This window comes from Aestuariimicrobium soli (assembly GCF_051192575.1).
Taxonomy (GTDB): domain Bacteria; phylum Actinomycetota; class Actinomycetes; order Propionibacteriales; family Propionibacteriaceae; genus Aestuariimicrobium; species Aestuariimicrobium soli.
Genome location: NZ_JBPJSQ010000013.1, coordinates 1 through 57552, shown reverse-complemented (window position 1 = coordinate 57552; position 57552 = coordinate 1). Strand labels below are relative to the sequence as shown.

50 protein-coding genes and 2 pseudogenes (1 of these 52 only partly in view) are annotated in these 57552 nt (G+C 69.4%); 27 read left to right on the top strand and 25 right to left on the bottom strand.

Features of this window, described 5'->3' with window-relative positions:
• Both ACSDQ9_RS14050 and ACSDQ9_RS14045 read left to right on the top strand, forming a co-directional pair.
• Positions 1-677 carry the 3' portion of a mechanosensitive ion channel family protein gene (locus ACSDQ9_RS14050; protein WP_435148007.1) on the top strand. The gene continues 208 nt to the left of window position 1, outside the view, so the window shows 677 of its 885 coding nt (coding positions 209-885); its start codon lies beyond the left edge, outside the window; the stop codon is at positions 675-677.
• Positions 678-745: 68 nt separating this feature from the next.
• Complete coding sequence (locus tag ACSDQ9_RS14045) at positions 746-1366, top strand: nucleotidyltransferase domain-containing protein (RefSeq protein ID WP_435148006.1); 621 nt, start codon at positions 746-748, stop codon at positions 1364-1366.
• Positions 1367-1484: 118 nt separating this feature from the next.
• On the opposite strand, the gene ACSDQ9_RS14040 is transcribed toward ACSDQ9_RS14045, so the two are convergent.
• Positions 1485-2699 carry a glycerate kinase gene (locus ACSDQ9_RS14040; protein ID WP_435148005.1) on the bottom strand — a complete coding sequence of 405 codons (1215 nt, stop codon included), beginning with the start codon at positions 2697-2699 and terminating at the stop codon, positions 1485-1487.
• Here ACSDQ9_RS14040 and ACSDQ9_RS14035 point away from each other — a divergent pair.
• The 6 genes from ACSDQ9_RS14035 to ACSDQ9_RS14010 all read left to right on the top strand — a co-directional run bounded on the left by ACSDQ9_RS14035 (position 2698) and on the right by ACSDQ9_RS14010 (position 9969).
• The gene (locus tag ACSDQ9_RS14035; protein WP_435148004.1) at positions 2698-4245 is read left to right on the top strand and encodes a CCA tRNA nucleotidyltransferase; all 1548 of its coding nucleotides are present in this window, start codon (positions 2698-2700) and stop codon (positions 4243-4245) included. The genes ACSDQ9_RS14040 and ACSDQ9_RS14035 overlap by 2 nt on opposite strands.
• Positions 4246-4249: 4 nt before the next feature.
• Positions 4250-6319, top strand: coding sequence for a DUF6049 family protein (locus ACSDQ9_RS14030; protein WP_435148003.1), 2070 nt, complete (start codon positions 4250-4252; stop codon positions 6317-6319).
• 38 nt (positions 6320-6357) lie between these two features.
• Positions 6358-8439, top strand: a complete 2082-nt coding sequence (locus ACSDQ9_RS14025) for a protein kinase family protein (RefSeq protein WP_435148002.1) — start codon at positions 6358-6360, stop codon at positions 8437-8439.
• Entirely contained in the window at positions 8436-9023 is a 588-nt protein-coding gene (sigM, locus tag ACSDQ9_RS14020) for an RNA polymerase sigma factor SigM (RefSeq protein ID WP_435148001.1), read from the top strand. Before ACSDQ9_RS14025 ends, sigM begins: the two co-directional genes overlap by 4 nt.
• Complete coding sequence (locus tag ACSDQ9_RS14015) at positions 9013-9558, top strand: hypothetical protein (protein WP_435148000.1); 546 nt, start codon at positions 9013-9015, stop codon at positions 9556-9558. Before sigM ends, ACSDQ9_RS14015 begins: the two co-directional genes overlap by 11 nt.
• Positions 9559-9711: 153 nt before the next feature.
• Positions 9712-9969: a hypothetical protein gene (locus ACSDQ9_RS14010; RefSeq protein WP_435147999.1), complete on the top strand. Its 258-nt coding sequence runs from the start codon at positions 9712-9714 to the stop codon at positions 9967-9969.
• 152 nt (positions 9970-10121) lie between these two features.
• Here ACSDQ9_RS14010 and glpK read toward each other — a convergent pair whose 3' ends face one another.
• Positions 10122-11639: a glycerol kinase GlpK gene (gene glpK / locus ACSDQ9_RS14005; RefSeq protein ID WP_435147998.1), complete on the bottom strand. Its 1518-nt coding sequence runs from the start codon at positions 11637-11639 to the stop codon at positions 10122-10124.
• Between the two features lie 50 nt (positions 11640-11689).
• Entirely contained in the window at positions 11690-12424 is a 735-nt protein-coding gene (locus tag ACSDQ9_RS14000) for an MIP/aquaporin family protein (RefSeq protein ID WP_435147997.1), read from the bottom strand.
• Positions 12425-12654: 230 nt separating this feature from the next.
• Here ACSDQ9_RS14000 and ACSDQ9_RS13995 point away from each other — a divergent pair, with 230 nt between their 5' ends.
• Complete coding sequence (locus ACSDQ9_RS13995; RefSeq protein WP_435147996.1) at positions 12655-13596, top strand: sugar-binding transcriptional regulator; 942 nt, start codon at positions 12655-12657, stop codon at positions 13594-13596.
• 39 nt (positions 13597-13635) lie between these two features.
• Positions 13636-15531 (top strand): glycogen debranching N-terminal domain-containing protein, encoded by a 1896-nt coding sequence (locus ACSDQ9_RS13990; RefSeq protein ID WP_435147995.1) that lies wholly within the window; start codon positions 13636-13638, stop codon positions 15529-15531.
• A gap of 120 nt (positions 15532-15651) precedes the next feature.
• Here ACSDQ9_RS13990 and ACSDQ9_RS13985 read toward each other — a convergent pair whose 3' ends face one another.
• Positions 15652-15852, bottom strand: coding sequence for a hypothetical protein (locus tag ACSDQ9_RS13985; protein WP_435147994.1), 201 nt, complete (start codon positions 15850-15852; stop codon positions 15652-15654).
• Between the two features lie 19 nt (positions 15853-15871).
• Positions 15872-16039: a hypothetical protein gene (locus tag ACSDQ9_RS13980; RefSeq protein ID WP_435147993.1), complete on the bottom strand. Its 168-nt coding sequence runs from the start codon at positions 16037-16039 to the stop codon at positions 15872-15874.
• On the opposite strand from ACSDQ9_RS13980, the gene ACSDQ9_RS13975 reads away from it, so the two are divergent.
• Positions 16026-16409 (top strand): PrsW family glutamic-type intramembrane protease, encoded by a 384-nt coding sequence (locus ACSDQ9_RS13975; RefSeq protein ID WP_435147992.1) that lies wholly within the window; start codon positions 16026-16028, stop codon positions 16407-16409. The two genes, ACSDQ9_RS13980 and ACSDQ9_RS13975, sit on opposite strands and share 14 nt — an antisense overlap.
• Here the strand turns inward: ACSDQ9_RS13975 and ACSDQ9_RS13970 are convergent.
• From ACSDQ9_RS13970 to ACSDQ9_RS13960, 3 genes are all read right to left on the bottom strand, one after another.
• Positions 16393-17646, bottom strand: coding sequence for an Nramp family divalent metal transporter (locus ACSDQ9_RS13970; protein WP_435148025.1), 1254 nt, complete (start codon positions 17644-17646; stop codon positions 16393-16395). The genes ACSDQ9_RS13975 and ACSDQ9_RS13970 overlap by 17 nt on opposite strands.
• Before the next feature lie 105 nt (positions 17647-17751).
• Positions 17752-20163, bottom strand: coding sequence for a beta-galactosidase (locus ACSDQ9_RS13965; protein WP_435147991.1), 2412 nt, complete (start codon positions 20161-20163; stop codon positions 17752-17754).
• Entirely contained in the window at positions 20160-23657 is a 3498-nt protein-coding gene (locus ACSDQ9_RS13960; RefSeq protein ID WP_435147990.1) for a hypothetical protein, read from the bottom strand. The genes ACSDQ9_RS13965 and ACSDQ9_RS13960 overlap by 4 nt, the downstream gene beginning before the upstream one ends.
• A 245-nt stretch (positions 23658-23902) precedes the next feature.
• Here ACSDQ9_RS13960 and ACSDQ9_RS13955 point away from each other — a divergent pair, with 245 nt between their 5' ends.
• The 5 genes from ACSDQ9_RS13955 to ACSDQ9_RS13935 all read left to right on the top strand — a co-directional run bounded on the left by ACSDQ9_RS13955 (position 23903) and on the right by ACSDQ9_RS13935 (position 30529).
• Entirely contained in the window at positions 23903-25567 is a 1665-nt protein-coding gene (locus tag ACSDQ9_RS13955) for an ABC transporter substrate-binding protein (protein ID WP_435147989.1), read from the top strand.
• 105 nt (positions 25568-25672) lie between these two features.
• Positions 25673-26662, top strand: a complete 990-nt coding sequence (locus ACSDQ9_RS13950) for an ABC transporter permease (protein WP_435147988.1) — start codon at positions 25673-25675, stop codon at positions 26660-26662.
• Positions 26659-27603 (top strand): ABC transporter permease, encoded by a 945-nt coding sequence (locus tag ACSDQ9_RS13945; RefSeq protein WP_435147987.1) that lies wholly within the window; start codon positions 26659-26661, stop codon positions 27601-27603. Before ACSDQ9_RS13950 ends, ACSDQ9_RS13945 begins: the two co-directional genes overlap by 4 nt.
• A gap of 1 nt (position 27604) precedes the next feature.
• On the top strand, positions 27605-29482 hold the full coding sequence (locus ACSDQ9_RS13940; RefSeq protein WP_435147986.1) for an ABC transporter ATP-binding protein: 1878 nt from the start codon (positions 27605-27607) through the stop codon (positions 29480-29482).
• A gap of 42 nt (positions 29483-29524) precedes the next feature.
• Positions 29525-30529: a LacI family DNA-binding transcriptional regulator gene (locus tag ACSDQ9_RS13935; protein ID WP_435147985.1), complete on the top strand. Its 1005-nt coding sequence runs from the start codon at positions 29525-29527 to the stop codon at positions 30527-30529.
• Positions 30530-30703: 174 nt separating this feature from the next.
• Here the strand turns inward: ACSDQ9_RS13935 and mraY are convergent, their stop codons facing one another.
• From mraY to ACSDQ9_RS13920, 3 genes are read right to left on the bottom strand one after another with little or no spacing between them, the layout of a single operon-like run.
• A complete protein-coding gene (gene mraY / locus ACSDQ9_RS13930) occupies positions 30704-31789 on the bottom strand; it encodes a phospho-N-acetylmuramoyl-pentapeptide-transferase (RefSeq protein WP_435147984.1) in 1086 nt (361 codons plus the stop codon).
• Between the two features lie 5 nt (positions 31790-31794).
• Positions 31795-32733 carry an LppM family (lipo)protein gene (locus ACSDQ9_RS13925; protein ID WP_435147983.1) on the bottom strand — a complete coding sequence of 313 codons (939 nt, stop codon included), beginning with the start codon at positions 32731-32733 and terminating at the stop codon, positions 31795-31797.
• A 27-nt stretch (positions 32734-32760) separates the two neighbouring features.
• A complete protein-coding gene (locus ACSDQ9_RS13920) occupies positions 32761-33660 on the bottom strand; it encodes an alpha-amylase family protein (RefSeq protein ID WP_435147982.1) in 900 nt (299 codons plus the stop codon).
• 199 nt (positions 33661-33859) lie between these two features.
• Here ACSDQ9_RS13920 and ACSDQ9_RS13915 point away from each other — a divergent pair, with 199 nt between their 5' ends.
• Positions 33860-35326, top strand: a complete 1467-nt coding sequence (locus tag ACSDQ9_RS13915; protein WP_435147981.1) for an MFS transporter — start codon at positions 33860-33862, stop codon at positions 35324-35326.
• A gap of 92 nt (positions 35327-35418) precedes the next feature.
• Here ACSDQ9_RS13915 and ACSDQ9_RS13910 read toward each other — a convergent pair whose 3' ends face one another.
• From ACSDQ9_RS13910 to ACSDQ9_RS13895, 4 genes are all read right to left on the bottom strand, one after another.
• Positions 35419-36240, bottom strand: a complete 822-nt coding sequence (locus ACSDQ9_RS13910; RefSeq protein ID WP_435148024.1) for a sugar phosphate isomerase/epimerase family protein — start codon at positions 36238-36240, stop codon at positions 35419-35421.
• A gap of 5 nt (positions 36241-36245) precedes the next feature.
• On the bottom strand, positions 36246-37460 hold the full coding sequence (locus ACSDQ9_RS13905; protein ID WP_435147980.1) for a DUF993 family protein: 1215 nt from the start codon (positions 37458-37460) through the stop codon (positions 36246-36248).
• Positions 37457-38650 carry a Gfo/Idh/MocA family protein gene (locus tag ACSDQ9_RS13900; RefSeq protein WP_435147979.1) on the bottom strand — a complete coding sequence of 398 codons (1194 nt, stop codon included), beginning with the start codon at positions 38648-38650 and terminating at the stop codon, positions 37457-37459. The genes ACSDQ9_RS13905 and ACSDQ9_RS13900 overlap by 4 nt, the downstream gene beginning before the upstream one ends.
• A 257-nt stretch (positions 38651-38907) precedes the next feature.
• Entirely contained in the window at positions 38908-39933 is a 1026-nt protein-coding gene (locus ACSDQ9_RS13895; RefSeq protein WP_435147978.1) for a LacI family DNA-binding transcriptional regulator, read from the bottom strand.
• Positions 39934-40077: 144 nt separating this feature from the next.
• On the opposite strand from ACSDQ9_RS13895, the gene trxB reads away from it, so the two are divergent.
• The 4 genes from trxB (at position 40078) to ACSDQ9_RS13875 (ending at position 42496) form a co-directional block, all read left to right on the top strand.
• The gene (gene trxB / locus ACSDQ9_RS13890) at positions 40078-41028 is read left to right on the top strand and encodes a thioredoxin-disulfide reductase (protein ID WP_435147977.1); all 951 of its coding nucleotides are present in this window, start codon (positions 40078-40080) and stop codon (positions 41026-41028) included.
• A gap of 62 nt (positions 41029-41090) precedes the next feature.
• Positions 41091-41417, top strand: coding sequence for a thioredoxin (gene trxA / locus ACSDQ9_RS13885; protein ID WP_435147976.1), 327 nt, complete (start codon positions 41091-41093; stop codon positions 41415-41417).
• 30 nt (positions 41418-41447) lie between these two features.
• A complete protein-coding gene (locus ACSDQ9_RS13880; RefSeq protein WP_435147975.1) occupies positions 41448-42062 on the top strand; it encodes a hypothetical protein in 615 nt (204 codons plus the stop codon).
• Positions 42059-42496: an OsmC family protein gene (locus tag ACSDQ9_RS13875; RefSeq protein WP_435147974.1), complete on the top strand. Its 438-nt coding sequence runs from the start codon at positions 42059-42061 to the stop codon at positions 42494-42496. Before ACSDQ9_RS13880 ends, ACSDQ9_RS13875 begins: the two co-directional genes overlap by 4 nt.
• Here ACSDQ9_RS13875 and ACSDQ9_RS13870 read toward each other — a convergent pair.
• A complete protein-coding gene (locus ACSDQ9_RS13870) occupies positions 42474-43136 on the bottom strand; it encodes a GNAT family N-acetyltransferase (protein ID WP_435147973.1) in 663 nt (220 codons plus the stop codon). The two genes, ACSDQ9_RS13875 and ACSDQ9_RS13870, sit on opposite strands and share 23 nt — an antisense overlap.
• A 115-nt stretch (positions 43137-43251) precedes the next feature.
• Here ACSDQ9_RS13870 and ACSDQ9_RS13865 point away from each other — a divergent pair, with 115 nt between their 5' ends.
• Genes ACSDQ9_RS13865 through ACSDQ9_RS13850 form a run of 4 tightly spaced genes read left to right on the top strand, consistent with a single transcriptional unit; the run spans position 43252 to position 46716 of the window.
• Positions 43252-44616, top strand: a complete 1365-nt coding sequence (locus ACSDQ9_RS13865) for an aminotransferase-like domain-containing protein (RefSeq protein ID WP_435147972.1) — start codon at positions 43252-43254, stop codon at positions 44614-44616.
• A 23-nt stretch (positions 44617-44639) separates the two neighbouring features.
• Positions 44640-45587 carry a D-alanine--D-alanine ligase family protein gene (locus ACSDQ9_RS13860; RefSeq protein ID WP_435147971.1) on the top strand — a complete coding sequence of 316 codons (948 nt, stop codon included), beginning with the start codon at positions 44640-44642 and terminating at the stop codon, positions 45585-45587.
• Entirely contained in the window at positions 45584-46288 is a 705-nt protein-coding gene (locus tag ACSDQ9_RS13855; protein ID WP_435147970.1) for an SURF1 family protein, read from the top strand. Before ACSDQ9_RS13860 ends, ACSDQ9_RS13855 begins: the two co-directional genes overlap by 4 nt.
• Positions 46285-46716 (top strand): DUF3817 domain-containing protein, encoded by a 432-nt coding sequence (locus ACSDQ9_RS13850; protein WP_435147969.1) that lies wholly within the window; start codon positions 46285-46287, stop codon positions 46714-46716. The genes ACSDQ9_RS13855 and ACSDQ9_RS13850 overlap by 4 nt, the downstream gene beginning before the upstream one ends.
• A gap of 118 nt (positions 46717-46834) precedes the next feature.
• Here the strand turns inward: ACSDQ9_RS13850 and ACSDQ9_RS13845 are convergent, their stop codons facing one another.
• From ACSDQ9_RS13845 to rpmH, 8 genes and pseudogenes are all read right to left on the bottom strand, one after another.
• On the bottom strand, positions 46835-47785 hold the full coding sequence (locus ACSDQ9_RS13845; protein ID WP_435147968.1) for a ParB/RepB/Spo0J family partition protein: 951 nt from the start codon (positions 47783-47785) through the stop codon (positions 46835-46837).
• A 75-nt stretch (positions 47786-47860) separates the two neighbouring features.
• Positions 47861-48748, bottom strand: coding sequence for a ParA family protein (locus tag ACSDQ9_RS13840; RefSeq protein WP_435147967.1), 888 nt, complete (start codon positions 48746-48748; stop codon positions 47861-47863).
• Positions 48749-48804: 56 nt separating this feature from the next.
• Positions 48805-49425, bottom strand: coding sequence for a 16S rRNA (guanine(527)-N(7))-methyltransferase RsmG (gene rsmG / locus ACSDQ9_RS13835; protein ID WP_435148023.1), 621 nt, complete (start codon positions 49423-49425; stop codon positions 48805-48807).
• Between the two features lie 83 nt (positions 49426-49508).
• Positions 49509-50144, bottom strand: a complete 636-nt coding sequence (locus tag ACSDQ9_RS13830; RefSeq protein WP_435147966.1) for a Jag family protein — start codon at positions 50142-50144, stop codon at positions 49509-49511.
• 72 nt (positions 50145-50216) lie between these two features.
• A complete protein-coding gene (yidC, locus tag ACSDQ9_RS13825; RefSeq protein ID WP_435148022.1) occupies positions 50217-51296 on the bottom strand; it encodes a membrane protein insertase YidC in 1080 nt (359 codons plus the stop codon).
• Between the two features lie 110 nt (positions 51297-51406).
• Positions 51407-51661, bottom strand: a pseudogene (gene yidD / locus ACSDQ9_RS13820) (membrane protein insertion efficiency factor YidD); the annotation flags it as partial.
• Positions 51658-52056: a ribonuclease P protein component gene (gene rnpA, locus ACSDQ9_RS13815; protein WP_435147965.1), complete on the bottom strand. Its 399-nt coding sequence runs from the start codon at positions 52054-52056 to the stop codon at positions 51658-51660. The pseudogene yidD and the gene rnpA, both read right to left, overlap by 4 nt.
• A gap of 8 nt (positions 52057-52064) precedes the next feature.
• Entirely contained in the window at positions 52065-52202 is a 138-nt protein-coding gene (gene rpmH / locus ACSDQ9_RS13810; RefSeq protein WP_435147963.1) for a 50S ribosomal protein L34, read from the bottom strand.
• A gap of 494 nt (positions 52203-52696) precedes the next feature.
• Between rpmH and dnaA the strand changes: the two genes are divergently transcribed.
• Positions 52697-54157 (top strand): chromosomal replication initiator protein DnaA, encoded by a 1461-nt coding sequence (gene dnaA, locus ACSDQ9_RS13805; protein ID WP_435148021.1) that lies wholly within the window; start codon positions 52697-52699, stop codon positions 54155-54157.
• Positions 54158-54576: 419 nt separating this feature from the next.
• On the opposite strand, the gene ACSDQ9_RS13800 is transcribed toward dnaA, so the two are convergent.
• The gene (locus ACSDQ9_RS13800) at positions 54577-56796 is read right to left on the bottom strand and encodes a RecQ family ATP-dependent DNA helicase (RefSeq protein WP_435148020.1); all 2220 of its coding nucleotides are present in this window, start codon (positions 56794-56796) and stop codon (positions 54577-54579) included.
• 278 nt (positions 56797-57074) lie between these two features.
• Here ACSDQ9_RS13800 and ACSDQ9_RS13795 point away from each other — a divergent pair.
• Positions 57075-57552: pseudogene (locus tag ACSDQ9_RS13795) on the top strand (DNA polymerase III subunit beta); the annotation flags it as partial.

Below are 57552 nucleotides of genomic sequence, written 5' to 3'. Positions count from 1 at the left end.
ACGCCCGCCAGCTGGCCCGCACCAAGACCCTCGGATCCCTGCTCAGCTCGACCATCACCGTGGTGGTGGTGACGGTGGCGGCCCTGACGCTGCTCAACGTCTTCGGGGTGCCGATGGGTCCGCTGTTGACCTCGGCCGGTGTCGGTGGCGTGGCCCTCGCGTTCGGCGCGCAGTCGCTGGTGAAGGACTACATCACGGGCATCTTCCTGATGGCCGAGGACCAGTTCGGCGTCGGCGACGTCGTCAACCTCGGTGCGGTCACCGGCACCGTCGAGGAGGTCACCCTGAGGGTCACCCGGGTGCGCGACGGCAACGGGCAGGTCTGGTACCTGCGCAACGGCGAGATCACCACCGTCGGCAACGTCTCCCAGGGGCATTCCAATGCGCTGGTCGACGTCGCGGTGCACTACACGGCCAGCGCCGAGCAGGTGATCGCCATCGTCCAAGGGGTGGTGGATGCCTTCAACGACGACGAGACCTGGTCGAAGCACCTGCTCGAGAAGCCCACCGTGCTCGGGGTCGAATCGATCCAGGGCGAGACCATGACGATCCGCGTCAGCGCGAAGTGCCTGCCCAACGAGCAGTGGGGCGTGCAGCGCGAGCTGCGGGAGCGGGCGAAGCGAGCATTGGACGAGGCCGGCATCCGCGGCCCCGGGCTGAGCTGGCCCCGCCACTGAGCCCGAACCGTGCTGGGCCTACAGGCGCGGGGCGGACAGGCACCAGTTGGGCTGGCACCATGGAGTGCGTGAACGACACTCCCGACGCGGCCTCCACCGACGACCTGGCCCCCGACGAACACACACCGGACGCATTCACACCGGACGACCCCACCCTGCGCTCCCTCGGCACGAGCGCGGACGAGGTGGTCGCCCTGGTCGACCGACTCGAGAGCGAGGGCATCACTTACCAGGTGAACGGCGGCTGGGGGGTCGACGCCCTCGTCGGCGAACAGACCCGCGAGCACTCCGACGTGGACGTCTTCGTCGACGGTGAGGCCTTCGAGTCGGTGTCCGACTGGCTGCTGGCCCGCGGATACACCGAGGAACAGGACTTCCTGCCCGTGGCCGTCTGGTACGTGCAGGCCACCGACGAGCGCATCAACCGCGTCGACCTGCACCCGATGGTGCTCGACGACGACGGCAACGGCTATCAGTCCGGCGAGAAGGAGCAGTACTTCCATCATCCGGCCGACGCCCGCACCACGGGCACCATCGCCGGACGCAGCGTCGTCGTCGGCAACCGTGACCACCTGATCAGCCTGCACCAGGGCTACCTGCCCCAGGCCAGTGACCTGCACAACCTGATGCAGCTCGAGAAGCTGCGCGGTCACGACGTCGGACGAGTGGAGTTGCCCCCCTCCGAGTGAGTCGCCCCCGCCATCGCTGGTCGAGTAGGAGCGAGGAACGAGCGACGTGTCGAGACCACCTCACACACCCGCCCATGGCCTCGACACGGTCGCAGGGCGACCTACTCGACCTACGCAACTAGCCCAGCCGTCGCTGATCCAGGAGGGTCTGCACCGCCTGGGCCGTTGCCTGCTCCAGCAGTGGACCGGCCTCGGCGATGCACCGCTCCACCGAGGGCTCAAGGTCGGTCAACGCCACCGCCTGGGCGAGCCCCGCCGACCTCACCTGCTCGTCGGTCAGCAGCCGTCGTCCGCTGACCGCGACCACCGGCACCCCGTGACGCCCCGCCAGCTCAGCGACCCCGATCGGCGCCTTCCCGGCCAGTGACTGCTCGTCGAGCGACCCCTCGCCGGTGATCACCACCTGGGCGCCGGCCACCCATTCATCGGACGACGACCAGTCCAGCACCACGTCGATACCCCGGCGCACCTCGCCCCCGAGCGTCACCAGCGCCCATCCGACGCCACCGGCGGCCCCGGCTCCCGGAACCGCCCGCGACCCGGGAGCGCCGAGGGCGGGTTCCACCAGATCGGCGAGGCCGGCCAACACCCGGTCGGCCACCTCCACCTCGGACGGGGCCAGGCCCTTCTGCGGGCCGAACACCGCCGCGGCGCCGTTCGCCCCGAGCAGCGGATGCTGCACGTCCGAGGCGATCACCAACCGCACTGCCCCGTTGAGCAGCCGGGGGTGCAGACCGGTGACGTCGACCCCGGCCACGGCCGCCACCCCCACCACCCCGGGCGCCACCTCGGCTCCGGATTCGTCCGTGAGACGCACCCCCAGAGCCTGCAGCAGTCCGGCGCCGCCGTCGGTCGAGGCCGAACCCCCCAGACCCACCACCAGCTCGGTGCAGCCGGCATCGAGTGCCGCCGCCATCACCTCACCCAGCCCGCGGCTCGACGCGGTCATGCCCGGCAGGCCCGCCCCGTCAGCGTCCCCTGCGTCCCCACCACCACGGGCGGCCGGCAGCCGTAGCAGCCCACACGCGTCGGCCAGTTCCACCACCGCCACCGCACCGCCCTGCCCCGCGGCACCCCCCTGGCCCAAAGCGACATCACGCCGGCAGAACCCCGATTCGACCGGTTCCCCCGTCGGCCCCGTGCAGGTCACCGGGTTCCACGTGAAACCGGCCGCCCGGGCCGCGTCGAGGGTGCCGTCGCCGCCGTCGGCCACCGGCAGCTGCACCACCTCGGCGTCCGGGAGCACCCCGAGAACCCCGCGAGCCACCGCCTCATTGGCCTCGACCCCGGTCAGGGATCCCTTGAACTTGTCGACCGCCACCACCACGCGCATGCGCCCATTCTCGTGCCACGGGCCCCCCGGACTAGAATCGTCCCCCGTGTCCCACACCTCGCTCGCACCCGACCAGCAGGGCGCCATCGACGACCTGATCGCCCGCACCGGGGTGATCGGGCGGCTCGGTGCGCTGTTCGCCGCCGCCGGCCACGAGCTCTACCTGGTCGGTGGGTCCGTGCGCGACGTGCTGCTCGGCCACCTGGTCAACGACCTCGACTTCACCACCTCGGCTCGTCCGGCGGCGACCGAGAAGCTGTTGAAGAAGGTCGCCGACCACGTCTGGGACGTGGGGCGCGAGTTCGGCACCATCACCGCTCGAATCGCCGACGAGACGGCACCTGGGGGCCACTGGCTGATCGAGGTGACCACCTTCCGCGCCGACGCCTACCGGTCGGACTCACGCAAGCCCGAGGTGCAGTTCGGTGACTCCATCGCCGACGACCTGGTGCGCCGCGACTTCACCGTCAACGCGATGGCGCTCGACGTCTCCCGCTCACCCATCCGCGCCGCGGAGGCGTTCGTCGACCCGCACGACGGGCTCTCCGACCTCGCGGCCCGCCGCCTGATGACGCCGTTCCCCCCCGAACGTTCCTTCTCGGACGACCCCCTGCGCATGATGCGCGCGGCCCGATTCGCCAGCCAGCTGGGATTCACCCCGGCCGACGAGGTCACCGCCGCCATGACGGCGATGGCCGACCGCATCGAGATCATCTCGGCCGAGCGGGTGCGAGACGAGCTCTCGCGGCTGCTGCTCACCGACCATCCGGCCCTCGGGCTCGACCTGCTGTGCACCACCGGCATCGCCGACCACGTGCTGCCCGAGCTGCCCGCCCTGCGCCTCGAGGTCGACGAACACCACCGCCACAAGGACGTCTACCAGCACTCGCTGATCGTGCTGCAGCAGGCCATCGACCTCGAGCAGCAGCGCGGCCACCAGCCCGACCTGATCAACCGGCTCGCCGCACTGCTGCACGACATCGGCAAGCCCGCCACCCGCCGGTTCGAGAACGATGGCCGCGTCTCGTTCCACCACCACGACGTGGTCGGCGCCAAGCTCGTCCGCAAACGACTCAAGGCGCTGCGATTCTCCGCCGACCAGGTGAAGGCCGTGTCGACCCTGGTCGAACTGCACCTGCGCTTCCACGGCTACTCCGACGGGCTGTCGGCCGAGCAGGGCGGGTGGACCGACTCGGCCGTACGCCGCTACGTGCGCGATGCCGGCGACCAGCTCGAACGCCTGCACATGCTCACCCGGTCGGACTGCACCACCCGCAACCAGCGCAAGGCCCAGCGCCTGCGTCGAGCCTACGACGACCTGGAGGCACGCATCGCCGACCTGGCCTCGAAGGAGGAGCTCGACGCGATGCGGCCCGACCTCGACGGCACCCAGATCATGGAGCTGCTCGACCTCGAGCCTGGCCCGCTCGTCGGGCAGGCCTACCGCCACCTGCTCGAGCTGCGGGTCGAGCACGGCCCCTTGGGGGTTGAGCGCGCCACCGCGGAACTGCGAGCCTGGTGGCGGTCGCAGCAGCAACTAGGCTGAACGGGTGAGGAGCCACAACAGCGCCGTCGGCCGTCTGGTGACGCTGCTGGCTGCCTGCCTCGTGGCCCTGACCGGCGTGCTCGCCACCCCGCTGACCGCGCGAGCGGACGACCCGACCGAGGTCGACATCACCCTCACCCTGGTCAGCCCCCAGGTCGTGCCCACCGACCCCAAGGCCCGCATCACCATCACCGGTGAGGTGACCAACACCTCGAAGGTGGCGATGTCGGGGGTGCAGGTGTCGTTCTGGCGCTCCCGCGACCCGATCGCCACGACCGCCGAGCTGCAGTCCGCCGCCGCCAGCCCGTGGGACGTCCCCTTCGGCGAGCGCATGGGCGTCGACGGCACCGAGCCCGAGCAGAACCTGTTCAACATCACCACCGACGACGACCCCAGCTTCGCCCCGGGCGAGAAGGCCAGTTTCACCGTCAGCGCCCGCGTCGACCAGCTCGACCTGGGCACGATCACCCCCGACGACCCGACCGGCGGCGTGCGCCTGCTCGGCGTGCACGTGCGCGCCACCCCCGCGGGGGGCACCAACCACACGGTCGGACGGGCGCGCTACTTCGCCCCCATGACGATGCCGGCCCAGGTCAAGCGCGCCTCGCTGGTGGAGTTGTCGTCGGCCCCGTCGTTGCTGCCGGACGGGTCCTTCACCGACACCCATCTCGCCAGCGAGCTGCGGGGGCGCCTGCGGCAGCTCATCCAGCGGGCCGGCCAGACCGGGGCGACGGTGCTGATCGACCCCTCGTTGTATGACGAACTCACCGCGATGAGCGCCGACGGCGGTTACCGTCTGGCCGACGGTCGCACCACCACCGACGGCAGTCAGCTGGCCCGCGAGTTCCTGCAGCGCTTCGACGCCCTGCTCACGACCGCCGAGGTGTACCGCCTGCCCTACGGCAATCCCGATCTGGCCCTGGGACATCAGGAACACCAGCCCGACATGGTGGTGCGCGCCGCCCGGGCCCTGCCGGGTGACCACGACCTGGCCCACCTGCCCCTGGCGGTGGTTCCCGCCCGCGCCGTCGACGCCAGCTTCGTCGACTACGTGACCCCGTTGGCTCCCCGCCTGCTCGTGCTGCGCACCGGCACCGGGCCGGCCCGCCAGCAGGTCGGCGACCTGATGGTGGTGCGCACCGACAGCCGTCTGGGGTCCGGCGGACCGGGGCCCGCCCCCAGCAACTCGGCCCCCCAACAGGTCGGACGAGCCCTCTCCGAACTCCTGCTCGACCCCTCGACCGAGATCGTCACCACTTCTGACCAGCTGCCCACCGCCGTGCAGCAGGCGTTGGCCCCGATCACCCAGCTGGTGGGGGTCTCGCAGCTGACGGTGTCTCCCGGCGCGATCGCGTGGCCCAAGGCCCAGGCCGGCGCCGCCGCCAGCGACGACTGGTGGGTGCGGTTGGACGACACCACCCGCCGGCTCACCCAGGCGGCCGACCTGCGCGGCAACAGTGCCGACGGCGCCGTGCAGGCCAGCGTCGCCCTGTCGCGGGCGTGCTCGTCCGCCTTCACGTCGGCGCAGCGACTGGCCTACCTGCACACCCTGCGCACGGGCATTCCGGTGCTCGCGCAGCAGGACGTGCGCATCGTCAGCGCCGAGAACTTCGTGGTCTCGGAACCGCGCACGCTGCTGCCGATCACCGTCGTCAACAACACCGACCAGCCGGTCGCCGTGCGGGTCGTGTTCACCTCCGAGAACGCTCAGCGCATCTCGCTGCCGCCCACCGAGGTGCTGACCATCGAACCCCACGCCAGTCGCTCCTACACGTTCACGGTGGACGCCCACACCAACGGCGCGTTGACGGTGCGGGCATCCCTGCAGACCTCCGGCGGCGTGCCCGTGGGGCAGGAACACCGTTTCACCCTGACCGCGAACTCGTTGGGACGAGTGGGCTGGGTCGTGATCGTCATCTCGGGCGTGGTGGTACTCGCAGCGACGGCGCTGCGCATCCGGCAGGTGCGTCGGGAGCGCGCCCTGGCCCCCGCACGCGGCACCGCCGCCACCGCCCCGAACGGCGGGGACGACTTCGTCACCCGCGACGACTTGGGAACACGCCCGCACCCGTGAACTCCCCATCGCGACCGCACCCCGACATACTGGGGGGCATGACCCCCGACGACGACGCCGCCACCCCGGGCGTCCCGCCGACGGGCGACACGCCGTCGGGTGACTCATCAGGCGGACGCGACTACCAGCCGCCGGTCTGGGACTCCTGGTCGGACACCCCGGATTCCTACCCCCCGTCGGACGAGCCCGTCACCGACGAGCCCACCCAGCCCCAGCCCGACACCCAGCAGCCCGACACCCAGCAACCCGATCAGGCGGACGACCTGGGGGCCACCCAGACCTGGACGCCCTCCTTCGACGACGGCGAGGCGACCCAGGTGTTCGCGGCCGTCACGGCGTCGAGGCGCGCTCCCGGAGACGGCGTCCGGCGGTCGTCCGAGGTGGTCGACGACCCCGACGAACTGATCCCGTCGGGGCACGTCAACCTGCTGATCGCCGACCGCTACCGGCTGGAGGAACAGCTGACGCAGCGGCGCGGCACCGCCACCTGGCGCGCCTTCGACACCAAGCTGTCGCGGCCGGTGCTGGTGCACTCCATCGCGGACGACGACCCCCGCCGCGATGCCGTGCTCGAGGCCGCCCGGAAGGCGGCCATCGCCACGGATTCCCGCTTCCTGCGGGTGCTCGACGCCGTCGCCGACGACGAGGACGACGGCACCTACGTGGTCTGCGAGTACGTGCCCGGGCAGTCACTCGAGAAGGTGTTGCGCCAGGGTCCGCTGAGCGTGATCGAGGCCGGGTGGGTCGTCCGCGAACTCGCCGATGCCCTCACACCCATGCACGCCGCCGGCCTGTTCCACCGTCGCCTCAACCCCGACACGGTGGTGGTCACCGCCACCGGCAGCGTCAAGATCGTCGGCTTCCTGATCGACGCCGCCCTCGCACCGGACGAGACCCCCGACGTCGCCTGGTCGGAACGCGAGGAGGCCGATGTGCGGGCGCTGGGGCAGTTGCTCTACGCCTGCCTGGTGACGCGCTGGCCCACCATGGACGAGACCGACCGCACTTGGTGGGGGCTTCGTCCGGCGCCCTTCGACACCAAGGGCTGGTTGACGCCGCGGCAGGTGCGGGCGGGCGTCTCGCCGGCACTCGACCAGGTCTGCGACCAGGTGCTGCACGAACGACCGCGCCTGGGCGGCACCCCGCTGCGGTCGGCCCACCAGATCGACCAGGCCCTGTCGCGGGTGCTCGGCACCGCGGACGCCTCCGCCGATCTCGAGCACCGGGTCAGGCACCCGCAGACCCGGGTCGGCATCGACGACACCCTCAGCGACGTGGCCGACATCGCCGGCACCGGCCCGCGGCCGCCGCACACCCCGGCGACGGCCTCGTCCCCCCGGAGCGCGGACGGAGCCGGGTGGGGGTCCGACGACCGCGACGACACCGGGTTTGACGACGAGTACGACGACGACGGGTTGGATGACGCCGAGTTTGACGACCGGGGCACCGTGGTGATGGCGGCCCACGACGGGGTCTACGGGCCCGACAACCCGCGCCAGCGGCCGCGACCCCACCGCCCGTGGCTGCGACTGCTCATCGGTCTGGTCGTGCTCAGCGCCATCGTCGGCCTGGTCGCCGTCGGCCTGCGCCAGTCACGCAAGGGCGACGAGGGCGCCGCGGGTTCGCCCAGCCCGACCGCCGCGCAGAAGCTGCCGATCGCCAAGGTCGACGACTTCGACCCCGAGGCCGACGGCGGCAACACCGAGGAGAACCCCAACCTGATCGCCCTCGCGTGGGACGGCAAGCCGTCAACCGCCTGGACGACGCTCACCTACCGCGGCAACCCCAAACTGGGCGGGCTCAAGCCCGGCGTCGGTCTGGTCGTCGATCTGGGGCAGCCGGTCGCCGTCGGGGCCGTGAAGCTCACCCTGCAGGGGCAGCCGACCGCGGTGGCCCTGTACGTGCCGCAGGGGAACGCATCGTCGGTGACCACGCCCGACATGACCACGGTGGAGCGGTGGAAGCAGGTCGCCAACAACGGGTCCGCCGGCACGTCGGTCACGCTGAAGCCGGCGACGCCCGTGACCACCCGCTTCGTGCTCGTGTACCTGACCTCGCTGCCCAAGGTGGACGAGGGCCGGTACCGTGCTGCCATTGCCGAGATGGAAGTGACCACGTGACCTCCCTGCTGCACGACGACCTCGACAGCGCCAGCGACGCCGAACTGCTGGCCCTGCACGTCGAGGGGGACGAGCACGCCTTCGAGTTGCTGTTCACCCGCCATCGCGACCGGCTGTGGGCCGTGGCCCTGCGCACGATGCGCAACCCCGACGAGGCGGCCGATGCGCTGCAGGACGCGATGATCTCGGCGTTCCGCCGGGCCGATTCCTTCCGCGGTCAGGCCGCGGTCACCACCTGGCTGCACCGCATCGTGGTGAACGCCTGCCTCGACCGGATGCGCCGCAACAAGGTGCGTGCCACCCAGGCCATGCCCGAGAACCCCGACCACGACCTCAAGCTGGCCGAGTCGGGCGACCTGCAGGACGAGATCAGCCAGCAGGAGACTGCCTCCGACGTGGCCCAGGCCCTCGGCGAAATCAATGCCGACCAACGGGCCGCGCTGGTGCTGGTCGACATGCAGGGCTACTCCGTCGAGGAGGCCGCCACGATCCTGGGCTGCGCGGTGGGCACCGTGAAGTCCCGTTGTTCGCGCGGACGAGCCCGGCTCGCCCCCCTGCTGGAGCACCTGCGCCATGGTGGATGAACCCCTGGCGATGCCGGACGAGGACACCCCCTCGCCGCCCCCGGCCCCGGTGGTCACCCGCACCGAATTGCTCGAGGCCGACCCCCTGCCGCCCCTGAAGAGCCCCCGCGAGCGGCTGATCCGCGGTCTGGTGATCGTGGTCGCCTTCGCCGTGATCGGCCTGATCGGCGGACGAGACACCTGGTGGCTGGTGCTGGCCGGCGTGATCGTGTGGGCCGTCTACGCGGCCTCGGTCTGGTGGGACGCGCGAGCGTTCATGCAGGCGAAGGGCCGCGTCCTGGCCGTGCGGAACCATGTGCGCATGCACGAGGTCGACGCCGCCGACGTCGTGAAGGTGCGCTACCAGTTCAACGGCCGTCGTCCGGACTTCACGATCCAGACCCGCGCCGGGAAGTCGATCTGGGTGCCGTGTTCGCGCCTGGAGCGGGGGCACTCGACACTGTTCGCGTGGACCGGTTGGTTCGCCCCCGAGACCGAGTACGACACCAAGGCCCAGCGCTACTTCGACCACCTGCTCGACGAGAAGCTGATCTGACATGGATGGAAACCGACGGGGGTGGGAACCGACGGGGGTGCGGGCGTCGTCCAACAGGACGTGCCGCTGGTCCATCACGGTCCAGCACCGTCCGTTGTCCTTCCCCGATCCCGGGGTTCCGCAGAACCCGGGGCGCGTACTGTCTGGAGAATCATGAACGCCACCTCTGACTGGGTCAGCGAGGTGCTCCGCGAGGAGCCAGACCTGACCATGCCACCCGATGTCACGGCCCGCATCACGGCCGCCCTGCGCTCCGAGGTCGCCCATCGCAATGCTGGCGAGCTGGCCGCGGAGGCGAAGCAGGCCTTCGACGAGGTCGAGCGGCGCTCGTCCCTGGGCAGTTTCGGGACGAATCCCCCGGCCCACTACGACAAGCCGGGCCTCGGGATCCGCGAGACCCAGGCCCACTGAGCCGGCCCTCACGCACGGGCCCTCATGCACGGGGGTACCCCGCCCTCACCGCTCCATAACGGCGTCACGGTGCGAGTTCTTGCCAGCTGGTGGCAAGAACTCGCACCGTGAGACCAAAACGGATCGCGATCAGGAAGTGCAGTTCCCGACGATCACTTCACGTCGTCATCGACCCAATCGAAGGTGCGGGTGACGGCCTTCTTCCACAGGCGGTACTGGCGGTCGCGCTCCTCGTCGTCCATCGCGGGCGTCCAGCGCTTGTCCTCGGCCCAGTTGTCGATGACGTCCTGCTCGCCCGACCAGTAGCCGACCGCGATGCCGGCGGCGTAGGCGGCGCCCAGGGCGGTGGTCTCGGCCACCACCGGACGAACCACCGGCACCCCGACCATGTCGGCCTGGAACTGCATCAGGGTCTCGTTGGCGGTCATGCCACCGTCAACCTTGAGCTCCTGCAGCTTGGCACCCGAGTCGGCCTCCATGGCGTCCAGCACCTCGCGGGTCTGGAAGGCGGTGGCCTCCAACACGGCGCGGGCGATGTGGCCACGGTTCACGTAGCGGGTCAGACCGACGATCGCGCCGCGAGCGTCCGACTTCCAGTAGGGGGCGAACAGGCCCGAGAACGCCGGCACGAAGTAGGCGCCCCCGTTGTCCTCGACGGTGGCCGCCAGTTCCTCGATCTCGGGGGCCGACGAGAACATCTTCAGGTTGTCGCGCAGCCACTGCACCAGCGAACCGGTGACGGCGATCGAGCCCTCGAGACCGTAGACGGTCTCGCCGTCACCGATCTTGTAGACGGGCACGGTCAGCAGACCATTGGTCGACGGCACGATCTCCTTGCCGGTGTTCATGATCATGAAGCAGCCGGTGCCGTAGGTGTTCTTCGCCATGCCCTTCTCGAAGCAGGCCTGGCCGAAGGTGGCCGCCTGCTGGTCGCCGAGGATGCCCGCGATCGGCACGCCGGGGAGCAGACCCTGAGGTCGTCCGTCGCCGTAGACCTCGGAACAGGACTTGATCTCGGGGAGCATGCTCATCGGGATCGTCATGTCGGCGCAGATGTCGGCGTCCCAGCTGAGGCTCTTGAGGTCCATCAGCATGGTGCGCGAGGCGTTGGTGATGTCGGTGATGTGGATGCCGCCGTCGACGCCGCCGGTCATGTTCCACACGACCCACGAGTCGATGGTGCCCATCACGAGCTTGCCGGCCTCGGCATCGGCGCGCGCACCCTCGACGTTGTCGAGGATCCACTTCACCTTGGGGCCACAGAAGTAGGTGGCCAGGGGCAGGCCCACGCGGTCGCGGTACTTGTCCTGGTTGCCGCCGCCGAGTTCCTCGACGATCTTCTGGGTGCGGGTGTCCTGCCAGACGATGGCGTTGTAGACCGGCTCACCGGTCTCCTTGTTCCACACCACGGTGGTCTCGCGCTGGTTGGTGATGCCCACGGCAGCGATCTGCTGGTGGTTCACCGAGGCCTTCGACAGGGCCATGCCCACGACCTCGCGCACGTTGTCCCAGATCTCCTTGGGGTTGTGCTCGACCCAGCCGGCACGGGGGAAGATCTGCTCGTGCTCCTTCTGCCCGGTCGCCACGATCTGGCCGGAGTGGTCGAAGACGATGGCTCGCGAGCTGGTGGTGCCCTGATCGATGGCCAGGATGTACTTGGTGTCGCTCATGGATACGGATTCCTCTTCTTTGAGTGCGTTGGTTGACAGTGCGGACGAGCTCAGGGGAGCAGCACGTGGCTGAGGCCACCGGCGATCAGACCGCCGATGATCGGGCCCACGACCGGCACCCAGGCGTAACCCCAGTCTGAACTGCCCTTGCCCTTGATGGGCAGGATCGCGTGAGCGATGCGGGGGCTGAGGTCACGGGCGGGGTTGATGGCGTACCCGGTGGGGCCACCGAGCGAGGCGCCGATGCCGACGACCAGCAGGGCGACACCGAGCGCCCCGAGCCAGCCGAGGTTGGCCGGGCCACCCTCGCCGGCGGCGGTGAACTTGCCTGCGCCGATGACGACGAAGACCAGCACGAAGGTGGCGATGATCTCGGTGATCAGGTTCCACACGGCGTTGCGGCTCTCGGGGCCGGTCGAGAAGACGCCCAGCTTCAGACCGGGATCCTCGGCGGCGTCGAACTGCTCCTTGTAGCACAGCCAGCAGAGCACGGCACCGAGGAAGGCGCCCACGAACTCACCCGCCAGGTAGGTCAGCACGGTGCCGAAGGGCATGTGGTTGCCCGACGCCAGCAGGCCGAGGGTCACGGCGGGGTTCAGGTGTCCGCCCGACTTGTAGGCGACCAGCACACCGGCGAAGACCGCGAGGCCCCAGCCGAAGTTGACCATCAGGAAGCCGGTTCCCTTGCCCTTGTTGAGGGGAAGGATGTTGTTGGCGACGACGCCGCCACCGAGAAGCAGCAGCATCGCCGTGCCGACGACCTCGGAGAGGAAAATGGTTCCCACGGGAGTTCTCCCTTCGGGTGCACAGGCACCCCTTGATTCGGACGACCGGGCTCCCGGTCGTGTGACGACACATCGCTGTGTCGTGCTGCATGCGGGGCGAGCATCGGCTCCCATGGCCGGCTCCCCCGTTGCCTGCACCACAGATGTTGCGCCCTGTCCCCCGCCCGGTGCACGATTGCAGCAGTGGCCTGCACGAACGTGCAGACCCTCCCTTGGGGTGGTGAGCGAGTTTGCCGGACGACCTGTACGCCGTGGCGCAGCTGTACTACGTGCAGGGCGAGACCATGGACGCGATCGCCCGCCAGTTCAACACCTCCCGCTCGACCATCTCGCGATTGCTGAGCCAGGCCCGGGAGTCGGGGGTCGTCGAGATCCACGTGCGCCAGCGCGAGGAATCGACCAGCACGCTCGCCTCGACGCTTCGCTCCCTGTTCGGCGTGAACGTCACGGTGGTGCCCGTGAAGGGGCAGGCGACCGAGGTCGTCCGCCTCGACAAGGTAGCCAGGGTCGCCGCTCGGGAGCTGACCGAGATCGTCCGCGAAGGTGACACGATCGGCGTCGCCTGGGGTACGACGCTGAACGCGATCGTCTCGCACCTGCACCCGCGGGAGCACTCGGGCACGACGCTCGTCCAACTCAACGGCGGCGCCAACGGGCTCACCACGGGCATTCCCTACGTGGGCTCGATCATGTCGACCATGGCCCAGCTGTGGGACTCCCAGATGGTGCTGTTCCCCGTGCCGGCGTTCTTCGACTACGCCGAGACCCGCGAGGCGATGTGGCGTGAGCGATCGGTGCAGCACGTGCGCTCGGCGCAGCGGGCCGCCGACGTGGCGGTCTTCGGGGTCGGCTCGATGAGCGCCGGGGTGCCGAGCCACGTCTATTCGGCCGGCTACCTGTCGGAGGACGACCTGCACTCCCTGCGCTCCGACCGGGTCGTGGGCGACGTCTGCACGGTGCTGCTGCGGGAGGACGGGTCGTGGCGCGACGTCGAGCTGAACCGCCGCGCCTCGGGGCTGACCCCGGCCGAACTGCAGTTCATCCCGCGGCGGTTGTGCGTGGCCTCGGGGGTCGCGAAGGCCGTGCCCCTGCTGGCTGCGCTGCGGGCACACGCCGTCACCGACGTGGTGTTGGACGACGGTGCCGCGCGCGCCCTGTTGGAGCGCCTCTGATCGCTGCGAACCGCCGTGGTGGTGTGGAACGCTCGTGCCATGAACCAGCCGTACCTGCACGCCGACGCCGCCGTCCTCAACGCCCCCCTGCAGGCGTGGTCCCACCGCGACGGGCAGCTCACCGGCGAGGGCGCCCAGGGCGTCTACATCGGGGACGAACGGGTGGTCTCGCGGCTCGTCGTCGAGGTGGACGAACGGGTGCTCGAGCCCACCACCAGCCACCTCCCGGGTGGGGCAACCGCGGAGTTCCACGCCGTGGTGCGCACCCCCGAGTACGGCGTCGACCCGGCCGTGTGGCTGCGGCGGCGGCGCGAGCTGAGCTCCGACACGCTGACCGAGACGGTGGTGGTGCGGTCGTCCGCCCTGGTCGAGACCACCCTGGGACTGGTGGTGCGGCTCGTGCCCGACACCAGCACCATGGAGCAGATCAAGCAGGGGCTGTCGGGTGCCCCGGTGGCCGCGGACGCGATCTCGTCGGTGGACGAGGGTGTGCTCGGCTGGCAGTGGCGCGACGAGCAGACCACCGCCCGGCTGACCGGCGGATTCAGCGTCGAAGGCTCGGAGCTGGTGGCCCGGACGACGCTGGTGGTGCCGGCCCGGGGTGAGGCCAGCGCCGCGTTCACATTGACGTTGGCCGACGCGGGTGCACCGTTCGGGGCGACGACGGCCGAGGCCCTGGAGGTGCCCGTGGCCGAGCGGCCGACGGCGGTCGACCGCCTGCTCGCGGTCAGCCTGCGCGACCTCAATGCCCTGAGGCTGGCCGAGCCCGACCACGCCGATGAGCCCTTCTTCGCCGCCGGTTCGCCCTGGTACTTCACGCTGTTCGGCCGAGACTCGCTGATCAGCGCGCGGCTGGTGCTCGACCACGACCCTTCGATCGCCCGGACGACGCTGCGGGTGCTGGCCCGCAGGCAGGGGAAGGCGGTCACCATCGACACCGCGGAGCAGCCGGGGAAGATCCTGCACGAGGTGCGCCGGGTGACCCTGAACCTGGGATCGGAGTCGCACGCCGAGACGGGGGGGCACGTCAGCCTGCCGCCGGAGTACTTCGGCACCATCGACGCGACGCCGTTGTGGATCCTGCTGCTGGTCGATCTGGCCGCCACCGGGGAGGACGTGCGCGAGTTCGAGCCTGCGCTGCGACGGGCCCTGGGGTGGCTGCGCGACCACGCCGACGCCGATGGCGACGGGTTCCTCGAGTACCGCGACGAGTCGGGGCATGGCCTGGCCAATCAGGGGTGGAAGGACTCCGGGGACTCGATCCGCTGGGCCGACGGCTCGCAGGCCACCTCGCCGATCGCCCTGTGCGAGGTGCAGGGCTACGCGCACGCGGCCGCCCTCGGTGCCGCCGGACTGCTCGAGACCTGGGGGGACGACGGTGCCGCCGCCGAATGGCGGGAGTGGGCCGAGGCCCTCAACGCCCGCTTCCGCCGACAGTTCTGGGTCTCGGACGACCTGGGCGCCTACCCGGCGCTGGCGCTGGATGCCGACAAGCGCCCCGTCGACGGGGTGGCCTCGAACATGGGGCATCTGCTCGGCACGGGCCTGCTGACCGCCGACGAGGCCCGCACCGTGGTGATGAGGTTGATGCACGAGTCGATGTCGTCCGGCTACGGCATTCGCACGCTGTCGACGACCAACGCCGGGTACTGGCCGCTGGGGTACCACGTCGGTTCGGTGTGGACGCACGACACTGCCGTGATCATCGACGGCATGCTGCGCGAGGGCTTCACTGACGAGGCCGCCGAGGTCGCGGAGCAGCTGCTGCGGGCGGCCGAGGGGTTCGAGTTCCGGATGCCCGAGTTGTACGGGGGTCAGCCGGCGGACGAGGTCTTCCCGCCGCACCCCTACCCGGCGAGCTGTCGTCCGCAGGCATGGGCGGCAGCGTCGGCGATCGTGGTGGCGAGGGCGCTGTCGGGTGACGAGGATGACTGAGCCACCGGGGGACACCGCTGGTCGAGTAGGAGCGAGGAACGAGCGACGTGTCGACACCACCTCGTCCACCCACCCACGACGACTGACGTGGCTGCTCGCCCTCGGCGTCGGGGTCGTCGCCTACGTGGTCACCTTCGTGGTGATGCTGCTCACCGGCAATTCGACGATGCTGCCGACCGTGCTGCTGGTCGGCGCGGCCACCGTGCCCATCGCGGTGCTGCTCTTCGCCCAGACCTCCCGCGTCGGGCCGATGGTTCCCGGCACCCTGGTGCTGGTGACCGCGGCCATCGGCGGGCTGGTGGGCATCACGCTGGCGGGCATCGCCGAATCCATCGCCGGCTCACTCCTCGGCCAGGCGTCCATCCTGCTCGTGGGTCTGATCGAGGAATCGGCCAAGCTGGTGGTGCCGCTCGTACTGCTCGCCGCCGTGGGCATCGTCCGCACCCGGGGCGGGTGGGGTCGTCGTCGGCATCGCCGCCGCCACGGGATTCGCGGTGCTCGAGACCATGGGTTACGGGTTCAACGCGCTGCTCGAGAAGAACTCCTCGGGTCAGCCGGGTGGGTTGGCGGCCCTCGACTCAACCCTGATCCTGCGGGGCATCCTCGTGCCGGCCGGCCACGTCGCCTGGACGGGCGCGATCTGCGCCGCCCTGTGGGCGGTGGCCGAGGCGAAGGCAGACGGGCGCAGCCGCGTCTGGCCGGTGCTGCGCCTGGTGCTTGTCCACCTCGCGGCGATCGTGCTGCACACCCTGTGGGACGCCAGTTCGAGCCTCATGCTGCACGTGCTCATCGGCGTGGTCAGCGTGGGTTCACTGCTCTGGCTGACCATCCACGCCCACCGCGCCGACGTGCGCCGCGCGCTCAGCCCGCCCGGGTGAACTCGAGCAGGGTGAGCCCGAGCAACGCGAGGTTCAACCCGACGATCGCCGCCGTCACCACCCAGGCGAGCACCGTGGTCGGACGAGCGTTGGCGTGCGCGCCCATCAACGCCCGATCTCCGGTGAGGCGCACCAGCGGCACGAGGGCGAACGGAATCCCGAGGCTCAGCACCACCTGACTGAGCACCAGCGCCCGGGTGGGGTCGAAGCCCGAGGCCAACACGGCCAAGGCCGGCAGCAGCGTGACCAGCCGACGCCACACCAGCGGCACCCGCACGCGTAGCAGTCCCGCCATGATGGTCGCCCCGGCGTAGGAGCCGACGGAGGTCGAGGCCAGCCCCGAGGCCAGCAGACCAATGCCGAACAGCAACGCCACGGCCGGTCCGAGGGATGCCGCGATGGCGGCGTGAGCTCCCTCGATGGTGTCGGTGCCGCTGACGCCCTGCAGGCTGTTGGCGGCCAGCACCAGCATGGCCAGGTTGATGCTGCCCGCCACGACGAGCGCCGCCACCACGTCGATGCGGGTCGCGCGCAGCAGGCGGGGAACCTCGTCCCCGGTGGGCTGGGTGAATCCGTCCCGCACGAAGTGGTCGCGGGTGAGCCCCGAGTGCAGGTAGATCGCGTGCGGCATCACGGTGGCACCGAGCATGCTGGCGGCGAGCAGCACCGACTCGGACCCGTCGAACCGCGGCACCAGCCCCGCCCCGGCCGATCGCCAGTCGACGTCGGTGACGAACAGCCCAGCCACGAACCCGAGCCCGATGACGGCCAGCAGGGCCGCCACCACGTATTCGAAGCGCCGCTGTCCGCGCGACTGCACCAGCAAGAGCCCCATCGAGACGGCCCCGACGATCACCCCACCGACCACCAGCGGCAGACCGAACAGAATCCGCAGGGCGATCGCCCCACCCACCACCTCGGCCAGATCGGTGGCGGCCGCCACCAGTTCGGCCTGACCCCAGAAGGCCAGGCGACCCGGGCGGCGCAGCCGCGACCCGATCAGGCCCGGCAGGGTGTCACCGGTGACCAGGCCGAGTTTCGCCGACAAGTACTGCACCAGCACCGCCATCAGATTGGCGGCGACGAGCACCCACAGCAGCAGGTGCCCGTGGGTCGCTCCGGCGGTCAGGTTCGCGGCGACGTTGCCGGGGTCGACGTAGGCGATGGCGGCCACGAAGGCCGGGCCGAGGGCCCACCAGAGTCCGCGCCGCGCGGGGCGATGGTCGACTGCGGTGATCGACTGCCCAGACACCCGAGCAGTGTGTCATGACCGGGCCCGCGTGCCGATGACCGTGGCGCCGGTATCAGTCCTCGACCGATGATCGTCGAGCCTCTGAGCCCGTCAGCCGGCGATGACGGCCCGGCACCGGTCCTCGTCGACGGTCACCGGCGCCCCCTCGACGCGCACCCACAGACCGGGATGGGTCGCCGAGGTCAGCGGCGCACCGAACTCGAGCGTCAACCCGTCCGGCCCCGACGTGTGGCCGACCAGCTCGGCGTTGGCCCACAGCCGCACCCCCGGGGCACTGACGGGCGACAGCTCCAGCCCCAGCGGCAGCATCCAGCCGGTGTAGGGCATCAGCCTGAGCCCCTCGCCCACCACCGGCTCGCCGTCGACCAGCGCCTCGCCGGTCATCTCGTAGCCGGAGATGTTCCACAGGTGCAGCAGCCGCGACTCGCCGGGCTCGGAGACCGTCGTGGTGCCGAACAGCCCGGGGAACTCAGACGACAGCCGCAGCCCCCGCGACACTCCGAGGCGGTCGAGGGCTCGTCCGAACCAGGACGGCAGCCCCGGCAACTCGGCGGTGAACAGCACCACCCGCCCGCGACCGAGCTCGACGTCGAGCCCACAGCAGCGCTCGGGCCCGCTCCCGGCGAGGGTGAGCAGCACCTCACCGCGGATCACCTGCAGCGGCTGGGCCCACCCGACGCGCACCTCGGCCTCCGGTGCGGCCCAGCCGTGCGAGACCACGCTCGGGTAGGTGTGCGGGCCGTCGCTGACCGGCTCACCCGGCACCACGCCCAGGGCGTCAGCCAGCACCCGGCACTCGCGCCCGGCCAGGTCGAACTCGGGCACTCGTCCGACCAGCAGCAACGAGCCACCGCGCTCGCAGTGGTCGACCAGCCACCGCTGCGTCGCCTCCGACAGATGCTGGGAGACGGCGCACATCACCGTCACGGGCCGTCCGTCGACCTCGCGGGCCCGGTCGTGCTGCACGTCGACGGCGTCGAAGCGCTGCCCGCGCATCATCGCCGGCCGCGCCAGCGCCCGCCGCGGCCCGGCACCGCGCCACCGCCGCAGGTCGTCGGTCACGCGTTGCATCACCGCCGACGACGGGTGGGCGTACTCCGTGGCGTAGGAGTCGAGCACGAACGCGAGCGACAGATCGTCCAGTTCCTCGGACGAGGTGGCCAGCCATGGCTCCAGCACCCGGGCCGTGGCGGCCGCCCGCGCGGTCGGCGCGAACGTCGGCCCCCGTTCGCCCTCGGGTGTGATCGGAGCGGCGAAGCCGTGCCGTGCGCCGGTGAAGGCGATCCGGTCGTTGCCGTCGTCCACGGGCGCGTGCAGCGGGGGATTGAACCCGCCCGCGAGAAGGTAGTAGTTGATCATCCGGTTGCCCTGGGCGAGGAACAGCCGCGTCTTCAGCTCGACCGTGTGCGGGTCGTACTGCTGGTCGATGCCGCCGCCGTAGTCTCCGGTGCCCGCCTCGAACTCCAGCGAGGTGATCGGCTGGTCGGCGTCGTGGACGGCCGCCTGGAAGGCGTTGATCACGTACAGGTCGGGGGTGGTGTTGAGCGTCAGGTCGCCCACGTAGTGGTCGGATCCCGACAGGTAGCCCGGACGACGCCCGTAGGTCTCGACCAGCTGCGAGATGCCGATCGGGAAGGGTTCACCCGAGCCGCCCGAGGTGCCGTGGATGTTGATCAGGAAGGGCACCCCGCGCACCCCCAGCTGCTCGGCCATCGAGCGCAGGGCATCGACGTAGCGGGCGAATCGTCCGCGCATGAACTCGGTGAGGTCGACTCGCAGCTGACCCGCCCACGCCTCGTCGGGGGAACGGACGGCCCTGGCCCACGCGTCGGCGTCCGACGTGGCCGGGTAGAGCTCGCCCACCCGGTCACCGTGCTTGGCCTTCACCCAAGAGCGCAGGTCGTCGAGCAGGTGATCGGTGAGGTCGGGGCTGTTGGTGACCCAGGCGAGCATGCCGATCTCGTTGTCGAGCTGCACGGCGATGACGGGTCCACCGGCGCCGGGGCCACCGGCCGTCGCCAGGCGCTCGACCAGCACCGGCATCACCGCCTCGTACCACCGCCTGGTCTCGGTCAGGAAGGCCGGCGCCAGGTAGTCGACGGTCGCACTCGGGCAGGGCTCACCGTCCCACCCCACGGGCACGATCTCGGGGTGCTCGCGGTAGACGCGGTAGGGCAGCCCCTCGTTCTTCAGCTCGGCCATCTGGAAGGGACCGGGGCGCGCGATGAACCACAGCCCCCGCTCGGCGCACAGGTCGATGAACGCCCCCAGGTCGAGCTGCGGGTCGCTGTCGCCGGCGACGTCGATCGATCCGTCGGCGAGCTCGTGCACCAGCCACGGAATGTAGCTGGCCACCGTGTTGCAGCCGGCCTCGACCAGCAGGTCGAGGCGCTGCTCCCACTCGTCACGGGGAACCCGGAAGTAGTGGATCTCACCCGCCACCACCACCCGCGGGTGGCCGTCGATGAGCAGTTGACGTCCGCTGACCTCGACCGAGGTCATGCGCCGACCTCGATCTCGAGGTGGGCCCCGTCGGTGACCAACGAGGCATCGATCGACACCCCGGGAGCGCGATACAGGTTGGCCAGCGGTTCACCCTCGATCGCCCGGCCGTCGACCGACACCGAGCGCACGCCAGCCCCGCTGCCGGACACCCGGTAGGTGACGGTGACGTGCCCGTCGGGCACCGGCACACGGGCGGTCAGGCCGTCCACCCACGGCGGCAGCACGGGGTCGAGTTCGACCCGGTCGGCGCGCCGAGTGACGCCCAGCAGGGTCTCGGTGACCAGCCGCAGGAACAGCCCCGGCCCCGAGGAGTAGATGCGCCAGCCGCCCTCGAGGTCGACCTCGCCGGCCATCAGCGCGGGGTAGCGTTCCTCGGCCTCGTAGCGGTCGGCGAAGACGGCGTCGGAGCTCGAGTAGTAGCAGGTCGTCTGCCGCGGACGAGCCTGCGGCAGCCGGCTGGTGAGCAGGGTCGGGCAGACCAGCAACATGGCCCGCCAGCACTCCTCGGCTCGTCCGACGGCGGCGAGCGCCTCGGCGTAGCGCAGGTGAGCGTGGGTGTACATCAGCCCGATCTCACGCCCCCAGAAGGTGGCTCCCTCGGCCCGCTGGAAGACCTCCATGGGCCCCCCGCGATACTGGGCCGGACGATCGAACAGGCGGGCCCCGTCGGGACCCAGCAGATGCTCGGCAATCAGGTCGAGGTGGTGGTTGGCCTGCTCGCGGTCGAGCTGCTGCGCCGAGATGGCATGGATCCACGGCAGCACCCCGTGCGTGAGCCCGGTGCGGGTGTCGCGGGGGTGCACCAGCAGTTCGACCTCGCCGCCGGGGGTGTGCCCCTCGGGGCCGAAGACGCCGTAGCCAGCCAGCTCACCGTCGACCAGCAGCACCTCGTGCAGGGCCGCCTCGGTGTCGTCGGCGATGCCCGCCGCGCGCTCGGCCAGCTCGGGCTCGCGGCCCACGGCACGCAGGCCGCCGGCCAGCTGCCGCAGGGCGTGCACCTGCAGGGTGGCCGTCCAGGTCGAGGCCATCTGGTGCGCGAGGGCAGGGTCGGCCGGCTGCAGCGAGTCGTTCCAGTCGCCGTGCCCGTAGGCGGGCAACGGTGATCCGGGCACCATCGCGGCCACGATGTAGGCCACCGCCTGCCGCAGGTGGTCGACCATCGGACGATCGTCCGTGGGCCCGGACTCCCCCGAGAACGCGACGCCCTCGTCGAGGAAGCCGGCGTCGCCGGTCAGCTGCAGGTACTCCCCCGCGGCCAGCACCGGCCAGAAGACCACGTCGCCGTGGCTCTCGAACTGGGCCCACCGCCCCGACGGGGGCAGGAAGTCGAAGGCCTGCGGCCAGTCACCACGCTCGTTCTGCGCGCGGAACAGTTCGAGCAGGGTGGCGCGCTGCGCGTCGTCCGCCGCCAACGCGGTCAACAGACCGACGGGCCCCTGACTGACGTCGCGGGTGCCCCAGCCACCGCCGGAGAACTGCTCGAGCCCGCGCGGGCTGAGGTGGTGGATCAGCGCGTTGTGGGCGAACCAGCGCAGGGTGCCGTCGAGCACCTCGACCTCGCTGTGGCCGCCGCCCGCATCATCATCGCCCGGGTCACCATCGCCCGCGTCACCGGATGCCTCGTCCAACGACAGCCCCAGGCGTGCCGAGATGGTCTGCCACAGCTCGGGCAGCGTGTGCTCGGCCCGTTCGGCCAGTTCCTCGGGCACCACGTCGAGGGTGAGCGAGAACGTGAACTCCTCGACGTCGGCGAGGTCGGCCACGAACCAGGGCTCACCGCGGCCGGCGCCGTCGTCGAACAGCAGCTCGTCGCCACCGAAGGTGGGGGCATCACCCGACACCACCTGCCACTGGGTCGTGAGGCGTCCGCGGTCGGGCTCATCGGCGAGGGCCACGGAGGCGCGGTTGCCGTCGACCTCCAGGTCGAGGGCGGCGGGGGTCTGGCCGAGGTCGTCCCCGAGCGCCACGTGGGCGGCGACGAGCACCCGGGCCACTCGTCCGCCGGTGGAGCGCACCGAGAACAGCAGGTCGTTGCGGTCGGTGGGAGCGGTGGCGGTCACCTCGATGGTGCCCTCGCCGGTCACGTAGAGCCAGCGGGCGCGGTCGGGACGAAGGGCCCACGCGCTCGGCTCGCCCAGCAGCTGGAGCCCGTCCCCCTCGCCTTCGGACCGGCCCCGGTCGACGAAGATCCTCAGCCCGTGGGCCTGCATCAACCCCAGATAGGTGCGCCGCGCCGAGATCGCCACCCCGCGGTTGACGTGCCCCTGCGAGACCTGGGAGGCGAAGACTCCCGCCATCCAGATGGTCGAGGTGAGCAGGTCGGTGTCGGGGGCGACCGCGCTGCCGGTGCGCAGCATGTGCCCGTGGGGGCGCAGCACGGCACGCTCCTTGGCGGCCAGGGTGACGGTCTCGGCCTCGGCGCCGCGGCCGATGGTGAACGACCAGAGGTCGCCGTCGGGGCCGGTCTCGACCAGCGAGCGCTCCGCCCCGAACAGGCGCTCGACCGCCTCGGGAGCAAGGTCGTCGCCGACCAGCACCCCCCGGTCAAAGACACTGCCGGCCACGATCGTCGCGTGGTCGCCGCCCAGGCTCGCCGGCGCGGGCAGGGACTCCGCGAACAGGAAGGCCGCATCGGCCAATGACCGGTCGGCGGGGCTGGTCGCCGCCTGGTGGTCGGGCACCAGCACTCCGAAGAATCCGCCGGTGGTCACCGATCCCGGAACCAGCTCGAGCGGGGCCGACGCGATCCCGACGAGGGTGTGCTCACCCTGCAGCCGGCTCGAGGGCAACCCCTCCCCCGGGACGAGGCGCGCCCGTCCGTCGACGGTGCGGGTGAGCTGGCGGGCGTCCGTCGACCACTGTTCACCGACGCCCAGCGAGCCGATCATCGCCCACGGCGCGGTGGCACCGGGCATGTTCTGACGCACCGCGAGCGCGATGCCGTGCTCGGGCAGCTCGACCGGCGTGAGGTCGAGGTACTGGCTGACGTAGTACTCGTTCGTGCGCACGGCACCGTAGGGGGCCAGGCCCACATCCTGGGTGTGCACCAGTCGCACCTGCATCGGGGCCGCGGGCCCGCCCTGCGTCTCGTCCGGGCTCAGGTGCACCCGCCAGACCCACGCCAGCACGTCGGGCGCGAAGTCGAGGTCGACCCGATAGTGCACACGCGCGTGCACACCGGAGTGCACACCATCGCCGGTGCCGGTGAACCCTGCCGTGCCCCCGACCCAGGGGTGTCCGTCGGTGGTGTGCAGCACGCCGGACGACCCCGCGCCCAGCAGGGGCACGCACTCCTCGCCCTGCTGCAACCACAGGCCGGCCAGCCCCGATTCCAGCTCCGACGCGGGTTGTTGCACGAGGCTCAGGCCGGCCACGTCGAATCGACGCAAACCACCCGAGCTGGTGAATGCTGCCCTCATGTCAGCGCTCTGCAACACAGCCTCGGCCGACGCGGTCTCGGCGGCTTCCTTGCCGCGTGTCTTGGTAGTCACCTTCTGTTGTCTACCCACCATCGTCCCTTGTCGCAAGCGCTTCTGGCATGAAAGTCAAGGAAACAATCCCGATGCTTCGATCACAAAACGTGACCTTTCATGAAAGTTCTTTCATGCCACGGGTGAAAGCCGCATTCATCTTCTCGCACCCTGTCGAAGGGGCTCGGTTCATGCTTAGCTGACCACACCGACCACCTAGGAGACCCACAATGAAGTCACGGTCAGTTCTAGCTGCGTTGTCGGTCATGGTCACGACGAGCCTCGCTGTCGCGGGGTGCTCGGGCCAGGTCAAGACGACGCAGAACGACCCCGGCAACACGACCGGACCGGTGAACTCCGCCGGCACCGACAAGATGATCGAGACGCTCACGCTGCCCGCCGAGGTGGCCGACAACGTCGCGGGCATCGAGAACTACAACCCTTGGGCGCCCAACACCACCTCGAAGAACTACTTCTACGAGCCGCTGATGATCCGCAGCTCGGTGAACTGCGAGGTCGTGCCCTGGCTGGCCACCGAGTACAAGTGGGACTCCGCCTCCCAGATCCACTTCACCATCCGTGAAGGAGTGAAGTGGTCCGACGGGCAGCCGCTGACGGCCGACGATGTCGCCTTCTCCCTCAACCTGCGCAAGCAGTACCCGGCCATCGACGACATCGGCCTGTGGAACGACACCTTCGGCGCCCACGCCGACACCGTCACCGCCGAGGGCAACACCGTCACCATCAAGTTCTCGGGCAACGCCGCGGCCAAGTTCGACTCGCTGATCACCACCAAGATCATCCCCAAGCACGTCTGGGAGAAGGTCGGCGACCCCAGCAAGTACGTCGAGAAGAAGCCCGTGGGCACCGGCCCGTTCGCGGTCAAGTCCTACAACGGACGAAAGCTGGTGCTCGAGCGCCGCGACGACTACTGGCAGGCCGACAAGGTCAAGGTGAAGAACCTGGTGCTGGAGGGCAACTACGACGCCACCAACGCCGCGCTGAAGCTGACCGCCGGCCAGCTCGACGCCTACTGGGGCGAGATCCCCAACCCCAAGGTGTCCTTCCAGGACAAGAACCCCAACCTGAACCACTTCTGGTACGCGCCGGCGGGTTCGACGGTGCTGACCCCCAACATCGAGAAGGCGCCGTTCAACGACGCCAAGTTCCGCGAGGCCTACTCGCAGGGCCTCGACAAGGACCAGATGTCGGCCAAGGCCACCTACTCGGTGATGAAGCCGGCCAGCCAGACCGGCCTGAAGCTGCCCTACGCCGAGAACCTGATGCCCGATGCCCTCAAGGGCAAGGAGACGGTGCTCGCCTACGACAAGGCCAAGGCCAACGAGATGCTCGACGCCGCCGGCTACAAGGTCGGCAGTGACGGCTTCCGTACCAACAAGGATGGCAAGCCGCTCGCCATCGAGTTCTCGGTGCAGGCCGGCTGGATCGACTACCAGGCCGCGGCAGACGTCATCGTCCGCGACCTGAAGGAGATGAAGCTCAACGCCAAGGTGGTGACCTCCCCGCCCGACGCGGTCGACCTGAAGAAGAAGCAGGGCGACTTCGACATGATGCTGGAGTACCTCAACGGTGCCTGCGAGGTGGCCCGCAACCTGGGCTCGAAGCTGGCCAGTGACCAGATCCCGACGAAGACCACCGTCTTCTCCAACGTCGAGCGCTGGAACGATCCCAAGACCGACGAGATCGTCAAGCAGTTGTCGGGTGCCACCGATCCCGCCGAGCAGAAGAAGCTCGTGGGTGAGCTGGTCGACATCATGATGACCCAGTACCCGGTGACGCCGCTGTTCTACGCACCGGCCCGCATGATCTACCGCACCGACAAGGCCGTGGGTTGGCCCTCGGAGCAGGACCCCTACGCGACCAACAGCGACATGCTGTTGATCATGACCCACCTCAAGAGCGCGAAGTGATGCGCGGGGCGGTCGGTCGTCCGTGACGGTTTCCCGAACGGACGACCGGCCGCCCATCCCACTCCCGCACCGACGCGGGCGTGAACCACGTGAAAGGGGGCGCTGGTGCGCTACTTCCTTCGCCGCTTGGGCTACTTCTTCCTCACCCTGTGGGCGGCTGTCACCCTCAACTTCCTGATCCCTCGCCTGCAACCGGGTGACCCGGCCGAGATGATGGTCAAGAAGTTGGCCGGCAAGGATGCCGAGCTCGACCCGGCCAAGGTGGCAGCCATGCGCGCCATGCTCGGGGCCCCCGACGGCAACCTGTTCCAGCAATACCTCGCCTACCTCAAGCAGCTGCTGCGCGGCGACTTCGGGGTCTCGTACACCTACTTCCCGACCCCGGCCACCGAGGTGATCTCCAAGGCCCTGCCATGGACGTTGATCCTGGTCGGGGTGACGCTGGTGATCAGCTTCCTGCTGGGCACCGTGCTGGGCGCCTTCGCCGCCTGGAAGCGCAACTCCCTGTTCGACTCGTTCACCACCCTGGGGTCGACCTTCCTGGGAACGCTGCAGTCGTTCTGGCTGGCGCTGCTGCTGCTGTTCGTCTTCGGCTACATCCTCGGCTGGTTCCCCACCTCGGGCGGCTACGACGAGTCGACGCCCGGGCCCAACTGGGCGTTCGTCAAGGAGGCCGTCACCCACTCGGTGCTGCCGGCGGTCGTGCTGCTGATCCTCGGCCCCATCGGCTGGATCATGCAGATGCGCGGCACCATGATCATGAACCTCGGTGAGGACTACATCAGGCTCGCCCGCGCGAAGGGCGTGCCCGACAACCAGATCGCCATCCGGTACGCGGCTCGCAACGCGCTGCTGCCGTCGATCACCGGCCTGGCCATGGCCGTCGGCGGCATTCTGGGTGGCCAGATCCTCGTCGAGCAGACCTTCGACTACCCAGGCATGGGCCGACTGATGGGCCAGGCCGCGACGGCCAAGGACTATCCCCTGCTGCAGGCGCTGCTGTTGTTGACGATCACCGCGACCCTGGTCGCCAACCTGATCGCCGACCTCACCTACGGCATCCTCGATCCCCGCGCTCGAAAGGCCAGCGCATGACCAGCCCCACCCAGCCCACGGCGGATTCCGCCACCTCACTGCTCGAGCAGACCGCCGAGGCCGACCTCGCCCTCGCCGACGACACCGAGACCTCGGGCCCCACCTGGTACCAGGTGATCTGGTCGTCCAAGAAGGCACGCGTCGGCATCATCATCCTGGCGGTCTACATCTTGGTGGCGCTGTTCGCACCGCTGCTCGCCCCCTACGACGCCGCCGACACCACCTTCAACCCCGTCGAACCGCCCAGCGGGGCCCACTGGATGGGCACCACCACCCAGGGCGCCGACATCTTCAGCCAGCTGATCTACGGCACCCGGGTGTCGTTGGTGGTCGGCCTGTTCGGCGGCCTGTTCGCGACGGCCATCGCCCTGGTGATCGGCCTGATCTCGGGCTACCTCGAGGGCACCTGGGTCGACGACGTGCTGTCGTTCGTCACCAACGTGGCCTTGGTGGTGCCGGTGTTGCCTCTGATCATCACGTTGATGGCCTATTCCGAGGTGCGCAGCATCTGGTTCACCATCTTCATCATCGGCATCATCAGCTGGGCCGGTGCCGCCCGCGCCAAGCGCGCCCAGATCATCACCCTGCGCAACCGCGACTGGGTGACCGCCGCCAAGTTCGCCGGCGACGGCACGGGCACGATCGTCTTCCGCGAGATCCTGCCGCAGATGACCTCACTGGTGGCCGCCGGCTTCTTCGGCGCCGCCAACGGGGCCATCGGCGCCGAGGCCGGCCTGTCGTTCCTCGGCCTGGGCAACACCGAGTCGATCTCGTGGGGCACCATGCTCTACCAGGCCCAACTGCAGGGCGCTCTCGCCCAGGGCCTGTGGATCTGGCTGCTCGTGCCCGGTCTGGTGCTCAGCGGGTTGATCTTCGCGCTGACGCTGGTCAACTTCGGCATCGACCTGATCTCGAATCCGCATCTGCGAGAGGACGCCTGACATGGCCATGCTCGAGGTGGACGACCTGATCGTCCGGTACACCCCCAAACTGCACGCCCCCCTCAACGCCGTCGACGGGGTCAGCTTCTCGATCGAGGAGGGCGAGTTCGTCGGCCTGATCGGGGAGTCAGGGTCGGGCAAGTCGACGCTGGCCAATGCCGTGCTGCGGCTCACCGAACGACCCGGCCGGATCGCCGGCGGATCGGTGCGCTTCGACGGCATGGACATCACCACCATGTCGCCGGAACAGCTTCGTCCCTACCGGTGGCGCGACATCTCGACGGTGTTCCAGAGCTCGATGAACGCGCTCAACCCGGTGGTGCGCATCGAGCCGCAGTTCCGCGACGCCATCGAGCTGCACAGCTCCCTGCGCGGCGACGCGGTCGTCGACCGCATCCGGGAACTGTTCGACCTGGTGATGATTGACCACAAGTACATCCGCGCCTACCCGCACGAGCTCTCGGGCGGCATGAAGCAGCGCGTCAACCTGGCGTTGGCGCTGGTCAACGACCCGAAGTTCGTGCTGTTGGACGAGCCGACCACCGGTCTCGACGTGGTGGTGCAGCGGTCGATCCTGGAGAACATTCGCAAGCTGCAGCGCGAGCAGAAGTTCGCCGTGCTGTTCATCAGCCACGACATCGGCACCGTGATGGATCTCTCCGACCGCATTCTGGTGATGTACGCCGGCAAGATCGTCGAGGAGCACGAGACCGGCGATCTGCTGAAGAACCCGCTCCACCCCTACACGAAGGGTCTGCTGGGCTCGTACGGCGACCCCCGCGACGAGACGGTGCGCATCACCTACGTGCCGGGTCGTCCGCCGGATCTCACCAAGGCACTGGTGGGCTGCCGGTTCGCGCCCCGCTGCCCCGAGCGCATCGACCTGTGCCTCACCGACGAGCCCGAACTGTTGCAGATCGGACGGGCGCCCGCCCCGCGGGCGGCCTGTCATGTGACGCAGTTGCAGGAGAGCGCACCCGACACGCCGGGGCTGCCGCCGCGCACCCGCACGTTCGCCGGCCCGGAGTTCGTGAAGACGGTGGAGGAGACCGACGAGGCCCTGGCGAGCGACGTCTTCCTCGAGGTCAAGAACGTCTCGAAGGTCTACACCAGCCGCGTCGGGTTCTCGACGCACGAGGTGACGGCGGTCAGCGATGCCAGCTTCGAGCTGCGTCGCGGCATGGTCACCGCGCTGGTGGGCCAGTCGGGATCGGGCAAGTCGACGCTGGCCAAGTTGATCACCGGTGTCGAGAAGCCCACCGAGGGCGAGATCGTCTTCCACTCCTCCGAGGGACCCATCGAGGTCTCGAAGCTGTCGGGGTCGGGGCTGCGCCGGTACCGCAAGCTGGTGCAGATGGTTTTCCAGGACCCGTACTCGTCGCTGAACCCCAACAAGACGCTGCAGTACATCCTGTCTCGTCCGTTGAAGAACCATCGCAAGCTGCAGGGTGCCGAGCTGAAGACCGAGATCGACTCGCTGCTCGAGCGGGTGGCGCTCACCCCGCCGGGACGCTACCGGGGGCGCTACGGGTACGAGTTGTCGGGTGGTCAGCGGCAGCGCGTGGTGATCGCGCGGGCGCTGGCGGCCAACCCCGAGCTGGTGATCGCCGACGAGCCGATCTCGAGCCTCGACGTGTCGATCCGCGCCGAGATCCTGGAGCTGCTGCACAAGCTGGTGCAGGACTCCGACGTGGGCATTCTCTACATCACCCACGACCTGCTGTCGGCGCGCATGTTGGCCGATGAGGTGATCGTGCTCAACGGTGGTCAGGTGGTCGAGAAGGGCAAGGCGATCGACGTGATTCGCAACCCGTCGGACGAGTACACCCGCACGCTGCTGGAGGCGATCCCGAACCCGTTCGCGGAGGCCGCCGGCTGAGGAGGGGTCTCGACCGGTGTTGGCCGTCCCTATGCTGGGCACATGTCGACACCGCCCGCGCACTCCCCCGTCACCGTCTACACGGTGGCCCAGCGCGCCGGCGTGTCGATCGCGACCGTGTCCAGGGTGCTCCAGGGCACCGTGCCGGTGACCCCCGAGACCCGCCAGAAGGTGCTCGACGCGGTCACCGAACTGGGGTACGTCAACCTGCGCACCGGACGAGCCGTCGGCCTCAAGCTCGAGACCCACGCGCTGGTGATGCCCTCGTTCGCCGGCACCTACTTCAGCGATCTGTCGATCGGCTTCGAGTCGACCAGCGACGAGTTCGGACAGACCGTGACCGTGCTGTCGACCGACCACGTCGAAGACCCCGCCACCCGCGTGCTCGACCTCGCCACCAAGGTCGACGGCATGGTGATCACCACCGGCACCGTCGCCGACGAGGTGGTCGCGAAGGTGGCCGGCAAGATTCCGGTGGTCCTGGTGGCACGAGGCCAACTCGAGGGCTGTGACGCCTTCACCACCGAGAACATGGAGCCGATGGTCGAGCTCGTGCACCACGTGATCGCGCACGGTCGCACGCGCCTCCGCTTCGTCGGCGACCACACCGGCAGCCGCGACATCTCGCGCCGCTACGCCGGCTACCTGCAGGCCATCAGCGAGGCCGGCATGCAAGACCCGCACGGCCCGTTCGCGGTGTGGTTGACCGAAGAGGCTGGGCGCAGTGTCACCCTCGACATCCTTGAACAGTTGGACGACATCGACGCCCTGATCTGCGCCAACGACGAGCTCGCCCTGGCCCTCATCCAGTCGCTGGCGCAGCACGGCGTCCGCTGCCCGAGCGACATCGTCGTCACCGGCTGGGACGACACCATGGCCTCGCGCTACATCGTCCCGGGGCTGACGACGGTCGCCCAACCGATCATCGACCTCGGACGAGCCGTCTCGGTGCGGCTGCACGAGCGGATCACCCAGCGTTCCGACGCCCAGCCGATGGTCAGCCTGCCCAGCACGATCCGGCTGCGGCAGTCCTGCGGCTGCCTCTGAGAAGGCCCTCGGCCCCGACCTCCCTGTCCTCGCCGCTGCCCTCCCCCCGTCCCTCTCCGGCTCGGCGCTCTCCCATCCGCAAACTCTCCCCCAAGGGTGCGACTCGGAGGAAACTTCATGCGGGTTGCAGCGTTTGCCGAGCGTCCGCGGGTTGATGAGAGTGTGCGGGCGACCTCAGCGGGCCAACCAGTCGGCGTAGAACAGGGCCAGCCCGGCCATCACGCACGAGCCGGCGATGATCCAGAAGCGGATCACCAGGGCGGCCTCACCCCAGCGGTCCTCGAAGTGATGGTGGATCGGGGTGATCGGGAAGATGCGCTTGCCCACGCCGGTGAGTCGGCGGGTCAGCTTGAACCAGCTGGTCTGCAGGATCACCGTCATGATGTCGAAGACGAACACGCCTGCGATCACCACCATCAGCAGTTCGGTGCGCGACATGATCGCCACCCCCGCCAGCGCACCTCCCAGGGCGAGCGACCCGACGTCGCCCATGATGATGCGCGCCGGCTTCGCGTTCCACCACAGGAATCCCAGGCACGCCGCGGCCGCCGTGGCCGAGAAGATCGCCAGATCGAGCGGGTCGCGCACCGCGTAGCACTTGTCGACCACCAGTCCCGAGCGCAGCGACCCGCACTTCTGCTGGAACTGCCACAGGTTGACCACGGCGTAGGCGCCGAACACCAGCGCCGCGCTGCCCGCCAGCATGCCGTCGGCGCCGTCGAGAATGTTGGTGGCATTCGAGGTGGCGGTGACGATGAACCAGATCAGCAGCAGCACGACCAGCAGCGGCAGTTCCCAGCCCCAGTCGCGGGTCGTCGACAGGTGCCGCGAGGCGGGACGGACCCCGTGCTCGTCGGTGAAGAAGAGGGTGGCCAGCACCCCGAAGCCCAGCGCCACCGCCGCCTGGCCCACGATCTTCTTCCGGGCGGAGAGGCCGCGGTTGTCCTGGGTGTAGACCTTGATGAAGTCGTCGAGAAAGCCCACCACGCCGCACCCGACCAGCAACAGCAGCATCAACCACCCGCTGGCACTCGGACGAGCACCCGTCGCGAACGTGGCGATCAGGTAGGCGACCACCGTGGCCAGCACCACCACGATGCCGCCCATGGTGGGGGTGCCCCGCTTGATCTGGTGGGTGGTCGGGCCGTCCACCCGGATGGGCTGGCCGAACCCCAGTCGCGCGAACCAGGTGACGGCCAGCCGGGTTCCCACCAGGGAGCCGATGATGGCCAGGGCCGCACTCACCAGGATCGTCTGCACCGGCCTCAGTCTGCCGGGCCGCGGGCCTGGTTGCCGTCACCCTCCTTCGGGGTGTCGTCGGCAATCCATGGGTTGTCGGCCCGATCGCCGGGTTGGGCCGGGGTCCAGTCCGACGGATCGTCGTCCGGTCGCGGCGGCTGCTCGGGAACCCGCTCCCACGGGCTCTGGGCGGGCGCGGGGGGCGGCGGGCTGGGCGGGTGCGGCTGCCCGACGGGCATGCCACCGTCCGGTGCGAGGGGGGCGACCGGCGCCTGCTCGTAGGCAAAGGCGGCCTGTTCCCGTGCCGCTTTGGCCTTCTGCCGCCGCTGCTGGCGAATCACCAGGGCGGTCGCCACGACCAGCAGAACCAACAGCAGCCCCGTCTGCACCAGCCAGGGGTTGACGGCCGACTTCTCCTTGCCCGTGGCGGTGAGACCATCGCCGGAGTAGAGGTCGTGGGCATCGGCCCAGGTGACGGTGCGGTTCTCGACCGTCGATGAGCCGGAGTGGGTCAAGACCTCGTCCGGGAACGCCACCGACACCCGGAAGTCCGAGATCAGCTTGGCGGCCTGGTCGGCCTCCTCGGCGTTCTTGGTCTCCGGACTGGCCATGTGGAAGGTCCACACGCCGTCGTGCAGGGTGATCACGTCGCCCAGCTCCGCCAGCGTCCCCCAGCCGGTGATCCGGCACCCGAGGTAGGCGCCGTCGTCGTACGGCTCCTTGGTCAGGTCATGAAGGTCGGTGGTGTCCGGGGCACCGGCGGTGTCGTTGCCCTCACAGAGTTGTTCCTTGGTGACCGGCTTGTCCCCCTGCTCGGCCACCGACTTCTCCACGCCGACGCTGGCGATCACCTCGATCCGGTCGCCGGAGACGATCCGGTAGTTCGCCTGCATGCGCACGCACGATGTCAGGGCCAGCAGCAGCGGCACCAGCAGCACGAGCAGGGCTCGTCGACCCGTTCCCATGGCACCGCAAGGTATCCCAGGGCAGGTTCAGAACTTTGGCGCCACCCGTAGCCACACCGTCGTCTCCGGCGGCAGCCGGTTGCCGTCGAGAGGCCCCGATGCCAGCACCACCTGCGCCTCGGGCAGCTCGACCGCCGGCTCGGAGACATTGGTGAGGCACTCCCACCCACCCGGTCGGGCGACGTGGATCACCCCCGGGGCCGACTCCTTGAACACGAGTTCCTCGTTGCCCTGCAGCTCGTGCCGCAGGTTGACCGCCTCCACGTGGAACGCCAGCGCCGAGCACGAACCGGGGGCCGGGTCGTCCGCCTCTCCGAGGCCCAGCTCCTCACCCTGGTACACGTGCGCCGAACCCGGGAGCGCCAAAAGCAGGGCCGTCTTCGCTCGGGCCCGGAGCAGATCCCGCGCCGGGTCGTCGTCCGGCGAGGGGCGCGTGCCAGGGCGCTCGGGGCCGTGGCTCGAGAGCGCCCACGCCGCGGACGATCCCGACTGGCCCGCCTGATCGAGGGTGTCGCTGATCATCCGGCGCCACACGTCGGCCTCGAAGGGTGCCTCGACCAGGTCGCCGTTGAACGTCTGCTCGACGGGCGGGCCGAACGATCCGCGACCGGGCGCCAACGCCTCCCGGAACCGGGCCTGCCTCGCCTCCGCCTCGGGGGCCTCCACATCGACGACCACCCGGATGCCATTGGTGTGCAGCGTGTCGACCAGACGATCGAGGTCCTCGCCGGGGGTGGGTGCCTCGAGGTGCAGCGGCGACAACCAGACGGCGTCCATGCCCAGTGCCACCAGATGGTCGACCCGCGAGGCGATGCCTGCCGGATCAACGGTTCCGCCGGCATGCCCCTCGGCAAGGGTGCACGGGTCGAGCCGGTGGATCACCGCCTGCCGATACCAGTCGGCGTCGGTGACGGCAGCTCGATTCATGGGGTGCGCCCTCCTCGGGTGGGGCTCTGGTCACGGGTGATGACCTCGACGTTATCGAACCGTGATGAAAGCCGCGCCAGTCGGTGCGCCATGGCAACACTTGGCACGGGCCCGGCAACAAGTGGCACAGGTCATGACTCGACAAGCACTCGGGTTCAAGCTGATGCGAGTACTTCCGCTGAGGAGACAGAGGAGAATCATGACCCACCCCACGAACCACGGGAACAACCAGCCCGGCCTGGTCGAGGCGCCCGACGGCGACCTCATCACCTATGGCGAAGAGGGCGCCCGTCTCGTCCGTGAGGGCGAGAACGTCGACCCCGACGCCGACTTCGTGCCGCCCAAGGGACGCACCGCCGCGACCGTCACGCTCGGCATCTCGCAGTCGATCGACAACTCCGAAGGTGGAGTGTCGAAGACCTTCTTCCCGCAGATCATGACCGCCTTCAACGTGGGCACCACCGAGCTCGGCGTGCTCAACGCCCTGGCCTCGGCCGCCCGCATGGCCTTCGGCCCCCTGTGGGCGATCGCCGCCGACCGGTTCGGCCGCAAGAAGGTGCTGTTCATCGTCACCGGCCTGTGGGGCCTGTGGACCGTCGCCACCGGTTTCGCGCAGTCGTGGAACCAGCTGCTGGCGATCTACGCGGTCGCCCTGATCGGCACCGTGGCCGGCGAGCCCATCCTCAACGGCCTGCTCGGCTCGATGTACAAGGCCTCCGAGCGCGGACGAGCCTTCGGCCTCGTGCGCTCCACGTCGTCCGCCCTGGGCATTGTCATCACCCCGATCCTCGGGCAGTTCGGTGACAACCCCAGCGGCTGGCGCTACGCCATGTACGCCATGGGTGGCCTCTCGGTGCTCTCGGGCATCCTCATCCTGATCTTCGTCCATGAGCCGAAGAAGGTCTCGGCCGCCGAGATCGCCGAACTGCGAGAGGAGGCCGGCGTCTTCAAGATGTCGGACGTGCCCAAGCTGTTCAAGATCCCGACCCTGGTGGCGATGGCCTGCATGCTGCCGCTGGTCACCTCGTTGGTGCTGTTCGGCTTCATGAACGTCGTCTGGGCCCGCAACCTCGGTTACGGCGTGAAGTACGGCGCGTACCTGATGACGGTCTTCACCATCGGTTCGACCATCTCGGCCCTGCTGGGCGGCTTCCTGGCCGACCTGTTCACCCGCAAGTTCGGGCACAAGGGACGCATCATCCTCTTCCAGCTGTACGCCGTCGCCTTCGGCACGATCGTCGCGCTGACCATGTACTTCGCCAAGTGGTGGGACTCCGACGTCGCCCCCCTGGCCAAGGACGTGACCTCGAACAACACCCCGAGCGTCATGTACTTCGTGATGGTCTTCCTGATGGGCCTGATCTTCTCGATCGGCTTCTCAGGTTGTGTGCTGCCGATGGTCTCGTCGGTCGCCCCGCGCCAGCTCTCGGCCACCAGCTTCGCGCTGCTGTTCTCGCTCATCCAGGGCGCCCTGACCACCGTCTACAGCCTGGTGGTCGGCAAGGTGGCCGACGTGATCGGTGACCTGCAGCTCACCCTGCTGGTCGGCGTCTCGGTTCCCTACGTGCTCAACGCCCTGCTGTGGTTCGTCTTCTACAAGACCTACGACAAGGACGTGAAGCTGCAGGCCGAGCGCACCAGGATGATCGACGCCGGCACCTTCTGATCGGCACCCTTCCGATCGGCCGCTGATCAGCAGCTGATCGGACGATCCACCCGCGGCGATGCCCGGCTCCCCTCGAGGAGCCGGGCATCGTCTCAGTTCACGACCAGGTCGAGGTAGCGCTGCTTCATCGTCGCGACCACCTCGTCGGGGTCACTGGCCCAGATGCCAGCATGGAAGATCTCGACCTCGATGTCGCCGACATAGCCCGCAGCCTCGACCAGACCCCAGTGGGAGCGGAAGTCGCAGACGCCGTCGCCCATCATGCCCCGGCTGAGCAGCGCGTCGTCCGCCAGCGGCACCACCCAGTCGCACACCTGGAAGCTGACGATCCGCTCGCCGGCGCGGGCGACCTGCTCGGCCAGCTGCGGATCCCACCACACGTGGTAGCTGTCGACGACGACCCCCACCTGCTCGACGGGGAACTGCTCGGCGAGGTCGAGCGCCTGGCCCAATGTCGAGAGCACCCCGCGGTCGGAACAGAAGATCGGGTTCATGGGCTCCAGCCCCAACGTGACCCCGTGGTCACCCGCGATCGGTGCCAGTCGGGCGATGCCCTCGGCCATGCGCTCCCGGGCACCGATGAGGTCGCGCGAGCCGGCCGGCAGGCCACCCACCACCATCACCAGGGTCGGGGCGCCGATCGCGGAGGCCTCGTTGATGGCCGCCACGTTGTCGAGGTGGGCCCGCTCGCGCTCGTCCGCCCCCTTGGCGGTCAGGAAGCCGCCGCGGCACAGGGACGAGACGCGCAGACCTGCGTCGTCCAGCAGCCGACGGGCGCGGTCAACGCCGATCTCGGCGAGCGGCTCGCGCCACACCCCGATGGACGACAGCCCCTGACGGGTGCACAGCTCGATCGCCTCGGGCAGCCCGAGCGCGTTGGTGGTCTTCTGGTTGAGCGAGAGCCGCTCCAGCATGGTGCTCACAGCTCAATGCCCTGCACCGCCGCGAGCGCACGGAACCGGGAGCTGGCCAGGTCGAGATCGGGCACCAGCCCGGCCGCGGCCGCCAACTCCAGCGTCGTCGCCAAGTGCGGCAGGCTGCGGGCCGACTGCAGGCCGCCCACCATCGTGAACGAGTCCTGGTGCCCCGACAGCCAACTGAGGAAGGCGATGCCCACCTTGTAGTGGTAGGTCGGGGTGCCGAAGATGTGGCGCGACAGCGGCACGGTCGCGGCGAATGCCTCGTCGTAGGCGGCCTCGTCGCCGGTGTCGAGCGCGGCCAGGGCGGTCGCCGCGGCGGGGGCGATGGCCGCGAAGATGCCCAGCAGGGCGTCGGAGTGCTGACTCTGCTCGGTCTGCCCGAACGTGCCCTCACCCTTGATGAGCTCGGGGTAGTTGAAGTCGTCACCCGTGTACAGCCTCACCGGCTGGCCGTCACTGGCGAGCGGCAGCTGGGCCCGCAGCCCGCGCTCGTGGTCGGCGTCGAGCAGCGAGACCTTGATGCCGTCGATGCGGTCGGCGTGGTCGGCGATCAGCCGCACGACGGTCGCCGTGGCGGTCTCGACGTCGGACGACCCCCAGTACCCGGTCAGGGCCGGGTCGAACGCGGGGCCGAGCCAGTGCAGGATCACCGGCCGCGAGGCCTGACCGAGCAGCTCGGAGTACAGCTCGAGGTAGTCGTCGGCCGAGCCGGCCGCGGCGGCCAGATGGCGCGAGGCCATGATGATCGCCTGGGCACCGGTGCCCTCGACGAACTCCAACTGCTCGAGGTAGGCGGCGCGCACCTGCTGCAACGACGCCGCCGGCGCCCCCGGCAGCTGCGCGGGCAGCTGGTCGGTGCCGACCCCCGCCGCGATCCGGGCCCCGGCCGAGGCCGCCTCAGCGGCAGAACGTCGGACGAGTTCCTGGGTGGCGGCCCAGTTCATGCCCATGCCTCGCTGGGCGGTGTCCATGGCCTCGGCGACCCCGAGCCCGTGGGAGAACAGGTGGTGGCGGAACCGCAGGGTCGAGTCCCAGTCGACGACGGCGGGCGCTCCCGGGGTGTTGTCACCGAACGGGTCGGCGACGACGTGGGCGGCGGCGAACGCGACCCTCGTCCGGAACCCGCTGCTGGAGGCGGCCCAGGCGCGCGGTGCGCCGAGGGTGACCTGCTCGACCTTTCCGTCGGCGCGGGGCAGACCCAGCGTGGTGGTCACGAGGCCTGCTCCAGCCGGGTGGCCGACTGCGGAGCGTCCTGCAGGCTGAGGTCGCCCAGCTCGATGCGGCGGCCCGCGGCGTGGGACTGCAGGGCGGCCTCAGCCAGCCGCACGCCGCGGGCGCCAGCCAGGAAGTCGTAGGGGTGCTCGCCCTCGCCGGCGCGGGCCTTGAGAAACTGCTCCCACTGGGCCTTGAAGCCGTTGTCGAAGACCTCGTTGTCGGGCACCACCGACCACTGCTCGCGGAACTGGGTGGCCTCGACCAGGTCGGGGTTCCACACCGGCTTCGGGGTGACCGAGCGGTGCTGCACGACACACTGGTGCAGGCCGGCGACGGCCGATCCCTCGGTGCCGTCGACCTGGAACTCGACCAGTTCGTCGCGGTGAACGCGCACGGCCCACGACGAGTTGAGCGAGACGATCACGCCGTTGGCCAGCTCGATCAGGGCGTAGGCCGCGTCGTCCGCGGTGGCGGGGTAGGCGTTCCCCCGCTCGTCGACGCGCTCGGGGATGTGCGTGGCAACGCGCGCGGTGATGGCGGTGATGGGGCTGCCGAAGATGTTCTCGAGCACGTAGCTCCAGTGGGGCATCATGTCGACGGCGATGCCACCGCCGTCCTCGGCGCGGTAGTTCCAGCTGGGGCGCTGGGCGGTCTGCCAGTCACCCTCCCAGACCCAGTAGCCGAACTCGCCTCGCACCGACAGCACGCGGCCGAAGAAGCCACCGTCGACGAGGCGGCGCAGCTTCAGCAGGCCGGGCAGGTAGAGCTTGTCGTGCACGACCCCGACCGTGACGCCGGCGTCGGCGGCGGCGCGGGCCAGGCCGAGCGAGGCCTCGAGCGACTCGGCGATGGGCTTCTCGGTGTAGATGTCCTTGCCCGCGGCGATGGCCTTGAGCAGCGATTCCTCGCGCACGCTGGTCAGCTGGGAGTCGAAGTAGATTTCGTCGTCACCGGCGAGGGCGGCGTCCAGGTCGGTGGTCCAGCGCTCGATGCCGTGCTGGGCCGCGATCTCGGCGAGCTTGTCGGCGTTGCGACCCACCAGGATCGGGTCGGGCATCAGTCGGCTGCCGTCGACCAGCTGCACGCCGCCCTGCTCGCGGATGGCGAGGATCGAGCGGACGAGGTGCTGGCGGTAGCCCATGCGTCCGGTGACGCCGTTCATGATGATGCCGACGCGCGTGGTGACCATGCGTACTCCTGGGTGACGGTGACAGTGGCTCTCCCGGCGTTGGGAAAGCGCTTACCCAGAGAGTAGCCGCACGGACTCGGCACGCACAACAGGTGCTGGCGAAATGGACACCATCGGCAGGGCGCCAACTGGGGCAGCCACGGCGGCCCTCGGTAGCTGTCAGCTACAGAACCCCCGCGTGGACGCCCCACCTTGCAGGGTCGAGCCCCAGAGACGGCCAGCCACAGAGATTGAACAGCCCCAAAGACGGCGCCAGCTCAGAGTCGGCGCGTGCTCTCGCGCACCACGACCTCACCGTGCACCTCGATCGTGCGCGGCTTTCCGTCCATGGGTCGCAGCGCCAGGGCGGCGGCGGCTCGTCCGGCCTCGACCATCGGCAGGCGCACCGTGGTGAGCTGCGGGTCGAGGTCGCGCAGCGTGGGGATGTCGTCGAAGCCCGCCAGCGACAGGTCGTCGGGCACCCGCACCCCGCGGGCCCGGCAGGCGGTCAGGGCCCCGATGGCCACCGCGTCGGCCACCCCGAAGACACAGGTTGCCTCGGTTCCACGGTCGAGCAACTCGTTCATGGCCTCGAGCCCGCCGTCGCGGCTGAACCCGCCGTGCACGATCTCGGGGCGGGGGCAGCCCGCGGCCATCACGGTCTCGACGAAGCCCCGGGTGCGGTCGATGGGGGTGAGCAGGTGCTCGGGGCCGGCCAGCACCGCGAACCGCCGGTGCCCCAGGGCGAGCAGCTCGGTCGCCAGATCGCTCGCTCCCTGCTCGTTGGCGATCACCACCGCATCGCCCCCCAGCGTCGACTGCCCCAGGCTCACCACCCGGGCCCCCGCCTGCTCGACCGCCGCCACCTGCTGGGCCAACTCGCGAGCGCTCTCCGAGTCGGTGTGCCGCGACCCCGCGAGCACCACCCCCCGGGCCTGCTGCGCACCGAACAACCGGACGAACTCCCGCTCCCGCTCGCTGACCCGCTCGGTGACGGCCAGGTTCACCAGGCAGGACGATGCCGCCGCCTCGGCGATCACCCCGGCCGCCAGGGAGGCGAAGTAGGGGTCGACGACGTCTCCGATGATCAGCCCGAGAACATTGGTGCGGCCGCGCGCCATCGCCTGGGCCGACGAGTTGGCGACGTAGTCGAGCTCGGCGGCCGCCGTGAGCACCCGGTCGGCCAGGTCGGCGTTGACCTGCCGGGTGCCCGAGCCATTGATGGCGCGTGACGCCGTGGCCAACGAGACACCCGCACGTTCGGCCACCTGCTTGAGGGTGACTCGTCCGCCTGTCCTGGTCATCTGACTCCCTACACGTCGCCATCGGGCACTCGTCGCCGTCGGCCACACACTACGACCACCGGGGTCGGGGAATGCCCCGCCGGGGTCGGGCGTTGTCCACAGAGCACTAGACTGGCCGGGCCCTGAACGAAGGAAAGCATCTCCATGAGTGACGACATCCGCGACGTGATCATCATCGGCTCCGGACCCGCCGGTTGGACCGCCGCCGTCTACGCCGCCCGCGCCCAGCTCAAGCCCCTGGTAATCGAGGGATCCACCGACGCCGGTGGCGCCCTGATGAACACCACCGAGGTCGAGAACTTCCCCGGCTTCACCGACGGCATCATGGGCCCCGAGTTGATGGCGAACATGCGCTCGCAGGCCGAGCGGTTCGGCGCCGAGATCATCACCGATGACGTCACCGAGGTCGACCTGACCGGCGACGTGAAGCTCGTCACCGACGGCGAGGGCACCCAGCACCGGGCCCACGCGGTCATCCTGGCGACCGGGTCGGGCTACCGTCGCCTGGGCATTCCCGCCGAGGACACGTTCTCGGGTCGCGGCGTGAGCTGGTGTGCCACCTGTGACGGCTTCTTCTTCAAGGACAAGGACATCGCGGTCGTCGGCGGCGGCGACTCCGCTGCCGAGGAGGCCACCTTCCTGACCCGGTTCGCCAAGAACCTGACGCTCATCCACCGCCGCGACGAGCTGCGGGCCTCGAAGATCATGGCCGATCGCGTCGCGAACGACCCCAAGATCGACATGGCCTGGAACTCCGAGATCGTCGACCTGCAGGGCGAGGGCTCCCTGAAGTCGCTGACCCTGCGCGACACCCAGACCGGCGAGACCCGCCAGCTCGAGGTGCAGGGTCTGTTCGAGGCCATCGGCCACGACCCCCGCTCGGAGCTGTTCGTCGGCCAGGTCGACCTCGACGACGCCGGCTACGTGAAGGTCGCCCACCCGAGCACCCGCACCAACCTGTCGGGCGTCTTCGCCTGTGGCGACCTCGTCGACCACACCTACCGGCAGGCCATCACCGCGGCCGGCTCCGGCTGCCAGGCAGCCCTCGACGCCGAGAAGTTCCTCGCCGAGCTACACGACGCAGCCCACGCCTGACCCCACCAGCGTCGTCCGGTTGGCAGACTGGACCCCGCGCCACCCACTCCGAAAGGTTCCCGATGTCGAACGTCACCGAGGTCACCGACCAGACCTTCGAGCAGACCGTGCTGAAGTCGTCCAAGCCCGTGCTGGTCGACTACTGGGCCGACTGGTGCTCGCCGTGCAAGCAGATGTCGCCGATTCTGGACGAGCTGTCGGCCGAGTTCGGCGAGCAGGTCACCTTCGTCAAGATGGACACCAACACCAACCCCGTCATTCCCGCTTCACAAGGCGTGATGAGCCTGCCGACCTTGCAGGTCTTCGTTGACGGCCAGGTCGTCAAGCAGGTCACCGGCGGCAAGACGCGCAATGCGCTGGTGAAGCTGATCGACGAGTTCGTCAACTGATTCTCGTCGCCACGGCCACACGAGTCCGACATGGCTGAGCCGGGTCGTCGATCCGACGGGGGGCTTCCCCCCGTCCGCACCAGCCTGCCCGGACGACGCAACCGTCCCGCCCGCGCCCTCAAGGAGGATTCCGGGCCGCGCCGCAAGACCCTGCTGATCACGCTGATCGCGACGCTGGTGCTGGCGCTGGTCGCCGCGGCCGGTGCGTATGTCGTGAATCGGGTGACGCCGGCGGCGACCCAGACGAGCACGGTCACCCCGCCGCCACCGAGTGCGACGTGGGCGCTCGACCTGCCGGTCACCGTGGGCGCCTACTCCCGCGATGCCTCCGAGGGGGCCACCCCGTCCACCGGGTCCGACGGGAAGACCACGGTCTCGGCGCGCTACTCCACCGACGGCAAGCAGGCCGCGGTGGTTCTGATGAGTCGCCCGTACAAGAACCTCGACGAATTCATGACCGTGGCCAACATGAACGCCCTCACCCCGCAGGGGGACGCCCTGTGCGGGTACTCGGGTGACTTCAACACCGAGGGCTGCGGTATCCAGCGCGACGACACGGCCATCCTGGTGGTGGCCATCGGCGACACGTCGCGCACCGAACTCCTCCAACTGGCCCACGCCGTGGCAGAACAGGTGGCGCGATGAGCGACAATCCAGACAGCAACCGGCGAAGCATCGACTTGGCTCGCCTCGAGTCCGGTCGTTACCGAGCCACCAACGCCCGCGGGGGCAGCCTCGACTTCGGGTCGGGAGGCACCGCCGAGTTCACCCCCGTGGAACTGCTGCTGGCGGCGATCGCCGGCTGCTCGGCCGTTGACGTCGACCTGGTCACCTCACGACGGGCCGAACCGACGACGTTCGCGGTCACCGTCGACGCCGAGAAGGGCAAGGACGAGACCGGTGGCGCCCGGCTCTCCGACGTGCAGGTCAGTTTCCGGGTCGAGTTCGGCGACGACGAGGCGTCACGTCAGGCGGCCGGTCTGGTCGATCGCCTGATCAAGCTCAGTCACGAGAAGGACTGCACCGTCTCGCGTACGGTCGAGTTGCCGACCGAGGTCACCTTCCGCCGCGAAAGCTGACCACACCGGTCCTGGGCAGTCGGGATCTGACCAGTCGGGGACCGGCGAGTCCGGGCTGCGGGTGGTTCTCCCGGCGGCCTTGCGAGGCCGGCCGGGGCTGCTGCACCCAGGCGGCCATCCGGGCGGCCGCGCGCGCGACCGCACCCGGCAGCAATCCCTCCGCCGCCACGGTGCGGTCGAGGTGCAGGCGGTAGCGACCCGGCAGTTCGGTGGGCACGAACCCGATCCCCTCGAGCAGGTCGGACGAGGGCTCACAACACGTCGAGCCGTGGTCCGAGGCGGCGGCCTCGATGACCTGCACCTGACCCACCAGGCGGGCGGCCAGCGCCTGCATCAGCTGCCGCCCCCACCCCACGCGGGCGTAGGACTCGTCCACCCACAGGGTCAACAGCGCGGCGGCATCGGCGGTGCGCGGCGGGCTCGCCAGCGGGTGCCCGTCGGGCACGGCGAAACTGGGGGCGACCAGCGCGTAGGCGACCACCACTCCGTTCTGATGGGCGCTGACGCCGCACAGCCCGAGGTGGTCCATGGCCAGCCGCGGCCAGGCGACGTCGTCGGTCACCACGTCGGGGTGCTCCCCGGCGCAGGTGGGCACGTCGGGCAGGTCGGCGGGTGTCACCGTTGCCACACGCTTGCTCATCGGGCTCCTCCCTGCGGCAGACCGCTCCTCGTCCCTCGACGCGTGGCGGGCCAGCTCGTCCCATTGCCCGCGAGGCCCATCGTATGTCGCCACCACATGCGGCACAGTGGGATGCGTGACTGATGACCAGACCCAGCAACTGCCCGCGACGACACCTTCCCAGGGTGCCGCCGCCGCAGCCGCCGGGGCTCGTCAGGACACCCGGTTGGACAACTACGTCGACCGCTACGCCGACCGCACCCACTCGATGCGCGCCTCGGCGGTGCGGGCCCTGTTCTCGGTCGCGAATCGTCCCGAGGTGGTCTCGCTCGCCGGCGGCATGCCGAACATCACCGACCTGCCGCTCGGCGTGGTAGCGGAGTCGCTGTCGAACCTGATCCTCACCAACGGGCCGCAGGCCATGCAGTACGGCTCGGGCCAGGGCGAGCCGATGATTCGCGAGGCGATCACCGAGGTGATGGCGCTCGAGGGCATCCACGCCCACCCCGACGACGTGGTAGTCACCTGCGGCTCACAGCAGGCCCTCGACCTCGTCACCCGCATCTTCTGCAACCCCGGCGACGTCGTGATCGTCGAGGCACCCAGCTACGTCGGCGCGCTGACGACCTTCCGCAGCTACGAGGTCGAGGTCGTGCACGTCGCGATGGACGACGACGGCATCCAGCCCGACGCCCTCGAGCAGGCGGTCGCCTCGGTGCGCGCCCGCGGCAAGGAACCGAAGTTCCTCTACACGATCCCCAACTACAACAACCCCTCGGGCATCACCCAGCCGTGGGCGCGTCGTGAGCAGTTGGTCGATCTGGCCCACCGGCTCGACCTGCTGATCGTCGAGGACAACCCGTACGGCCTGCTGTCGCTGGATGCGGAGCCGATTCCCGCGATCCGCTCGATCGAGGACGAGCGCGTGCTCTACCTCGGGTCGTTCTCGAAGACGTTCGCGCCGGGTTTCCGGGTGGGCTGGGTGCTCGCTCCGCACGCGGTGCGCGAGAAGATCACGCTCGCCCAGGAGGCGGCCACGCTGTGCCCGCCCGTGTTCAGCCAGTTCGCCATCGCCGCCTATCTGCGCGACCACGACTGGAAGCAGCAGATCGTCACGTTCAAGGACATGTACCGGGCCCGCCGCGACGCCATGCTCGCCGCCCTGACCGAGTACATGCCCGAGGGCACGACCTGGACCGAACCGGCGGGCGGCTTCTTCGTCTGGGTGACGCTGCCCGACGGGCTCGACTCGCAGGCGATGCTGCCCCGCGCCGTGACCGCCCGCGTGGCCTACACCCCCGGCACCGCCTTCTACGCCGATGGGTTCGGCTCGGGTCACATGCGGCTGTCGTTCTGCTACCCCACGCCGGCGAACATCCGCGAGGGGGTGCGTAGGCTGGCCGAGGTGATGCGCCGCGAGCTCGACCTGCAGCGCACCTTCGGCATCCGGACGACGGCCCGGCACGGCATCGACCCGGGGCCCGCACCCGACGTCAATTGAGCCCGACGAGAGTGGAGAAGCCCATGAGCGACCTGACCGAGGTGATCGTCCTCGCCGGAGGACTGAGCCACGAACGAGACGTCTCGCAGCGGTCGGGGCGACGGGTGGCGATCGCCCTGCGCCAGGCGGGGCACCAGGTCATCGAGTCCGACGTGAACGCCGGGGTGGTCGACCTGCTACGCGGCCACCAGGGTGCGGTGGTGTTCCCGCTGCTGCACGGCGGGGTCGGTGAGGACGGCGCCCTGCGCGAGGTCTTCCAGCTGCTCGGCGTGCCCTTCGTCGGCGCCACTGCGGCCGCCTCGCGGGTGACCTTCGACAAGTCGATCGCCACCCCGGTGGTCGCCGCCCGCGGAGTGCGGACGCCCCGCCAGATCGCCCTCCCCCACGAGATCTTCCGCGAGCTCGGTGCGGCCGCCCTGGTCGAGTCGATCGTCGGCACGCTCGGACTGCCCGTGATGGTCAAGCCGTCGCGCAGCGGGTCGGCCCTGGGTGCCTCGAAGGTCACCACGGCGGACGACCTGCCCGCCGCCATGGTGGCCGCCTACGCGTACGGGTCGATGGCCGTCGTCGAGGAGTTCATCGAGGGCACCGAGGTGACGGTGACGGTCCTGGGCGAGGGTGAGAGCGCCGTCGCGCTGCCCGCGGTCGAGATTCGTCCCGACTCGGGGGTCTACGACTATGCGTCTCGTTACACCGCCGGGTCGACCCGATTCGTGACGCCCGCCGAGGTGTCGGACGAGATCGCCGCCGCCTGCTCGGAGCTGGCGCTGTCGGCCTACCGCGCCCTCGGCCTGCGTGATCTTGGTCGCATCGACATCATGATCAACTCCGCGGGCGACCCCGTCTTCATCGAGGGCAATGTCGCGCCCGGCATGACGGAGACCTCGGCGGTTCCTTTGGCCTTGTCAGCCGCCGGTCGGGAGCTGGGGAAGGTGTGCAGCGAGTTGGTCGTGGAGGCCGCCTCGCGATGAGCATCACGCTCAAGCGGACCATGATCATCATGGTCGGGGTGGCCCTGGCCGTGCTGATGATCGTGTTGGGGTTGTGGCAGATGCGCACCGCCCGACTGCACGGCAAGGAAGCGACCGAGGAGCGCGCCGCCCAACCGCCCGTCGCCCTGGCCAGCGCTGCGCCGTCCGGGACGAATGTCGATGCCCTCTACGGACGACAGGTCACGCTCACCGGGAGCTATCTGCCCGAGCAGCAGCTGTTCGTGGGCACGGCGTACCCGTTGCGCGTCGTCACGGCCTTCCGCACGACCGATGGACGGGTGGTGGCCGTCGTCCGGGGTTCGGTGGCCTCGCCGTCGGTGACCGCGCCCACTCCCCCGGCGGGAACGGTGACGCAGACCGGGTTGGTGATGCCCTCGGAGGAGGCGGTGCGGACCGATGTGCCGCTGCAGGACGCCGGCCACTCCCCCGTGCGAGCCTCGCTGCGCATTCCCGAACTCGTGCAGAGCTGGCCCACGCCGATGATCAATGGTTTCGTGAACCTGGGCGCCGCCGATGCGACCGGTCAGGGGCTGAAGCCGGCGCCGGTCACGCTGCCCGATGGGCAGGAGTCGACCCGCAACGCCGGCTACGCGCTGCAGTGGTGGGTGTTCGCGGGCGTGGCGATCGTCGGTTCGGTGGTGATTTCGCGCTCGGTGCGCCCGGGTAGGCTGAACGGGTGAACGATCGCGCTGGTGACCCTGCTGTTGACCCGGTTCTGGACGAGCTCGACCCCGACGCCATTGACCCAGACGCCATTCACCCAGATGACGTGGCGACCATTCGCAAGTCGTTGGTCTTCTACCGGGTGATGGCCTACGTGGTGGGCGTGCTGCTGGTGGTGCTGGTGTGCGTGGGTGTTCCCATGAAGTACCTGCTGCATGACGATCGCGTCGTGGTCTGGACGGGTGTGCCGCACGGCTGGCTCTACATGATCTTGATCATCTCGGCCTTCAACGTCGGCCGTCGGGTCAACTGGTCGTGGCTGCGGCTGATCCTGATCGCCCTGGCGGGAACGGTTCCCTTCCTGTCGTTCGTGGCCGAGCACTACGCCACCAAGGACGTGCGGGCGAAGCTCGCGGCCGTCCGTTCGACCCCGACGGACGTCTGACCCTCCCCCACCGGTTGCCGAGTCCCGGGCAACCCCGTCGGTCGATGATCTCGACACGTCGCTCGTTCCTGCTTCTACTCGACATACCGGTATGTCGATAAATCGTTAAGGCGTTAGATCACCTCTCGATGATGCGCATCAGGCGCTCGAGGTCGTCCTCACTGGCGAACTCGATCGTGATCTTGCCCTTGTTCTTGCCGATGTCGACCTTCACGCGGGTGTCGAAGTGGTCACTGAGCTCCTGGGACAGTTCCAACGCCTTGGCGGACGGCTGCCGCGTCGAGCGTCGACGTGTCTCCCCCGCGCCGGCTCCTCGTCCCTCCCCCACGGTGACCAGCTCCTCGGTGGTCCGCACCGACAGGCCTTCCGCAACGATCCGCTGCGCCAACCGCTCCTGGGCCGCCGCGTCCTCGAGCATGAGCAGTGCCCTGGCGTGCCCCGCCGAGAGAACGCCCGCGGCCACCCGCCGCTGCACCCCGGCAGGCAGTCGCAGCAGGCGAATCGTGTTCGAGATCTGGGGACGAGACCGCTTGATGCGCTTGGAGAGCTCCTCCTGCGTGCAGCTGAAGTCCTCCAACATCTGCTGGTACGCGGCCGCCTCCTCCAGAGGGTTGAGTTGGGCGCGATGCAGGTTTTCCAGCAGGGCATCTCGCAAGAGATCGGTGTCGTCCGTGCCACGAATGATGACGGGAACGGTCGTGCGCCCCGCGAGCTTGGAGGCCCGGAGCCTCCGCTCCCCCATGATCAGCTCATAGCCGTCGCCCACCGGGCGCACGACCATGGGCTGCAGCACCCCGACTTCGCCGATGGAGTCCGCCAACTCCTGCAGCATCTCTTCATCGAAGACGGTGCGCGGCTGCCGAGGATTGGGGACGATCTGCTCGATCGGCACCTCGACGTAGCGTGAACCGTCCGCCAGGGCCGCGCTCGGCTCCTGTGTTTCACGTGAAACATCCGCGCCAGCAGACGCCCCCTCCGCGGACTCCGTTTCACGTGAAACGGTCTCCTCCGTGGGCCGGAACAGTTCGCCCAGGCCGCGGCCCAGGCCTGTCTGCTTGGGTTTCGCCATGGATTCTCCTCGAACTACCTGAATCTCGAACTACCTGGATGGTGGACAACAATGCAGCCGGCTGCGACGCCCGCGTCAGTGGGCCAGCCGTTCGGCCAGCTCGGCGGCCGCCCGACGGTACGCCTCGGCGCCCGCGGACGTGGGGTCATAGGTCAACACTGAGCTACCGAAGCTGGGCGCCTCCGCCACCCGCACCGAACGCGGGATGGGCGTGTGCAGGATCTGATCACCGAAGTGGCGCATCACTTCGTCCGCCACTTGCTGTGACAACTTGGTGCGCGAGTCGTACATGGTCAGCAGCACCGCCCCCAGCCTCAGATGATCATTGAGACCCACCTTGACCCGATCGATCGTCCGCATCAACTGCGTCAATCCCTCGAGCGCGTAGTACTCGGTCTGGATGGGAACGATGATCTGATCGGCCGCCACGAGCGCGTTCAGCGTCAGCAGTCCCAGCGATGGGGGACAGTCGAAGAAGACGACGTCAACCTCGTGCTCGGCCGTGTAGGCGTCCAGCGCCCGCTTCAGGCGCCGTTCGCGCCCCGTGGCGTTCACCAACTCGAGCTCCGCGGCAGCCAGGTCGATCGTGGCAGGCACGACCAACAAGTGGCCGCTCTCCGTCGACTGCACGGCGTGGTCGCCGATGGGCTCGTCGTCCAACAGCACTTCGTAGGTGCCGATCGTGCCGGAGGAATGCTCCACACCCAGGGCCGTCGAGGCGTTGCCCTGAGGGTCGACGTCGACCACCAGCACCCGCAGGCCACCGGCGGCCATCGCCGCGGCCAGATTGACCGTGGTCGTCGTCTTGCCGACGCCACCCTTCTGATTGGCCACCACGAAACGCACCGGCGACGTCGGGCGGGGGAGGGGAGTGGGTTCGCTCAACGCCCGGCGCGGAGCCGCCGGGGGAGCGGATGTTTCACGTGAAACGTCGGCGGACGTTGGCCCAGTAGGGACTGCCACGGTGGAACTCCTGGCACTAGGGAAGCGATCCGTCCCAGACTAGCGTGGCTGCCCCCCTACGATGACTCAGCGCGATGGACGACCAGAGCCGTCGTCGCCTCCGCCAAGGGGTGCGCGCGCACCTGCTGCAGCTCGGCGGTGAGCTTGAGCCGCGCGAGCAGTGCGCTCGCGTCATCAATCTCCTCTGCCACCGACGACCCCTTGAGCGCCACCAACCGCCCCTGGGGGAGCCACAGGTGCCTCGTCCAACCGAGCAACTTGGACAGGGGAGCGACGGCACGGCAGGTGACCACGTCGACCTGCTCGCGCCAGTCCTCAGCGCGACTGCGGACCACCCGCACCCGGTCGCCCAGACCGAGCTCGTCCACCGCCAACTCCAGGAAGGTCGCTCGACGCAGCAGCGACTCGATCAGGACGACCTCGAGATCGGGTCGCAGCAGCGCCAGGGGCAGCCCGGGCAGGCCGGCCCCGGACCCCACGTCCGCCACCCGCAGTCCGTCACCGATGACGGACGACAGGGCGGCCGAGTTCAGCACATGCCGATCCCAGAGCCGATCGTCCTCACGAGGGCCCAGAAGACCCCACTCCATACCTCTATTTCTCAATATATCGACATATTGAGAAATTACTTCGAAGTGAGATCCGTAAACCTCCTGGGCGACGCCGACAGGGGACAGCCCCCCGAGGCGTGCAACCGAGTCCGAGGACTCGGCTGCACGATTCGGGGGGCTGGCGGAAGCGTCGCGGTCAGACACGGGCGTCAGGCGGGCAGGATGACGACGCAGCGCTTGGGCTCCACGCCCTCGGACTCGCTGGTCAGACCCTGCTCGGCGACGACGTCGTGCACCACCTTGCGCTCGAACGGGTTCATGGGCTGCAGTCGCACCTTCTCACCGGTCTCCTTGACCTCGGCGATCGCATCGCGGGCGATGTTCTGCAGCTCCTTGACCCGCTTCTCGCGGTGCCCACCGATGTCGAGCATGAGCCGCGAGCGGTGACCGGTCTCGGTCATCACGGCCAGGCGCGACAGCTCCTGCAGGGCCGCCAGCACCTCGCCGTCCTTGCCGACCAGCACGTCGGTGTCGGTCACGATCGAGACGTGCGCACGGCCGCCCTCGGTGTAGGTGTCGATGTCGCCGTCGAGGTCGGCGATGTCGAGCAGCTCCTCGAGGTAGTCGGCGGCAATGTCGCCCTCGCCGTCGAGCTCGTCGCCTTCGTCGGCATCCTCATCCGAAGCGGACGAGCCTGCGGCGCCCGGCGCTTCGGGAGTCGCCTCAGCCTGGGCCTCCCCAGCCTGCGAATCTTCGGCCTGCGTCTCTTCAGCTGGGGCGCCCGCCTCCACAGCGGCCTGGCCCTCGTCCGCGGGAACCTCGTCCGGCGAAACCTGATCGGTCATGATTCTCCTTCGTCCACCCCCTGGTGGGGGCGGGGATCAACGGCGCGGTCCGTCCGAGCCGGTGGGGGAGGGTCAGCTCTTGCGGCGGGCCCGGGTGGTGCGGTTGGGCTGCTGACGGGTCACGGTGGTTCGTCCGTCGGCGTTCGTGCGGGTGGTCTGACGCACAGTCTGGCGGTTCACGCCCTGTCGCGCCACGGCATGGGTCTCGGTGCCGTCCTCGGCCACGGTGACCACGCTCTCGGCAGCCTTGGGCTTGCCTAGGCGCTTCTCCCGACGCTGGCGCTCGAGCTCGTCCGGGTCGATGCCCTTGGCGCGCATGCGCTCCTGCCAGTCGACGTAGGCCGGGGTGTTCGGCGAAGGGTTGCGGTGGATCAGCAGCCACTGCTGCACGTAGGTCCACAGGTTCGAGGTCAGCCAATAGATCAGCACACCGATGGGGATGTAGACGCCGCCGAAGGCGTACATCACCGGGAACATGTAGAGCATCATCCGCTGCTGCTGCGCCATCGGGCCCGTGAGGGCTTCCGGCGGCATGTTCTTGCGCATCAGCTGCAGCTGGGTGAGGAAGAGCACCGCGGTCATCGCCACGATCAGCACCAGACAGAGAATCTGGGTGGCCCCGAAGCCGTCGGACAGCGGCCAGAACTTGCCGGCCAGGCTGGCGCCGAAGATCTTGGCGTGCTGCAGCGAGGTCATCAGCTCGGGGTTGTCGCGGAAGAAGGTGCCGCGCGGAATGCCGCGGGCGGCGCCGTCCAGCACGCGGAACAGGGCCAGGAAGATCGGCATCTGCAGCAGCAGCGGCAGACAGGAGGCGGCCGGGTTGATGCCCTCCTCCTTGTACAGCTTCATCATCTCCTGGCCGGCGCGCTCGCGGTCGGAGCCGTACTTCTCCTGGATCGCCTTCACCTTGGGCTGGATCAGCTGCATGTTGCGCGACGAGTTGATCTGGCGCACGAACAGCGGGATCAGCGCGAGTCGAATCACGACGGTCAGGCTGACGATGGCGAGCGTCCACGCCCAGCCTTCGTGGTTGCCGACCAGCGGCAGCCAGATGCGGTGGAAGAGCGTCACCAGCCCCGACACGGCCCAGTAGAGGGGCTGCATCATGGCGCTGATGATGTCCTTGAAGGTGCTCCAGATGCTCAGCAGCATCACCAGGTTGATCAACGACGTCACGGGGTCACCTCAGGTTGAACGGTGGAAGAAGGGTGGTGGGGTGCGGCCGGGGCGGTCGGCGGCTGACCAGCCGCCGCCTGTTCCGCCCTCCATTGTGCCGCCTCGGGTGTACCGGGCACGGGGTCGTACCCCCCGGCGGACCATGGATGACACCTGAGCAGGCGCCAGATGATCAGGCCCGACCCCTTGACGGCGCCGTGCACGTCGACGGCCCGCAGACCGTAGGCCGAACACGACGGGTGGTACTTGCAGACGTCGCCGTACAGCGGCGACACGACCGCTCGCCACGCGCGGATGAACCCCAGCAGGAGCCAGGTCAGCGGGCGGAAGCGGCGGCTCATCGTCCGCCCCGCAATCGTGCTTCGCAGGCCCGCCAGGCGCCGGTCAGGTCGGCCTCCAGACGATCGGACGACGCGCCCGCGGCCGCCGGCAGGGCCCGCACCACCACGTGCAGACCCCCCGCATCGGTCGCGGACGAGGTGACCAGGCCTCGAGCCAGGTGACGCAGTCGACGCTTCACCCGATTGCGGACGACGGCCCCGCCCACACTCTTGGACACAACAAAGCCCACCTGGGTCGACGAGGCGGTCGCGGGGGACTCTGCCACGTCGGTCACAGGAGGGCTGAGGTGTGTGCGCGCGTGCACGACGAGCGTCGGACGAGCGACGCGCACGCCGGAGCGCACGGTGCGGCGGAAGTCATCCGACGCCCTCAGGCGTGCGGCGGCCGCCAGCACGAGAGGACTCAGGCCGACAGTTCGTCGCGGCCCTTGCGGCGGCGAGCGGCCAGGATGGCGCGGCCGGCACGCGTCCGCATCCGGGCGCGGAAACCGTGGGTGCGGCTGCGACGACGGTTGCTGGGCTGGAAGGTGCGCTTGGTCACGGGATTGCTCCGTTGGTGTGTGGTGGAACCTCGCCCGGGTGGGCGCAGGGGGAAGAGGTCGCTGCTGGCAGCGACTGGTCAACGATACGCAATCCGTCGGGGGATCAGCAAACCGGACGACCCCAGCTCGGGCCGCCGCAAAGAATTACACCAGTGTAGTCCAGTCGCCACGCCGGGAAACTTTGGAATAGTTTCGCTCTCGCCTTGCAGGTGGGCCGGTCAGTCACTAGCGTTCACGGAACCAGCTCGTGCCGGGCACGAGCATCTCCGTTCCGGGTTCGATGCGGCACCCCCTGCCCAACTCGGCAGCGGGGTCACAAGCATGCGGGTCGTCCGACTCGTCGCCTGTGGACAACATCTGTGGACAACGCCTTGCTCGCACGCCGCGAGCATGCAATTCTGACGTTTCCACATGGTTGTCCACAGGGGCTCGGATGACCGGTCAGGCCAGTGTTCGAAGCGGCTGCCACCGCCGGAAGGAGTCACCAGTGTCGATGGAGGCGCGCTCCGGCGTTGACGATGCGCACCCCGCGACACCGACCCTCGACGGTGCCTGGAAGACGATCCTCGACTCGTTCGACAAGGGCACCCGGGCGTGGCTGCGCAGCACGAAACCCCTGACCATTCACGATTCAACCATCGTCATCGCGGTGCCGAGCGAGTTCCTGCGCGAGCGGGTCGAGTCGACCTACCGCGCCCGGCTCGAGGAGTCACTCTCTGATCAGTTCCGTCGCGAGATGCGGATCGCGGTCACCATCGAGCCCGATCTCGAGCTGAGCCTGCACCCCGCCGAGGTCGACACCGGCGACGCCGATCTCGACATCACCCCCGGAATCGACACCGATCGTTCCCAGGACGGGCCGGCTGGGGACAAACCTGTGGACAACTCCGCTCCCGCGCTTGTCGGCGCGAGCGACGAGCTGCGCCTGAACCCCAAGTACAACTTCGAAACCTTCGTCATCGGCCCCTCGAACCGCTTCGCCCACGCGGCGGCCGCCGCCGTCGCCGAGGCACCCGGCAAGTCGTACAACCCGCTGATGATCTACGGCGAGTCGGGCCTGGGCAAGACGCACTTGCTGCACGCCATCGGGCACTATGTCAGCCGCTACTACCAGCGCGTGCGGGTGAAGTACGTCAGCACCGAAGAGCTGACCAACGACTTCATCAACGCCATCGCCGAGAACCGTGGCTCGCAGTTCCGTCGCACCTACCGCGACGTCGACGTGCTCTTGATCGACGACATCCAGTTCCTGCAGTCGAAGATCCAGACGCAGGAGGAGTTCTTCCACACCTTCAACACGCTGCACAACGCGCAGAAGCAGATCGTGATGACCTCCGATCGTCCGCCCAAGCTGTTGGACGCCCTGGAGCCTCGCCTGCGCAGTCGCTTCGAGTGGGGACTGATCACCGACATCCAGCCGCCGGACCTTGAGACCCGCTACGCGATCCTCAAGAAGAAGGTCGCCGCGGAGGGCATGCTGTCGGTTCCCGGCGAGGCACTCGAACTGATCGCCTCCCGCGTGACCACCAACATCCGCGAGCTCGAGGGCGCGCTGATCCGGGTGACCGCGTTCGCCAGCCTCAACCGGCAGGACGTCGATCTGCCGCTCGCCGAGAAGGTGCTCTCCGACCTCATCCCCGAGGGTGGCGAGGCCCAGGTGACTCCCGACCTGATCATGTCGGAGTCGGCCGCCTACTTCGGGGTCACCGTCGACGAGCTGATCGGCACCTCACGCACCCAGGCGCTGGTGACGGCTCGCCAGATCGCGATGTACCTGTGCCGCGAGCTCACCGACCTGTCGCTGCCGAAGATCGGCGCCCAGTTCGGCGGCAAGGACCACACGACCGTGATGCACGCCGAGCGCAAGATTCGCGAGCTGCTCTCGGAGCGCCGGGCCGTCTACAACCAGGTCACCGAGCTGACCAACCGGATCAAGTCCGCCGGCACCCGCTGAGGTCGCCCCACCCCGCTGAGGCTCCCCGCCCGCCGAGCCCACCCAGCCCGGCTGAGGCGACGCGGCCATCGTCCGTTCTTCCCGTTTGCCCTTCGAAGGTGCATCTGCCGCCGTTTCAACGAGGGCACATGCATGCAACGTGGGCAAACGCGTCCTGACGGGCAGCCGCCGCTCGCCACGGAGTTGTCCACAGGGGTGGGACGAGGTCTGGGGACAACCGTGGACACCGATCAACACCCCCGGCCGCATCCACACCCCGGGATCGTCCGCCCCCAGTTCACCCACAGCCCGTCAACACCCTCATGGACGCTCTGGCCAGCGGGGATGCCGGTTGTCCACAGCTTCCACAGTTGAGACGAAGAAGACGACAAGACATGCATCTCTTCTTCCTTCAAAGTCAGTGGGTGGGGAATTGTGGATCAGCCGACGGCCGCCAGCGCCAACGGCATCACCGATGACGCACCGTGCTGCAGCAGCAGTCGTCCGGCGACGGCCATCGTCCACCGGGAGTCGACCAGGTCGTCCACGAGCAGCACCGGCCCGGGCACGGTCGGCAGCTGGGCGGCCAGCTCGCCGGGTACCTGGAACCGTTCCCAGACGTCACGCAACCGGTAGGCCGAGTTGGTCGACCCACGCAGCGGGCCGGCAGCGGGCGAGAGCGCCAACGACCCGAGCAGCGGCAGTCGTCCCGCCTGCGCGATGCCCTGGGCGAGGGACTCCACCAATCTCGGACGACCCAGGGTGGGCACCCACACCACCGCCGCGGGGCGTTCGTCCCACTGCCAACCGGCCAGCACGCCGATGACAGCTTGTCCCAGGTCGCCCGGCACCTCGCCGTCGACCGGGCGCCCGTCGGCATCGGTGGCGAACAGCTCGCGCAACCGACCGCCCCAGCCGAGGTCTGACAAGCGGGAGACGACGCGCCCCTCGGCGACCTGCTCCGCGGCCGGGATCTTGCCCTTCACCGGGCTTCCACTCTCGAGACGCAGCCCGAGTGTGTCGAGCCCGGTCGGCCACAGGGCCCGAGGCGCGATCTCGACGCCCACGCGCCGCAGCGAGGCCTGGGCCTCGTCCACGGCCGGAACGGCGATGTCGGTGGGGTACCAGACGCCGGCACAGACGTCGCAGCGGCCGCAGGGTGCCGTGTGGGGGTCGTCCAACTGGCTGGTGATGAAGGCCATCCGGCAGGTCGGGGGATCGTCGCGGTCGGCCGTCTCGTAGGCGAGCATGGCCTGCTGTTCGGCCACCCGGGCGGCGGCGATGCGGTCGTAGCGCTCGGCGTCGTAGACCCAGGGACGACCGGTGGCCACCCAGCCGCCGCTGACGTTCTCGGCGGCCCCGTCGACGGCCAGCACCTTCAGCAGCAGTTCCAGCGGCCCGCGCTTCAGGTCGACGCGCGCCTCCAGAGCGGGCACCGACAGGGGCTTGCCGGCCTCGCCGAGGGCGCCGAGCACGGCGTCGGCCTTGGCCTGGCTGGGCATGGCGTTGGTGGCGAACCAGTGCCAGATGTCCTGGTCCTCCACACCGGGCAGCAGCAGCACGTCGGCGGTCTCGGTGGCGCGACCGGCTCGTCCGACCTGTTGGTAGTAGGCGACCGGCGAGCTGGGTGCGCCCAGATGCACGACGAAGCCGAGGTCGGGCTTGTCGAACCCCATGCCCAGCGCCGAGGTGGCGATCAGCGCCTTCACCCGGTTGCCTTTGAGGGCATCCTCGGCCTGTTCCCGCTCGGCGGCATCGGTGCGGCCGGTGTAGGCCAGCACGTCGTGACCCGCCGCCGCCAGCGCCGCCGCCGTGTCCTCGGCGGCCGAGACCGTCAGGCAGTAGACGATGCCGCTGCCCGGCAGCGTGTCGAGGTGCTGCGACAGCCAGGCCAGACGGCGCGCGGGCAGGCCCACGTCGAGCACGCCGAGCCGCAGCGACTGGCGGGCCAGCGCTCCGCGCAGCGTGAACACCTCGTGCCCGCCGGAGGCCATCTGCTCGGCGACATCGGCCACCACCCGTTCGTTGGCGGTGGCCGTCGTGGCCAGGATCGGGACGCCGCCTGGCAGTTCGGCGATCAGGTCGCGGATGCGCCGGTAGTCGGGCCGGAAGTCGTGGCCCCAGTCAGAGATGCAGTGGGCCTCGTCGATCACCAGCAGGCCGCAGCCGGCCACGAGTGCGGGCAATTGCTCGTCGCGGAAGCGGGGGTTGACCAGGCGTTCCGGTGACACGAACAGCACGTCGACCTCGTCGTCGGCCAAAGCCTGCTCGACCAGGGACCATTCGGTGGCGTTGGCGGAGTTGATCATCGCGGCGCGCACGCCAGCCCGTTCGGCGGCCGCTACCTGGTCGCGCATCAGCGCCAACAGCGGGGAGACGATCAGCGCCGGGCCGGCACCCGCCCGGCGCTGCAGCAGCGCCGAGATGAAGTAGACCGCCGACTTGCCCCAGCCGGTGCGCTGCACCACCAGTGCCCGCCGGTGGTCGGCCACCAGCGCCTCGATCGCCTCGAACTGCCCGGGATGGAAGGTGGCCCCGGGTCGTCCGGTCAGGTCGGCGAGGATCGCCTCGGCCTCGTCGCGCAGGCCCTCGCGCCCCCGGTCGGCGACCCGTCCGCGGGCGGGGCGCGGGGTGGTGGTGCGCGCGGCGGGCACGGCCAGCTGCCAGTCGTTCGGCTGCCAGTCGGGCGGCGCGGACGTGTCGAACTCGTCGTCGGGCGGTGGCTCGTGGTCGAACTGGCTCATGGCCCCAGCCTGTCACCTGCCTCTGACAGTCGAGGGAGCTGAGGGGAGCCAGAGGGCTGGAGGCCGAGCGGGCGCCGGCGGGGTCTCGACGGAATTCCTGTCAGAGCCATCTGGCTGGATATGCTCATCAGGCGCGCACCGGGCGCGCGTTCCCAAGCATCTACGCACCATCGACGGGCGCCAAAGGGGTTGCAGTGAAGATTCGACTGGATCGCGATGTCATGGCCGAGGCTGTGGCGTGGGCTGCTCGCAGCCTGCCCTCACGCCCCTCGGCCCCGATTCTGGCCGGACTGCTGATCAAGGCCGATGCGACGGGGGTCACCCTGTCGAGCTTCGACCACGAGACCTCGGCCCAGATCCAGGTCAAGGCCGACGTGGTCGACCAGGGCGAGGCGTTGGTGTCGGGCAAGCTGCTCGCCGACATCGCCCGCTCGCTGCCCAACAAGCCGGTCGACCTCACCGCCAGCGGCACCAGCATGGAGCTGGTCTGTGGCTCGGCGCGGTTCACCCTGCAGACGATGCCGGTGGCCGACTACCCGAACCTGCCCGAGATGCCGTCGGCGACGGGCAACATTGAGTCCGACGTGTTCAGCCAGGCCGTCAGCCAGGTCGTGGTCGCGGCCGGCCGCGGAAAACTTCCGACCATCCTCCCCTATTGGGGAAACCAAAACA

Bases quoted from the DNA above. Each gene is read 5' to 3' on its own strand.
- ACSDQ9_RS13870 (WP_435147973.1), bottom strand. From the start codon at position 43,136: ATGAGCAAGCGTGTGGCAACGGTGACACCCGCCGACCTGCCCGACGTG.
- ACSDQ9_RS13830 (WP_435147966.1), bottom strand. From the start codon at position 50,144: ATGACCGATCAGGTTTCGCCGGACGAGGTTCCCGCGGACGAGGGCCAG.
- ACSDQ9_RS13875 (WP_435147974.1), top strand. From the start codon at position 42,059: ATGAGCGACAATCCAGACAGCAACCGGCGAAGCATCGACTTGGCTCGC.
- ACSDQ9_RS13945 (WP_435147987.1), top strand. From the start codon at position 26,659: ATGACCAGCCCCACCCAGCCCACGGCGGATTCCGCCACCTCACTGCTC.
- trxB (WP_435147977.1), top strand. From the start codon at position 40,078: ATGAGTGACGACATCCGCGACGTGATCATCATCGGCTCCGGACCCGCC.
- ACSDQ9_RS13955 (WP_435147989.1), top strand. From the start codon at position 23,903: ATGGTCACGACGAGCCTCGCTGTCGCGGGGTGCTCGGGCCAGGTCAAG.
- ACSDQ9_RS13880 (WP_435147975.1), top strand. From the start codon at position 41,448: ATGGCTGAGCCGGGTCGTCGATCCGACGGGGGGCTTCCCCCCGTCCGC.
- ACSDQ9_RS14040 (WP_435148005.1), bottom strand. From the start codon at position 2,699: ATGCGCGTGGTGGTGGCGGTCGACAAGTTCAAGGGATCCCTGACCGGG.
- ACSDQ9_RS13845 (WP_435147968.1), bottom strand. From the start codon at position 47,785: ATGGCGAAACCCAAGCAGACAGGCCTGGGCCGCGGCCTGGGCGAACTG.
- ACSDQ9_RS14015 (WP_435148000.1), top strand. From the start codon at position 9,013: ATGGTGGATGAACCCCTGGCGATGCCGGACGAGGACACCCCCTCGCCG.
- ACSDQ9_RS13925 (WP_435147983.1), bottom strand. From the start codon at position 32,733: ATGGGAACGGGTCGACGAGCCCTGCTCGTGCTGCTGGTGCCGCTGCTG.
- ACSDQ9_RS13940 (WP_435147986.1), top strand. From the start codon at position 27,605: ATGGCCATGCTCGAGGTGGACGACCTGATCGTCCGGTACACCCCCAAA.
- ACSDQ9_RS13910 (WP_435148024.1), bottom strand. From the start codon at position 36,240: ATGCTGGAGCGGCTCTCGCTCAACCAGAAGACCACCAACGCGCTCGGG.
- yidC (WP_435148022.1), bottom strand. From the start codon at position 51,296: ATGCTGCTGAGCATCTGGAGCACCTTCAAGGACATCATCAGCGCCATG.
- ACSDQ9_RS13895 (WP_435147978.1), bottom strand. From the start codon at position 39,933: ATGACCAGGACAGGCGGACGAGTCACCCTCAAGCAGGTGGCCGAACGT.
- ACSDQ9_RS14010 (WP_435147999.1), top strand. From the start codon at position 9,712: ATGAACGCCACCTCTGACTGGGTCAGCGAGGTGCTCCGCGAGGAGCCA.
- ACSDQ9_RS13855 (WP_435147970.1), top strand. From the start codon at position 45,584: ATGAGCATCACGCTCAAGCGGACCATGATCATCATGGTCGGGGTGGCC.
- ACSDQ9_RS13965 (WP_435147991.1), bottom strand. From the start codon at position 20,163: ATGACCTCGGTCGAGGTCAGCGGACGTCAACTGCTCATCGACGGCCAC.
- ACSDQ9_RS13990 (WP_435147995.1), top strand. From the start codon at position 13,636: ATGAACCAGCCGTACCTGCACGCCGACGCCGCCGTCCTCAACGCCCCC.
- dnaA (WP_435148021.1), top strand. From the start codon at position 52,697: ATGGAGGCGCGCTCCGGCGTTGACGATGCGCACCCCGCGACACCGACC.
- ACSDQ9_RS13900 (WP_435147979.1), bottom strand. From the start codon at position 38,650: ATGGTCACCACGCGCGTCGGCATCATCATGAACGGCGTCACCGGACGC.
- ACSDQ9_RS13980 (WP_435147993.1), bottom strand. From the start codon at position 16,039: ATGGTCTCGAGCACCGCGAATCCCGTGGCGGCGGCGATGCCGACGACG.
- ACSDQ9_RS14025 (WP_435148002.1), top strand. From the start codon at position 6,358: ATGACCCCCGACGACGACGCCGCCACCCCGGGCGTCCCGCCGACGGGC.
- ACSDQ9_RS13935 (WP_435147985.1), top strand. From the start codon at position 29,525: ATGTCGACACCGCCCGCGCACTCCCCCGTCACCGTCTACACGGTGGCC.
- ACSDQ9_RS13920 (WP_435147982.1), bottom strand. From the start codon at position 33,660: ATGAATCGAGCTGCCGTCACCGACGCCGACTGGTATCGGCAGGCGGTG.
- ACSDQ9_RS13860 (WP_435147971.1), top strand. From the start codon at position 44,640: ATGAGCGACCTGACCGAGGTGATCGTCCTCGCCGGAGGACTGAGCCAC.
- glpK (WP_435147998.1), bottom strand. From the start codon at position 11,639: ATGAGCGACACCAAGTACATCCTGGCCATCGATCAGGGCACCACCAGC.
- ACSDQ9_RS13915 (WP_435147981.1), top strand. From the start codon at position 33,860: ATGACCCACCCCACGAACCACGGGAACAACCAGCCCGGCCTGGTCGAG.
- ACSDQ9_RS13985 (WP_435147994.1), bottom strand. From the start codon at position 15,852: ATGCCCGCCAGCGTGATGCCCACCAGCCCGCCGATGGCCGCGGTCACC.
- ACSDQ9_RS14035 (WP_435148004.1), top strand. From the start codon at position 2,698: ATGCGCCCATTCTCGTGCCACGGGCCCCCCGGACTAGAATCGTCCCCC.
- trxA (WP_435147976.1), top strand. From the start codon at position 41,091: ATGTCGAACGTCACCGAGGTCACCGACCAGACCTTCGAGCAGACCGTG.